This window comes from Halobacteriovorax sp. ZH5_bin.2 (assembly GCF_043196375.1).
GTDB lineage: Bacteria > Bdellovibrionota > Bacteriovoracia > Bacteriovoracales > Bacteriovoracaceae > Halobacteriovorax_A.
The window spans coordinates 288,358-345,571 of the sequence record NZ_JBEBMJ010000004.1; the positions used below are offsets into that span (position 1 = coordinate 288,358).

A 57,214-nucleotide genomic window follows, 5' to 3' on the forward strand; every position below is an offset into this window, starting at 1 on the left:
GTGGCAAGATCCTGGATTATAATCTGAAGCAATTGCTAGCTTACAGCCACCGTCCACTAGTTGTTTGGCATCTGCTTTAGGCTTTCCTAAGAAGATTCCTGTTCCTGGAAGTACCGTTGCTACAGTCTTGGATTCTGCTAATTTCTTTATTCCATCTTCCGTTGTACATAGAAGGTGGTCAGTACTTAGAGCACCTAATTCGCAAGCAAGAATAGCGCCTTTATTATCATTAAATTCATCAGCATGTGTCTTTAATGGTATTCCATATTCTTGAGCAACTTGAGCTAACTTTTTAACATCTTCAGATTCAAAGTAGCCTTGTTCATGGAAGATATCTACGCAATCAATGATATTAAGTGGAGCGACTTCATGTAGAAGAGGGATAACAATTTCATCCATATACTTCTGTGTTGAATCATAATTTTTTGGAAGAGCGTGGGCCGGCATAAATGTATTAAAAATTTGAATATCTGGAGCAAATTCTTCTTTTAACTTTGCGATTAACTTTGTCATTCGCATTTCACCTTCAAATGAAAGTGAATAACCAGATTTAACTTCAATTGTGCCTACACCGTAACTAGCAATTCTCTTTATTCTATCACGACAGTTACTAAGTAGTTCTTCGTCACTTGTGTCATTAGTTCCATTCGAAGTTGCAACAATTCCGCCACCAGCTTTGGCTATTTCTTCATAATCAGCGCCATTTAGTCTCATTTGGTATTCGTTTGCACGATTACCCCCAAAGATAAGGTGTGTGTGAGAATCAACAAGTTCAGGAGTGATAACATAACCTTCGAGGTCTTTTACAACTTTTGCTTTTTTAAGATATTCTACAGGAATACTATCGCTGTCACCAACCCACACGATCTCATCTTCTTCGAATACGATTGCACCGTGGTGAAGAATAGAAATATCTTCAGGAAGAAGATTGCGGCCGTCTTTTTTTTGGGCCGCCTCAAGAGTTAAGACTTCGTTAATATTCTTGTAGATAATCATTACTGTAATTTTCCTGTATGCTTTTCAACTGCTCTCAGTAATTCACCATTAGCAATTAGAGCTTCGATATTATTGATGTCACGATAGAAAACTCTATCTTCTACAATTTTATCAACAGACTTTCTAATGTGTGAAATTAACTCTTCAATTGCAGGTGAAGATTTAAGAGGGCGATGGAATTCAATAGCTTGTGTGTTACATAGTAGCTCGATTGCTAAACATTTTGTCGCGTTCTCAATAACTTCATGAAGTTTACGCCCTGAAGTTACACCCATTGAAACATGATCTTCTTTATCTGTTGAAGTTGGAACTGAGTCCACACTTGCTGGATGACATAGGTATTTATTTTCTGATGTTAAAGCTGCTGCTGTAACGTGTGCGATCATTAAACCACTATTAAGTCCTGACTCTGGTGTTAAGAATGCTGGTAGGTCAGAAAAGGTTGGGTTCATCATTTTTTCAACACGTCTTTCACTGATATTACAAAGCTCTGCCATACCAATTGCTAAGTAATCCATTGCCATTGCAATTGCTTCACCGTGAAAGTTTCCTCCTGAGATAACTTCGTCTTCACCTAAGAAAATTAGTGGGTTATCTGTAACAGCGTTAAGTTCAATTCCTAAAACTTCTTTTGCATGAGCAAGCGTTTGTCTTGAGGCACCGTGAACTTGGGGAACACATCTTAATGAGTAAGGGTCTTGAACCTTTCCACAATCAACATGTGAATTTAAGATTTCACTTCCAGCAATGATATTGTTTACGTTAATAGCACTTGCAAGTTGACCTGGGTGTGGCTTAAGTCCGTGAATTTTGTGATCGTATGCTCTTAGTGTTCCACGAACTCCATCAAGAGTTGTCGCTGCACAAATATCGGCAATACGAACTAAATTTTCAGATTGTTTAATTGCAATTGCACCAAGTGCGGCCATAACGGCAGTTCCATTAATAAGTGCAAGGCCATCTTTTGGGCCTAGTACAACGGGCTCTTTACCAATATCTCTAATGGCAAAATCAGAACGAACTTCTTTTCCACCATAGATAACTTCGCCTTCACCAATAAGTGCTAAGGCAATGTGCGACAGGGGAGCTAGGTCACCTGAAGCACCAACTGAACCCTTCTCAGGAACAACTGGAATGATATCATTGTTGATAAACTCAATTAATAATTCAATTGCATCAATTGTTACACCAGAGAAACCTGATGCAAGACAATTTGCTCTTAAAAGCATGATTGCTTTGGTTACTTCTTTAGAAAAAGGTTTTCCAACTCCTGTACAGTGTGAACGAATCAAGTTAACTTGAAGTTGAGAGAGATCCTCTTTCTTAATATGCTTGTCAGATAAAGCACCGAAGCCAGTGTTAATACCATAAACGGGTTCACCCTTATCGACGATATTTTGTACGTACTCTTTTGATCTTAAAATATTTTCGCGAGCGATATTGCTTAGTTTAACTTTAACTGCACCTTTTTTTGCAAATGATGCTTCATAAATGTCATCAACACTTAGGCTGTGGCCATCGATAATAATTTCTTTCATCTTTGTCGTCCTATTTTGTCTAATCTTATCTTAATGTCTCTATTTGTGTTTTATATTGATCCTTGGCCTTGCCGAAAATATACGACCCAGCTACAAGGTTGTGAGCACCTTTATCAAGACATAGTTTAGCTGTGTCTTGATTGATCCCACCATCAACTTGTATTTGTAATTTTAGGTTATGCTCTTCTTTCATTTTTTTAAGGTATGCAATTTTATCTAAAGCATTTGGCATAAAACTTTGTCCACCAAAACCTGGCTCAACAGACATAACGAGAAGTAGATCAATCTCTTTTAAAAGATCAAGTGGAATGCTCTCGACATCTGTTGCTGGCTTAACAGAGAGTCCAATGCTTTTATAGTTGTTACGATACTTCTTAATCATTGCATGATGATCACAATCGATTTCAAAGTGATATGTAATATTCTCAATTTCAGAATCTTTTAGTGCTTCAAAGTGGAACTCTGGATTTGTCACCATTAGATGAACATCGAGTGGAATACTTGTTATTTTTTTTATTTGCTTAATTACGGGAATACCAAATGTTAGGTTTGGTACAAAGTGGCCATCCATAACATCAAGATGAAGCCAAAGGTCTTTTACATCCTCAATTACTGAAATATCAGATATTAGGTTAGTAAAATCAGCAGCTAAAATGCTTGGTGAGATAATTGTTTGCATCTAAATCCCCTTAGCAATATTGTTATGAAATTTTAAAACTATCGAATTTATTAGTAAGGCCATTAACCGCGTCTGTATCACGGCAAGCTTTTTTACCTTCAAGTTGGATTATATTTAATCTTATTGTCGAATCTGTACATCCAACCAAGATTTTATTGTCCGCTACTTTAACTTCACCAGGCTTAAGCCCAGCATTATCATATTTTGAAATTTCAATAACTTTAAGACGCTTCTCATTTAAGAAACAATAAGTTCCTGGCCACGGCTTTAGCGCCCTAACTTGGTTATGAATTGTGTTAAAGTCACTTTCTAAAAACTTTAGATGACCGTCTTCTTTCTTAAGTGTAGGTGCAAAGCTAACTTTTGATTCATCTTGCTCATACGAAGTTACTTCATCGTTAAGCATATCTGTGATGAAATCATTAAGTGTTAAAGATGCAGCAAACTTAAGTCTTGTATAAAGCTGTCCACCAGTTTCTTCGAATGCAATTTTGAGTTTAGATTCTTTAACAATATCACCAGCATCCATTTTCTTAACCATCTTTTGAATTGAAACACCAGTTTCCGTGTCACCATTTAAAAGAGCATATTGAATAGGAGCTGCTCCTCTATACTTTGGAAGTAGAGAAGTGTGAATATTAAAACATCCAAGCTTCGGTTTATTTAATACTTTTGAGCCAAGGAATTGAGCAAAAGCAAGAACTAGATAAAAATCTGCATCAACTTCATCTAATAACTTAAGAAGCTCTTCGTCTTTATTAATATTTTCTGTTTGATAGAATTTTATCTTATTGTCTTTACAATAAGTAATAACAGGAGGGGACTGAAGCTTTTGTCCTCTACCTGCTGGCCTATCTGGCATACTAATAACAAGTTTAAGATCAATTTGTGGGTGATTGGCCAGAAGTTCTAAACTTGGGCATGAAAAATCTGGTGTACCAAAGAATACTGCCTTAAGTTTTTTCACTATCTACCCTTAACCCTTTTCATATATCTCTTTGTTAAAAAGTTTCTTTTAAGAGTTGATAGTCTTTCAAGAAAAACAATCCCATCGAGATGATCATTTTCGTGTTGAATACAAACAGATAGAAGTCCATCAACTTCTAAAACTTGCTCGTTACCTTCAATGTCTTGATAAGTAACACGAATTTGTTCCGAGCGTTTTACTTCCTCATAAATTCCTGGAACTGAAAGACATCCTTCTTCATAAAGAATTTCACCTTGAAGTTTTTCAATCTTAGGATTGATAAAAATTCTTGGGTTAAAATTTGATAACTCTTGATCTTTGGTCCCATCAGCACGAGTAATTTCTTTGCTATGAAAATCAATATCCATAACAAAAATGCGATCTGAAACACCAATTTGTGGTGCTGCTAAACCAATTCCCGGAGCATGGTACATTGTAAAAAGCATATCCTTACAAAGCTTTTTAAGCTCGTCATCAAACTTTTCAACTGGTGCTGCCACCTTCTTAAGAACAGGTGCTGGGTAAGTAAAAATCTCTAGCTTTTCACCTTCTAGAGTGTAATCTTTTAAAAATTCTTCTGATTTATTCATGGGATTCTTATAGCATGTGTGCGACGCACAAGTCCAGTGTTCAACTGTAAATCATTTACGTTAAACGTCTGTTTTTAAAGAAGATAAGAACGATAACAATGGTGAACAGAAAGGGGACTGAAAATGTCGCTAAGAACGGACTAATTTTCAAGTTCTTACCTAACTCAATAAAATACGATTGCACTAGCCAGTATAGAATTGTGAAAATAAAAATAAAGGCTACACTGCGTCCAAATGAGCTATTTCTACGGTTTGGATTAAAGATGCTGGTTGCTGCGATAAGTGCGAAGATAATACAAATAAGTCCTTCAGAAATATGCATGTAGAACATAACAAGATACTCATTAACATTTATCCCATTATTATTTAGTTGGGTAATATAGTCGTAAAGACGTAGAAAAGTTAACGTCGAGATATCTGCTTCAATTTTAGTGAACTCTTCAATACTTTCATTGAGGGTAATTGGCAGCTCTATAATATCAATTTTTGGAAAAGATGGAGAATCAAGTTCATCATAACCTGTCCCATTCGTTGGCCACCACCTCTCGGTGCGAGAGTCATAGCTTAGCATTTTGAAAGTATCGATTTTTGTTAGGTCACGACCTGCATTGTAGTGATAAATCGTTACTTCATTTAAGGTATTAGTTTTTTTATCAAAGCTTGAAAAGGCAAAGTAGTACTTAGGTGATTTATACCAGATCTTACCAGATTTAATTGTGGAAGAAGAGAGTCCTTTCTTTTTGAAAACTCTAAATTTTTCATCTGGACTATCAAGGATACTAAATCTTCTCGAATTAATATACGGGCTGATATAGGCACTTAGGATGAATTGAAAGATTGCTACATAAATAGATGTTAACAGGATATCTCTAAGATAGCTTTGTCGAGAGTAGCCCCCGGCGAAGATGGCAACTAACTCATTTCGACTTTTGAGCTTATTAATTGAAAATAAGCTACCAATCAAACACGAGATAGGAATTACTTTTATTAAGAAGCTTGGTAGTTGGATGAAGTAACTTAAAAGAACTTCTTTTGCTGTTACATTTTCTCTTAAAAAGCCAGAGATAAGATTTCCTAAAGAAAGCAATAAGAGTAGAACCACTGCCGAAGCAGCGAAAAATTTAAGCCATTCTCTTGTGATTAGGTTTCTAACTACACTCATTTTAATATTTTATAGATTAAATAAATTAATGGTTTAATTAATAACTTATTAAAAATGAAATCTAAAGATTTATTCTCTTCAAATTTCTTAACAATATGAGGCGATACCTCATAATAACGATTAATGAATCCTTGTCCTAACTTATGTTTTGCGAGTGTTGGTTTGATGCTTCTTAGTGTATCAAGAAGGTCTTCATTATTTGGATAGGCATGTGTTGCTAAATAGCAATTTTTAGAGCGTACATTAATTTTATCGTAAGCTTGTTGAAAAGCTTTTTTATTATGGGACTGTCCTGATCTTAGAAACTTTTTTACGATTTGGGCATTAGCGTGTTGATATTTATAGCCTATTGAAAAGGCAATAAATTGTTGTAGGCAACGCATTGACTCGTTACGAAGCTTTGGACTCTTGTCATAAGATTTTGCAAGATTCCAATAGGCTTGGCTAATTAGTAAAAGTTCAGAGATATCTTTTTGTGGATCAAACATCTTTGGTGTTAGATGCTTTTCTGTTGTGCGATTATAAGCTGCCAATATTCCCAGGTAATGATTAAACTTTTCTACACTATGTGGAATATCATTTTGGGCCACAAAGTCCAGAGCTTGCTTCAGTGTTTTTAAACGATCAGTGTAAGCATTCTTAACACCTTCGTTAAGCTCTTCTTCACCATCTTTGGTTTTATTTTGGGGCTTCTTTGTTGCCATTATATCTACTCTTAGAAGCGATACGAAACAGAAAAAGATGTTTCTTTGATATCTTGTGCTACTTGCTTAAGTTCTATCGATTCTTCCAGACTGATATTTCTAATTGCGAAGTTGAGTGTTAGTTTTGGTTGAATCCAGCTAAGACCAAAACCAGAGCCTGATTCAAGAGCAATTTGATCATCATACATACCAGCTCTCAGATAAAAGTCGCTTAAGACTCTGAATTGGATAGCAGCTCGCCATAAAGAATTTTCTGATATTTCTTCATTGTAATTTGCGCCAGCATCTAACATGAGAGAAATATATTGTTGAATCTGATACTGCATTCCTAAGATTACTTTTGTGTTATTTGGTGAATTTTCAAATGGATCCATTGCAACAAGACCTAAAGAAAAGTTAGGAGTTATAGCGTGAAAGACACCGATATTTACTTGTTTATAATCTGTCTTTTCTTTAAGACCAAGATAGACATCTTCTCTTTTCATGTCCTGGTAAGTGAAACCCAATGAAGACTTACGACCAATTGTTGAAGCAAATGAAGTTGATAGTTGTTTGTAGCTTTCTTCACCACTTTTTGCTTTTACATATGATATTGAACCTTTTAGGGCCTTTGAACTATCAGAGGCTATAACGGCGTAATTAGTTGAGTCACCAATAGGTGAATCATTAAGATCAGTATTATCTGCTTTAGTTTGTTCTAAGTAGACAGAAGACATATTGAAGAATGCAATTGGTGCAGGGTTTAGAACTGTTGCTTCATCCATGAGGAGTGAAGCAACTCCAGCACCACCTGTCGACTTTAAGCGCGTTGTCTTATAGTCCATGATCTTTGCAGATGTATTGAATTGAAAAACTAATATAGTAGCAATTAATGAAAGTGTTTTAGTCATGTATTATCCTTAATGTATATAACAATTATAATCATAATTTCAAAATTCGTCACTTAATAGTGATTGACCAAAAAACTCAGTGTTTTAGTTGTTACGACGAGAATATTTTTTTGGTAATATAGGGAGATAATTTAGGAGATATATGAAAGTAATAACTTTGTTGGCAACTATATTAACTGTAAATGTATTCGCAGCGATTCCTTCACTTGAGGGCCTGATGAGAAATTCATCTAATAAAGAGCTTGATAAACAACTTGTGGTTGCACATGTTGTTGTGAAGCGTGTTGGCGCAGACGAAGAGTTTACTACAAGTGAAAACCTTGTCACAAATTATTTTAAGTATATGTTCATTACGGCAGAGAATGAAAAGGACTATAAGAAGTCACTTGTGATTCGCTATGATGATCCTTCATATAATGTGTCAGGTGTCTCAAATGTTAGGGCCTTTGATAATGTCGAAAAGCTCTTAGGCAAGGATATGACAAAGGATATTTTACAAAGCTCTATTCTAAGCTACGCATATAATAGCTCTCTCGGTTTCAATAAGGTCTTTAAGGCGATTGAACCAAGTTACAAATCAAACTCTGATCTTATTAACAAAGAAAAAGCTTCTTTAATCGAAGACTATAAGAATTTTCTTGTTAAGAAGAAAGAGTATGAAAAGAAGGCCAAAGAGTATGAAGAGTCTGTTGGTGAAGCTCCAGTCTCTCCGCTAGAGTCAGACAATGATCAGAAACAAGCTGAACTGAAAAGTATTATGAACTCTTCCCTATATAAGGGTAGTAATAACTTAAAATTAGAAAAGCGTAATCGTGAATTTGTTTGGTCGATAAAATTAGATAATATTAAGGGTGAATTTAAGAATGAAAATCATCAATTAATTTATCTAGACTTAAACACAGATAATGGGAATTACACAATTGTTCCAAAGAGTTTTGTTACTTATAACGGTCAATATACACTACCAAAATATATTGAAGTAACGACTTCTGATTATCGTTATGAAATTGAAATACCTACTTATTATCTTTTGAATTCAACAAATAAGTCGATAGCAGACCGTACTCGTGAATACATGAGATATCTTGATCGAAATCAACAAAGACAAGGTACTCAAGTTAATGTTGAAGGCCAAGAAATTGAAGAAAATATTAATTTATTGTTCTAGCTAAGTATCTGTTATTACTAATTAGTTGTTAATAGCCTTTAAGTATTTAAATAATTATCCGATATGACTTAAGCGATACTTTAAGTAGGGTAATATATGAAAAAGGCAAATCAATTAAAGTTTTTAATTTGTACATTAGCACTGGCGTCTACACAGGCAAAGGTTGTTTTCTCTGGTATGGGATCGAGTGGGACTCGAAGTACGAATCAATCAACGGCCGGAACAGTAACAGTTTCATCATCGAGTCAGTCAACGACGATTGAGTGTCGAAGAGATGATGCAGTTTCATATGGGTTCATGAAGACACTCCTATTAGGAGATACTCCAAGTTACACAATTGCCAATGGCAAAATCTTAGTAAATTTACCAACGAGAGTTTCCGCTTGTATTAAAGATATCAGTGCGGAAGCAATTTCAAATCCTATTGATAATAATGTTTACTTGAAGTTCAATGTGAAAATTGACTCTAGTCAATATCCTGCTGGTACACAATCAATTGAAAAAGAATATGAAAAGTGTATGGCCCATCTCTCTGGTGGCGATTCATCTTTTTATACAGTTGATAAGTTAAGAGAAAAAGGACACCTTGCTCCTCCTGTAACTTTAGATACTGATCTTCCAGATATCGATGCAAACAGAAACTCTGAGTTAGTAATTGCATCTACAAATAAAGACTTTGACTACAAAAATGATATGCCATTTGGTTTAGCAAATGTTGCTCAACACACTTCGTTCAGTGATCCTTCATTTAATTGTATGGATTATGCAAAGCCAGCACAAAAGAAAGTAATGGCAAATAAAACTAATGAGTATGAACTTCGTGAAGAGGCCATTGCTGCATGTAATGGAAAGAATCTTACGGATATCTCTGAAAGTCTTAAAAAGCTAAGAAGTGACTCAGGTGGAAATTATGATGATCTAACAAGAATTCTTTCAGGAATTCAACATCAACTAATTGATGAAGAAGTAAATCAAATGGTTGCAAGAATGGAGCAGATTGAAAGTGATATTTCTCCATCGGTTGAGGATGTGAAAGAAGGTGATAAGTTTGGTGTTAGTAAAGATGCTAGAAAAAAGCTTCTGCAAGAATACGCAAGTCACATGAATAAATTTTCAAAAGAATTACTTCCTGCAATGAAAGATGAATTGAAACATTTAATGGAAGAGTATGCAGACCTAGGTGATAGTGAAGCAGATGAGAGACGTAAAGATCAGATCAATGAATCAATCGAAAGAATCAATGACGTGATTGCTAAATTTAACCGTCAAAATGAAAATGGTGCTGAATATAAGAAAGTTGTTGAAGCACTTCGTGAAGGCAATATGCAAACTTCTGGTAGAAAAATTCTATCTGGTATTATCCTTGCTCAAGAATTCTCTCATGTGAAACTTGAAGGGACTAATAAGAGAAATGTAGAAGAAGCTGAAAACAATAGTGAAAGAAGTATTGCTCGTCTGAAGCAGGGAACACTTGCTGACTGGGGTGATGAAGCTCTTATTAGAGCAGGTGATAATTCTCCAATTAAGAGACGTCAGCAAATTCTAAAAGGTATTCAGCAAAGAGCTTCTAAAGATCGTAAAAACTATATGACGAAGCTTAATGCTTACGATGATTATATTCAGCAATATGCTCAAGATCTTGCAAGTAGTTACTGTACATCTGGTGGAAGTTACGAAGATTGTATGACTGTTAGAAGTACTTATCTTCCTTATATTTATAACCAGTATAGCTCTTGGAAGCAAAATTCTTATCAAGATTATAACCAGACATATAATGCAAAGTATGGTGCTGCTTATAATGAACAAAAGAGTATCTTAAGTCGCTTTAATGGTCTTTATAGTAATTACAAGTTAAATGCTATGCAGAGCCAATTAGCTGGAGCGACGTCAAGTAGTCCATTCGATCTTTGGACTGGTGCTGATACTTCTTATTCTTCTGGTATTCCTGGATTAAATTTTGATCTTTCAGGTGCTGGTAATACTAACTTTAATAATAACTTCAACTTAATGCAGCCACAGCAGAGAACACCTAGCAGTTCAACATGGACTAATCCATATCGATAAAAAAAAAGGCTTCCATTTGGAAGCCTTTTTTATTTCTTAAAACTTAATGTCTGCACCGAGATAAATTAGGTAAGTATCATTTGTTTCGTTAGGAGTGGCAGCATTTGAGAATGCATAGTAGTCTCCAACAAAGAAGTAACCTAAATTTGCATTAAGTGTTACAGAAGTATTCCACTTATAAGAAAAATTTGAGTCAATTTCAAAACCAAGATCATCTGCCTGATCTGCATTTGCAGTGAATCTCTTATTTTTTTCGTGGTTAATAGCGTCTGAACCAGCTTTTGCAACTTGATCAGCTTTTGCCCAAACAACAGAGTTTGTCCAAGACCAAGTTCCTGAGTCATAACGATGACCAAACTTTGCATAAGTAGTGTTTGCAATTCCAGAGTTAAATACATTTTGATTTGTATCTGCAATGGCCGCTAGGTTATAGCGAAACATGATATTTGCAATTTGAAAGTTTGGATTTAAATACATCGCTCCATAAGTTTGGTTATCAGCATCTGAACCAGAAACCATACCAAAGTCAAAGTGGAATGTGTGATTTGTATTTAGTTTGTATGTGTTATTTAGTAGGAATGCCTTCGCATCAACTTCGGTATCTGTCACACCAGGATAGATTTCACCCATATCACCAGTCATTAGAGGAACTTCCGCTTCAACTGTATATTTTCCAAAAGTCTTCTTTAGGTAAAGATCGATCATCGTCACACTAGTTGCACCAAGATCTGTTTGAGTGTTATCACCGTCAACATCCGTTTGAATTCCTGTTGCTGATCCAGAAGTGTTCTTATTGTAAAGAGCACCAAATGTGAATTCTTTATCTAGGTTTTCATATAGAAGAGAAATTCCCATCTCTTTTACACGACCTGTCTTAGTAAGATTATTTGCTTTAATCTTTGAATAGTATGGAGAGAACTTAAAGTTTCCAATTTTGAAATCAATTGTGATCCCATCTCTCATTGAAGCAAATCTTGAACCTGGAGCATTCCCATCGTTATAGATTGCACCCATACCCCAATTAAACTTTTGACGTCCCACTGTATAAGTTGCTGTATCTGAATAAAAGACTGCATTGGCCTGAGTTAGGTTTACTGGATTGTCCGTTACTGTATTGAAAGAGTAACGAGCATTAGCATATGAATTTGTCGGAACTTGAGTCTTTGTTCTTCCATCATTTGAAGAGTCTCCAAAATTTCCGCCGTATCCATAACCCGAAGTTAGTTCAGCATTAATCGTCGTTGAATCATTAACGATGATTGTTGGCTGTAGCTTAAAGATATATGTTTGAAAATTAGATGAATCTGGATCAGCATCTGACATATCAAAAGCTTGGTCACCATTATCTAGTGGTCCAGCTCCTTGTTGAACTGAACGGTTATAATCACCAAGCGAGTGTAGGTCTGTTTGTAGTTCACCATGCCAGTCAATTGGTAGTGCCAGTGTAGAAGTTGCTAACGTGGCAAGAATTGCGGCCTTATTTAAGTTCTTTAACATAAGTTGTTATTCCTTTTATAATTTAACAAAATTGTACTGAAATAATATAAGATGACTTTATATAACGTCAAAAAAATAGGTGTTTTCGAAGGTGTTTAAAAAACGATTAAAGATATTACTATTCTTGATGATTGGATTAATTGGCCTGTGTGTCATGTATTCTATCAAAACAATAAATGACGCAGACTTAACACGTATTATTTCACCTAAGCCAGCTGATGCAAATTCTAAAACAGTTCTTTTTGAGGAAGGCAGTTTTGTAAAGAAGCATGACTTTCTTTTTTTTAAGGCAAACTCTAGAGATGAGCGTTTTAATTCTGTCTTCTTTGAAAAATTTGATGACCCTAAGAAATCAATTTTAAGTGTAAAAGAAAGTTTTGAATTAAATTCAGTTCGCAATAATGATTGTAATTATAATCGCTGTCTTCAGTATAAAATTAATTTCTATAATATCCCAATCATTCTATCTAAAGGGCTCATTGGAATTGAAGATTTTCGCTTTCTTGAGCATATAGGAATTGATTATATATCGATTATACGTGCTATTATTGCAGATATTAAGGCGGGAGCACTTGTTCAAGGTGGCTCAACTTTAACTCAGCAATTAGTTAAAAATATCTATTTTACTAATGAAAAGTCATTTAGCAGAAAAATTAAAGAAGCTATCTTAGCGGTCTATATTGATTTTAAATTTGATAAGTCTTCGATTCTTGAAGCTTACTTCAATGAAGTATTTTGGGGGAGTCTTGGTGGTATAAGAATTAAGGGTGTTAACACAGCGGCCGTTTTATACTTTAATAAACCTATTTCAGAACTTGATCCGTATGAGTCTGCTATATTGGTGTCGATGTTAAAAGGTCCAAGTTATTATCATCCAATCTATCGTACAGATAGGCTAAGAGGTCGAGCAGATTTTATTTTTAATAAATTACAGAGCTTAGATCTCTTTGATAAGAATACTGATTATCAATGGTCGGATGAGAAGTGGCAAAGCTGGCAGAAGCAATTAGTTTCTTTTCAAAATGACTCTTTCTATGAGGCGATTTATTTAACGGCCACTAGAATTAACAAAGACCCTCATCTGAGTGAATACCGCTTTTATAAAACAGTAATGGCATCAAAGAATCTCTTACGTGACCTAAAGGGGATTGAAGAAAACCTTGCTGTTAAGATAGCCTTTGGTGGACCAAAGCATAGGAGTTTCTACTATTCAAAGTTTGAACGAAATGTAGATAAGGCTTTTAATGAAGAACGCCATAGTGTTGGTTCAACGCTAAAGCCTGTACTTTTTCAAATTTATTTAGAGCAAGGTTATAAGATTGATGACATGGTTTCAACGAAGCCAATTACCTTAGATCTTGTGAGTGGTAAGTGGACTCCTTCTGAGTCGCATACACCTTCTGCAAGTGAGTATCCAATTTCTCAAGCATTACAGGAGTCATTAAATAATCCGGTCGTAAGACTTGCTCACGATATTGGTTTTGATAAAGTAGAGGCAATATTAAAGAAAAAAATTAATCACTTAAAGACACCGTTGGCCGAGTATCCGGCTCAGCTTTTAGGCGCCATTGAATTGTCTGTTGCCGAGTTATTTAAGCTATACGAAGACTTTATGACGGCCCAATGTAGTGTAGTAGGCTCTGGAGTCTATGAATCTCTAGCAGATCCAAGTCAGACAACAATTAGACGAATGGTAAAGCCAGCTCTAAGACAACAGCATTTCTTTGGAAAAACGGGAACTTCTAATAATGGCTTTGACAATCTCTTTGTAGGTTATGATGGCCATGATCTTTTTACGATCTGGGTCGGGTATGAAGGTGTTCGAACAAATAAGAAAGGTTTAAGACTTTACGGTAGTACAACAGCTTTTAAGCTTTATCAGGAGATTATTTTGTATTCTGGCCAACGAATTGCGTCTTTGGCCTGTGAATAACTAGGCAAAATTAAAAAATTCTTGTCAAAAATAAGAAACTAGCTTATATATTACATACAAATCTACATTGCTGGGGTATCGACAAGTGGCTAAGTCAGCAGATTTTGATTCTGCCATTCGAAGGTTCGAGTCCTTCTACCCCAGCCATTTTCTCACGGATAAGAGAAGGGAATAAGGTGATGAAAAGGATCGTTCTCGTATCAGGCACGTCAAATCCAAAACTTTCTTCCGATATCTCCAAAATCTTAGATGTACCCCTAGTTGACCCCCAAGTTATTAAATTTGCCAATGGTGAAACTTTTTGTGAAATCGAACAAAATGTTCGCGGTGCTGATGTTTTCATTATTCAGTCAACGTGTGCGCCAGTAAATGATAACTTAATGGAGCTTTTAATAATGATTGATGCTCTTAAGAGAGCATCAGCAGCTTCGATAACAGCAGTAATTCCACACTATGGATATTGTCGACAAGATAGAAAGGCGTCGCCTAGGACTCCAATCTCGGCAAAACTTGTAGCCGATTTAATCACGGTAGCAGGTGCAAATCGTGTGATTACGATGGATCTTCATTCTGGACAAGTTCAGGGATTCTTTAATATTCCATTTGATAATATTTTTGCTTCACCTGTCCTACTAAGCCATATCAAAAGAGAATTAGTTACTGAGAATACGATCTTTGTTTCACCAGATGCTGGTGGAGTTGAGCGTGCTCGTCATTATGCTAAGAAATGTAAATGTGACATCGCCATGATCGATAAGCGTCGTACCGGTAAGAACGTTGCAAAAGCAATGAATATCGTTGGTGATGTAAATGGTAAGGACTGTATTATTCTCGACGATATGATCGATACAGCGGGAACCTTAATTGAGGCCTGTAATGCACTAAAAGATAATGGCGCTAGAAGTGTTGTTGCCTGTGCCACTCATCCAATCTTTTCTGGGCCTGCCATTGAAAGAATTAATAACGCTGAATCTTTGAATAAGGTTCTAGTGACAAATACGATTCCTTTGAGCAAAGAGGCACGTGAGAGCGGTAAGATTATATCTGTTTCGGCCGCTGAAATATTGGCCAAATCGATTCATCGCACGTTTAATAACGATTCAGTTAGTTCATTATTTTTATAAACGGATAACCTATGAATTATTTAATTGTTGGACTCGGCAATCCGGGTTCAGAGTATAAAGGTACCAGACATAATATTGGCTGGGATGTTATGAACTTCATCAAACCTATAAAAGACTTACCATTTAAAGAGAAGTTTAAAGGTATTTGGTCTTCATTCGAAACAGATGAAGATAAATTCTATGTACTTATGCCTCAGACATATATGAACCTAAGTGGTGAAAGTGTTATTCCATTTGCTCAATACTTTAAGATTGATCCAGAAAATATTTTAGTTATTCACGATGAATTGGATTTACCGTGGGGAACTGTTGCGTTTAAAGACGGTGGCGGTCTTGCTGGGCATAATGGTTTAAAATCAATTGCAGGTCAATTGGGGCACAATAATTTTAAACGCTTACGAATGGGAATTGGTCGTCCTCAACACGGAAGTGTTTCAGATTGGGTACTTGGTCGCTATTTTGGTGCTGAGGCCGACTTTATTGACGATTACTTAGAAAAAGCTTCAAAAGCCGTTGAATGTTATGTAAAAAATGGTTTTAAAACAGCTATTCAAAGATATAAAAAGAAACAATTACTAGATTTAAGTAAATAAATATCAGGAGAAAATAATGGCCCTAAATTGTGGGATTGTAGGACTTCCAAACGTAGGTAAATCAACAATTTTTCAAGCTCTAACTTCAGCACCAGCTGAAGCTGCTAACTTTCCATTTTGTACAATTGAACCAAATATCGGAATCGTAAATGTTGGTGATATTCGTATGCAAAAAATTGCGGATATTATTGGGCCTCAAAAAGTTATTCCAACAATTGTTGAATTTGTTGATATTGCAGGTCTTGTTAAGGGTGCTTCAAAAGGTGAGGGACTTGGTAACCAGTTCCTTGGAAATATTCGCCAAGTAAATGCGATCGTTCACGTAGTTCGTTGTTTTGATGATCCAAATGTTGTTCACGTACACGGTGAAGTGAATCCGGTTGATGATATTGAAACAATTAACATGGAACTTGCTCTGGCCGACCTTGAAGTTGCGCAAAGAAAACAAACAAATCTTCCAAAGCTTATGAAGAATCAAAATAAAGAAATTTCATCAAAAGCGAAGATGTTAGTTCCAGTACTTGAAAAATTAGTGGCTCACTTAGAGCAAGGTTTAGCTGCACGTATTCTTGATCTAGATAAGGAAGATCTTGAATTAATTCGTGATCTAAATTTAATCACTCTTAAGCCAACTCTTTACCTATGTAACGTAGATGAAGATAGTGTTGGTGAAGATAACGACTATGTAAAGGCCGTAAAAGAATTTGCTGAGAAGGAAGGTTCTCGCGCAATTAAGATTTGTGGAAAGCTTGAATCTGAAATTGCAGCTCTTGAAGATGAAGCAGATAAGAAAGATTTTATGGAAGCTGCTGGGATTGAAATCTCTGGACTAGAGACCCTTACTCATGAAGCTTACAATATGTTAGGACTTCGTACCTACTTTACAGCTGGTGTTAAGGAAGTTCGTGCCTGGACTTTCAAAGATGGTGCTAAGGCCCCTGAAGCTGCAGGTGTTATTCATACTGATTTTGAGAGAGGATTTATTAAAGCAGAGATTTATCACTATGATGATTTGATTGCTAATGGATCTGAAGCGAAAGTTAAAGAAGCTGGGAAGCTTCGTATCGAAGGTAAAGAGTACGTTGTAAAAGACGGCGATATCATTCACTTTAGATTTAATGTTTAAGCACCCGCAGCATTGATTGCCCAAAGGCAATCTATTGGCTGCGGTGCTAGCTCCCCAATACTTTAGCTAGAGAAATATATTCAACAAGCCGGGTTCAAGCCCGGCTTTGTTGTCTCTGGAGCAAAAAATCTTTGCATAAGAACTTACTTTTTTATTGTTTACAATTGAGATGAAATTGCTCGTTTGGCTTCCTTCTTAGGAAAGGCATTAAAGGTCGAGGCAACACTCTTTTCTAAAATATAATTATCCTTCATAAGATTATAGAAGAAGAAATTACGATAAATAAGTTTTACGTATAGCCTCGTTTCCTTATATGGAATTTGTTCTATTTGAAAAATAGGGTCTTCTACATCCATTAGATCTTGGGCCCATCTTGTAACTTTGGTTGGCCCAGCGTTATAAGATGAAAGTGCATAAATGATATTGCCATCAAATTTATTTAAGAGTTGTTTAAAGTATCTGACACCAGCATCGATATTTTTGTGTGGCTTAAGTAGTTCATCAGTCTTTCTAAATGTTGTCATCTGCCTTGCTGTTGCAGGCATTAGCTGCATGAGCCCTAAAGCACCAACTGCTGATTTAGCATTTGGATTAAAAGCACTCTCTTGTCTGATGATTGATAACACTAGAAGAGGATCAATGTCAGCATTAACACCTTCGATCTTGTCTAAGTGAAGAATAGGAAAGAGAGTGGTGATATCAATCTTTGATGGCCTAATAAGGTTTAGATCAATTGTTCTTGAGACTAATTTGAAGCTCGACAAGAAATCTCCACTTTCTTTAAAGTGATGGAGGAAGTAATTAAAGATCGCTACTCGTTGCTCTTCAATTGGAAGTGCATCAAGCTTTTTTCTATTTAATATATCTGTTTCTGGATTAAAGCGAATGAACTCATAGATTAGTTTATCGACTTTTCCTACGAATTTTAACTCATGCCATATATTAGACTCTCGAATATTTCTTTGCTTTGCCTCTGTGAAGTCAGCTAATTCGAGCTTCGGAAGGTTAACAGTGTTCTTATGAAAGTATAGTGATTTTACGTAATTCTTATCAAACTCTGGAAGATAGTCTTGGGCAATAATCGAATAGAAACTTAGGGGATTACTATTTATCATCAGTTTGAATAAGTGTTTAGCAAGAGACTCATTGCCATCTTTCATATAACTATATGCAATCCAAAATTTTGTTTTAGTATAGAGATTAGTGAAATCATCAATTAGCTTATAATTTTGAACTGTTACTATACTCTCTTTGTAGTTTTCATGTTTAATTGAATTCCAAAGAAGAAGGAATAATGACTCGTTCTTTGATTCGTCATTGTAGCTAATCTCGTAAGAGCGGGCAAAGTAACGATTGGCGTTTTTAAGGTCGTTATTATTTAATAATAATTTTCCAATATAGCGAACACGTTTCCAAGATGATTTCTTATAAATATAATCTTCGTTTGCTTTTTCAAAAGTTAAAAACTTTGTTAACTGTGAATTGATATCAGCTTTTTTAGTCGCATTGTCCTTAACTAGTTTTTTGATTCCTCTATATTGCTTTATAAACTCATTTGTAATCGTAAGTTTATTCTTCTTTATTCGATGGAGGTTATTTTGGAAAAGAAGTGTAATATCTTTATCAAAATCAATATGTGAATAAAGTCGTGCATCAATCTTTAGGCCATTGATCAGTGTTATCTCAATTAATTGTTTCTTTATGTGTTGGTATATCTTGGAATCTTTATCAACTTCTTCAAGCTTCTTGATAAAGAGTGTGTTTCGTGATGTTGCTAAATATTGAATTGCCTTAGCAAAGTTCTCTTCATCTTTTACAATATCATCGAAATATTTATCATTAATGAGATAGTTTACGGTATGGAAGCAGTAGTTTTTTATATTGCGGACAAAATCATCTTCAACACGATTCGTTTTGTTACTTTTGATATCACAAGAAAAGTATCGATCTTTTTTAAGTGAAGTTTTTAACTCACTCAAGAACTCAAGGTGAGTTAGATAGTTTTTGAAAATACCACCGTCTTTAATGGATCTAATGGCGCTGGATATTTTATGGTTGGGTAGCTTCTTTCTTTTTAGAATTCGTTCAATCTCAGAAATATGGCGAGCTGCTTTAAGCTCTCTATCCTTGAGAGATTCCTTCGCAATGCTTGTAAAAGACAAACTAGCGGTAATAGAAAAGAGAAAAAACTTTTTACCCAATAAACTCATTGAAACGACCTTCCATACTTTTTAACTTAGTGACTACATCACTTAAGATTAATTTCTTATCGTCAGGTACAACTTGTTGTAGGTTCTTTAAGTAGTTACAGATCTCATCAATATAGACAGTGTCTTCCTTAAAATGAGTTTGGAAGTACTCTACTGTTAAATTAACTTCATCTGCAACATCTTGAAAATAATCGCCTTCTCTAAATGAAAGCTTTCTTTCAAACCCTGTGTGTCTTAGTCCAGCAAGATATTGTTTTAACTTATAAAGCGGGCCTGCAACTTTGTGAGTAAAGAAAATACATACAACAAAGATGAGGATCCCAAAAAATGCTTGGCATAAAATGAGGAAGTTTAAAAGATCACTCTTCATTGTTGCAATATGCTCAGCAGATTGTGGAAATTTTTCTGAAATATTTGTTAACACCTGATAAATCACAAGTGGGTAGAACGCACTAAGAACTAAAATTACGATACAAATTAATGCACTGAACCTCAGCTGAAATTTAGAGTCGACTATGATTATTGAACGCTTATATGGCTTAGACACAATATCTCCAAACTTTAATTTAGTTTCTTTAGTAATTATAACATCTTATGAATTTTGTTGTAGGGCAAAAATTTGCTTTACTCGTTGAATAAGTGCCCAATATTTAATAAAATCCTCGCATAAAACGTTAAAAAACTGAGAGAATTAGTATGCTAAATATTGAAGTAGTTAAAAGTAAATTAGTTGAGGTTAATAACCCAAACACTGGAAAGTCTTTATTAGATGAGAATCGTTATAAGGATATTGCAATTGAAGATAAGAAAGTCACAATTGTCTATAATCGCGATGGTATCACTCCTGCTCAAAAACGTGAGATTGAAGATGCTATTGTAAACTCGCTATCATCAGTGGTTAGTGAAGACGATCTTTTCATTAAAACTATTTCAACTCAGGAAGCTCCAGCTCAACAACAGCAAAAAGCACAGCAGGGTGCAAAGCTTGAAGTTGGTCACGCAAAAGCAGCACCTCAAAAACGTGATATCCAGGGTGTTAAGAAGATTATCGCTGTTTCATCAGGAAAGGGCGGTGTAGGTAAAAGTACAGTATCTGTAAACTTGGCGCTAGCTCTTAAGAATCAAGGTAAGAAAGTTGGGCTATTAGATGCTGATATTTATGGCCCTTCAATTCCAATGCTGCTTGGGCAAAGAAATGCAAAGCCTCTAGCAACAGATGATAAGAAAATTGCCCCTATAGAAGCACATGGACTTAAGTTCATTAGTTTCGGTCTATTTATTGAAGAAAAAGACGCCGTAATTTGGCGTGGCCCAATGCTTGGTGGTGTTTTAAACCAATTCCTTTTTGATGTTGATTGGGGAGAGCTTGATTATCTTGTTCTTGATTTACCTCCAGGAACAGGAGATGTTCAGCTATCAATTGCTCAGACTTTAAACTTAAGTGGAATCGTTGGTGTGTCGACACCACAAGATGTAGCTCTTCTAGATTCAAGAAAGGGCTTCAATATGTTCGAACAAGTTAATATCCCTGTTTTAGGGCTTATTGAGAATATGAGCTACTTTGCTCCAGATGATATGCCAGAGAAGAAGTACTATATCTTTGGAGAGAAAGGCGGGGCAGATATTGCTAATGAACTAGGTTACCCATTTCTAGGAGAGGTTCCAATCGAAATCGCTCTACGTGAATCTTGTGATAAGGGAATTCCTTATATGTCTAATAATTCATACGAAAATAGACCAGTATGGAAAGCATATTCCGGTATTGCAAAAAAGATCATTGAAATAGAAAATAATGATGGTGAGGGAAAAGGTTTTTTCTCAAAAATTTTCAAAAGGTAGTAAATGTCCATCATACAGAAAATTGAAGAGCAGTGCTCTTTTAATTTCACTGGTAGAATTAATATTTTAAAAAGGGCCGATCGACAGTTCTTAGGCGTTATTTATATTAGCGAAGGAATTGTTGTTGCGGCTCAATTCTCTAAAAAGACAGGACTGAAGGCCCTTTACTCACTTGTCATCTTTGAAATGGATCATATTGAAGAATTCACACTTGTGGCCGAGCCAGAAGTTGTTTCTGAAAGTGATTATGAATTCAAACTAAAATTTAGTGAGTTAAAAAATAATATTGAAAATGCCTACTCACAGCACTTGAAGGCAAAGTCACTTCGCCCACCAGAAAATATTCACATTTTGATCAATTCCGCGTTTATAAAAAATGGAAAAAAGACTGGTGCAAATGAATTTTTACTATTAAAAACTATAGCTGAATACAGCAAGGTTAAAGATATTTACAGCAATTGCGAATTATTTGATTTTGAAGTTACCCAAGCATTAGTAAATCTAAGAAAAATGGGTGCCTTGAAGGTCGTAAAGTAGGAGTTTTAAATGAAAGATCAAACACATAACCAAGGCAATCTTAAAGAGCTTAAAGTTATGATCGAAGAAAACGTTGTTACCTCTTTTGAGCTAATGTCTCAGAATACTGGGATTGAACTTGAAGAGCTTATTGTTGTCGCTCTAAAGCGCTTTAGAGCTTCTCATAGTGACTATGAGAAGAAGACTTTCCAAGTTGATTAATTATTATTCATATTAGAGTAAACACACCCTATGGTGTGTTTACTTTTTCTACAGTGTTAAAAATTTAACAGCCTGATTCCTAAACAATCCAATAATTTTCATTAAATTCGAACGTGTTTTCATATAGTTAGCAGATGGACGTATTTGTTCAACTTGGCACGACTGTTGCTTCTATATACGCATATAGGTTTTAGGAGCACTGTATGAAAGCAACATCAATTTACAAGAAATTCATTATCGCATCAGTACTATCAGGGTCATTCCTTGTATTCGGTGGAATCTATCAGGGAATTTCGGTAACTGATAATTCATTTATGCAACAGAAAGATATTTCTTTTGAAAAGAGAGTAGATGAGAGTGTTGATCGTATCGTTGCTTCTTCTGATCGTGAGAAGATTTCAGTTCAATACCTACCAGTTGCAGAATATGCACAAATTATTGATGGCCAGTGGGAAATCGTTAGAGTTGAAAATCACGAAGGAAATGAAATCTTTAATGAAAAAAATGCTAACTCTAAAAGATTAGTAGATATGAAGTTAATTGGTACAGGTCTTGTACAGCTTAATAAAAGTGATGAGTATACATTTGATGTATCTTTCCTTCACGAAAATAAAAAGAATATCTCTATCTTTAGAGCTTATGAAGATGGTTTTGAGTTAATTGAAGCTAGAAAAGTTATTGAAGAGAAGAAAGAAGTATCTTTAGAAGTAAATGTAGATAAGGCACTTGAAGAAGTTGCAGTTATTAACGAGAACGAAAGAAAAGAATTAGTTATTGAAAGAGTTGTTCTTCCACAACTTAATAATAAGCTAATTCGCGGTGAAGATAATATTGAAGGAAGTGTAACTGTTGGGCCTAATGGTGTTCAAGGTTTATACTTCAATGTTTTTGATAAAGATATCAATGAAGTACTTGGAGATATTAAACTTAAAGATGGAAACTCTTTTGAGGTAGAAATTCAAGGACAACTATCTCACGGCGTATTTGCTAGAAATGGTGAAAATGGTTACCGTCTAAGATTTTCTACTGGTCCATATGCTGGTGGTCTTATTAACTTCGTAACTTATGATGAGCTGGAAAGAATTAATACTGAATTTGAAAATATGGAAAGAGCAAAAGAGGAGTCTCGTTTTGAAAGATCTCTAACTGAAGAAGGATCTTTTGAAAATGATATTAACTTAGCTCAAAGCAATGCAAACCCAGTATCTTTTGAAAAACAAAACAATGAGCAAGCTGAAGAGGAAAACTACGAGGAAGAGCAATATGAAGAAGAAGCTCTAATTGATGATCCAGCAGCTAGATTTGAAGAGCAACAAGAACTTGAGTATGAAAGACAGGAAGAATTAGACAGACAAGGTTACGGATTCTAATCCTAAAATATAAAAGAGAGAAGAGAAGATAAAACAAAGGCCCTCAAAATTGAGGGCCTTTTATGTATTATATATGCGAAGTTTTTTTGCTCCTGAGGCGAGCCGCTCGGGCTTGAACCCTCGATCTCGATCAGAATGTGCTCCTTGCATGGGGAGCTAGCACTGCAGCCAATAGTTTGCCTTTGGGCAAACAATGCTGCAGATGCTTAAAGAACCTTCTTAAGTTCTTCTTGTAGAAGAGGTACGATTTGGAAAAGGTCTCCAACAATACCGTAATCAGCTTTAGTAAAGATTGGTGCATCTGGGTCAGTGTTGATTGCAACGATAACCTTAGATGTTCTCATCCCTGCTAAGTGCTGAATAGCACCTGAGATACCACAAGCGATATATAGTGATGGAGCTACTGTCTTACCAGTTTGTCCAACTTGCATTGCGTGTGGAGCATATCCTGAGTCAACAGCGGCACGTGAAGCACCAACAGTTGCACCAAGAACTTCTGCTAGGTCTTCAAGGATCTTGAAGTTCTCAGCAGACTTCATTGCACGACCACCAGAAACGATGATATTCGCTTCAGTTAGGTCAAGCTTCTCAGAAGCACCTTTAACGATTTCTTTAATTACTGCTTTGATATCACCTGCGTTAGCAGCAACTTCATTAGTTGCACCAGCACCAGCTGTTGGAGCTTCTGGCATACCAAGAGCGTTTGGTCTTACTGTAATGAAACCTGGTTTAGGTCCATCAAGTTCAACTTTAGCTAAAACCTTACCTGCAAATAGTGGTCTTGTTCCAGCAAAGTTGTCACCATCCATTACAAAGTTTGTAACTTCTGATGCCATACCTGCATCAAACATACCAGCTAGTCTTGGCATTAGGTCTTTTGCAAGAGAAGTTGCACCAGCAAATACGTAATCGTAGTTTGAACCGATGAACTCTTTAAGTGCGTTAGCGTAACCTTCTGGTGAGTACTGATCTAAGTTAGCACCTTTAAGGTTGTGTACGTTTGCAGCACCATATTTTGCTAGGTCAGCAGCAGCGTTTGCACCCATATCGCCAACAACTGCAACGTCAACAGTGTGACCAGCAAGCTTTCCTAGGATCTCAAATGTAACAGATTTAACTGTTTCACCACTTGTTTCTGAAAATACTAATACTTTTGCCATTTTAATAATCTCCCTTAGATAACCTTAGCTTCTTCTCTTAAAAGCTTAACAACTTCAGCAACAACACCTGCTTGAGCAGCTTCATCCATTGCATCAAATTTCTTACCAGCTGGTTTTTCTGGTGGAAGTTGGAAACCTGAATACTTAACACGACGATCATCAGCAGATACACCTACATCTGACAGTGAGTGTTGAGCAAGAGGCTTTCTCTTAGCTTTCATGATACCAGGTAGAGAAGCGTAACGTGGGCTATTTAGACCTTTGTTAGCAGCGATAACAGCTGGAGAAGTTACTTCATAAACTTCTAGTGCTCCACCTTCGATTTCTCTTTTAAGAGTGTATTTCCCACCTGCTTCTTCGCAACCATCAACAACAGTTACAGAAGGCATTCCTAGCATTTGTGCTAGAAGTTGTGGAACTTGAAGACAATCGTCATCAATAGCTTGTTTTCCAGTGAAGATTACATCTGGGTTTTTACCTGACTTTTCGATTGCACCCTTAAGTGCCTTAGCAGTCATGTAAGAATCTAAGTTGTCATCTGCTTCAACTAGGATTGCATCGTCTGCACCCATTGCAAGAGCAGTTCTTAGTGCTTCAGTGTCCTTAACACCACCAACTCTAACAACTGTAACAGTTGAACCACTATTAGCAGCTTTAGTAAGTAGAGCTTGCTCTACCGCAAATTCATCATATGGATTCATGATCCACTTAATCGAAGAAGTTTCGATATAAGATCCATCACCATTTGGAGTAATTTTAGTTTCCGTGTCTGGAACTTGTTTAATACATACAAAAATGTTCAATTTTAGCTCCTTGTAAAAATTTCTTTAGCAATAACTAATCTTTGTATTTGTGAAGTGCCTTCATATATTTGAATGAGTTTGGCGTCTCTCATTATTTTTTCAACTGGGTACTCTTTGCTATATCCATAGCCACCGAATACTTGTACCGCATCTGTTGCAACTTTCATGAACATATCAGCGGCTTTAGCCTTTGAATATGAAGAAAGTTCTGGATTTGGTTTTCCATTATCAATTGACCATGCTGCTTTTTGAACAAGTAGGCGTGCGGCTTCAATTTCAATTCCCATATCGGCAATCATCATTTGAATAGCTTGATGGCGAGAAAGAGGTACTCCAAATTGTATTCTTTCTCCTGCATACTTAACTGCATGGTCCATGGCACATTGAGCTCCACCTACTGCTGAGCTAGCAACCATTGGCCTTGAGTGGTTTAATGTGGCCATAGCAATTGGCCAACCTTGACCTGGCCCACCCAAGATATTCTCTTTTGGGACTTTTACATTTGTAAATGTAACTGCTCTTGTATCAGAACAGCGATGTCCCATTTTATTCTCTTTTTCACCAAGCTCGATACCCTCGGCTTTCCCATCAATAACAAGTGCCGTGATACCTTTGTGCTTTAGTGCGGTGTCTGTTGTTGCATAAACGACAAAAAGATCTGCATAGCCTGCATTTGTAATCCACATCTTATTTCCATTTAATAAGTAGTGGTCACCATTATCTTTGATTGTTGTTTTGATGCCTGCTGCATCTGATCCGTAACCAGGCTCAGTTAAGCAGAAGGCTGCAATTTTGTAATCTTCAGTAAAAGGAGTTAGGAATTTCTTCTTTTGCTCGTCATTACCACCGATAACAATTGGAAGGAGGGCAAGATCATTTGCCATGATCGCTGTATTCATTCCTAGACAACCGTAAGCTAGTGCTTCTGTTATAATCATTGAATCAATAGTTGAAAAGCCTGCACCGCCGTATTCTGCTGGAATACAAGTGTTAACTAGTCCTAGCTCCCACGCTTTGCGAAGAATCTCGAGAGGCATTTGGGCCTTCTCATCATATTCGCCAGCTTTCGGCATCATTTCATTCTTTGCAAATTTCATTGCAAGGTCTCGAATTTCTTTTTGCTCGGAAGTTAATTCAAAGTTGATCATGATGGAACCTATTGTTCGAAAGATAATGTGACATTATTATAGATATGTTTTCAGTATTTAGTAAATAGGTAATAAAGGCTTAAGATACCGTAATAAAACACGATGGTACTATTCGAGTGGTGTTGCATCATTATTGTCTAGATCTAGAATTTTATAATATGACTTATAGTCGTTGTAGCTTGGAAGATCTTTTAATGGTTCGAGAACAAAACTTCTTTTTCTAAATTCTTTATGGGGAATAGTTAAGTTCTCTGAGTGATAATTTAATTTATCAATAAAAATAATATCGATATCAATTTCTCTTGGGCCCCAGTGGTAGCGGTGTTTACGCCCTAGCTTTACTTCAATTTCTTTTGCAATGTGCAAAATCTCTTCTGGCCCAAATGTTTTATTCGTCTCAATCTCTAGGGCCATATTGTAAAAATTTGGTTGATCTTGTGGGCCAAAAGGTGGTGTTTCAAAAATTCGACTTAAATATGCCTTGGCATTTAGGGCCAATTCGATTTCTTTAGTTGCGCTAAGAAGCAACTCTGTTTTGTTATCTAAATTAGAACCGAGGCTAAAGATGATATTCATTAGTTTGAATTAGACTGTTTAGAAGACTTCTTAGCTTCTTCTTCTTTGTCATTACTCTTGGTTTGTGTCTTAGGCCTTAGTACTTTTTTATTTTGTTCAATAAATGAAGGGAAATTATCATTCTTAGGTTTTGGCGGAGCTTTAACTCCACATGAGACAAAAACAAAAGAAATAAAGACGAAAAATATTTTAGAACTCAAGTGCAAGTCCGACTCCCATTACATCTGTTCCAATGTCTACACGTAAAAACCAACCAGGAACAAGTCTTTTGAACCCTGTCGCACCAAAGACAAATTCATCTTGTTCGACACTTGCTACAAGGTCAAGTTCTCTTTGCGCTTGATCACTACCAACCTTAGATACATCTCCTGCACCAGGGCTGTCAGCAGTTGCAAACTTATAACCTACATATGGCATAAAGACTGTGTATAGAGGGCCTTCAAAAGCATACTTTGCTCTGAAGATATACTGGTTAACAGCGGTATCGATATCTTCAGCAGGAAAGGCACGGATTAAGTGTCTCCCAATAAATCCTTCAACCCAAATGTTTTTTTCAATTTGAAATGACCAAGCGGCATTGTATTGAGTATTTGTATCTTGTTTTCCTGCTGTATTAAAACCATCAACAAGCCCTATACCCACAGATGCAATATTATCGTTTTTTATAACACCTGTTTGTTGGTTGTCTTCACCATACAGGTCTTCTTCTAATAAAGTAGTATCATCGTATAGTGATTCACTATCCGTTATTTTAAATTGATCTTCTGGATTTTCAGAAGGCTTGCCATAAGCTGAGTCATCACCACGAAGGATTTGAACGTCTTGATTAACAAAGAAGTTCTTGAATAAATCCTCATCGTAAATTTTTGTGATTTTAACGGCCGCTTGATTTTCTTCTTGTTTTGGAACGACTCCACGAGCAACAGGTACCTTATTAATAAGGATAGTAATATAGTCGCCTTTAGCGAAGCTATCCTGACTGTTGCTAACAAGAATAATTCTTCTTGTTCCTGAAATTCTTAATAGCTTTTCATTAGCTAAGTCATAGTTAGCTGAATTAGAGAAGTCATTTACTGCACTTTGAGAAAAGGCAGTAGTTGATAAAAATAGTAAGAATAGGATCAATATATTCTTCATACGGAAAAATTGTACATCGCATGAAGAAATTAGTCTAGGCGGTTAATATTTAAATATCTATTAAAAAGTAACCGAAGGGAATTACATATAATTGTTACTATTTAAAAGGGGTAATATACCATGAAAAAGATATCATTATTATTTTTAGTCTCATCTTTAACGTTTACTTCATGTTCATTCTTCAAAAATAAAGAAGGCGAAGTAGCGGTTGCTGAGCAGACAGAAGAAGTCTCTATTGATGACTCTGACTTTGTAGTTGATGCAAATGAAGACTTAGACCAATTAGAAGAAACTGCAATGCCATCATCTGAAGAATCAGTTGCAGTGCTAGGAAGTGAGCCTGTTTCTCCTACAGATGAAATTCTACTAGAAGAAAATGTTGCTTTAGAAAAAGATGTCGTCGTTACAGCTTCAGACTATTATGAAGTTCAAAAAGGTGAAACTCTTATGTGGATTGCTTTTAAATTATATGGTGACTACAGAAAATGGAGAGATATTCAAGCAATGAACCAAGAAGCTTTAGCTGATGGCCTTCAAGCTGGTGATAAAATTAAATATCAAAGCGGTCAGTTTAACTGGAATCCAGTTGGACTACCTCACCTAATTAGAAGAGGTGAAACACTTGGTGTTATTTCACAAGACAAATATGGAACTCCTGCGAAGTGGAGATCTATTTGGGATAATAATAGAGATATGATTAAAGATCCTAACTTAATTTTTGCTGGTTTTACTCTTTATTATGTTCCTGAGGAAAGAGATGTTGCTTCCGAGTCTATGTAATTCATGTATAATAGATTAGTTATATAAAGCTCTCATTTTGAGAGCTTTTTTATTTTTTACTTTATAGATAATGAGAATTTTAATCTTTTTAACAATATTTACTCTAACGTCATGTACTTATCTTTATAAGAACGATAACGAATATCCTTATAACTACCAAGACACATTCACATCGCAAGATTACTTGAATCATCTTGAAGGGATCGCTAACTTATTCATTGAAAATAATAAAGTTAAAAAACCAAATCAAAGATCGCGTCGTTATTTAAATAAAATAGCAAAAGAGCTTTATCTTAATAACCAAGGTCTCTTTCAAAAAGATGACTTTGGAATTAATTTCTATATCGTTGAAGATAATCGAAATTTCTATTTTTCCCTTCCAAAAAATAATGTTTTTATGTCTAGGGGCCTTCTAAGAAACTATATGAATAGTGAGAATATCTTTGTTGCTGTTCTGCTCGGAGAGCTGATTAGAAGTAAAATTGGAATTTATGAAAAAAAGAAGCTTATCCCACTTAACTCATATACGATTGATGATATGATTCGTATCAATAGTCTAGATTTAAATGCTAAGCGTGACTTAAATAATCTAGTGTACGAAGTTTTAATAAAGTCAGGATATGATCCTGAAGCGCGTCTTCTATGGTTGCAAACTTTAAACCGTCAATCAATTAGCTTTAGCGTGCAGGGAGTTCACTCTCACGAATTATCAAAAGAAGAATTCTTACTGAAAAACTATATGGTAAATAGTGGTGAAGATGAAAATTTAATTTTCGAAAAAAATTCATCACGACAATTTTACTATTTTAAAGAAAGTATCTAATGAGTATTTAGGATGAATAAAGAATCAATCATACATAAGCTGAAAGAAGCTGGTTTCTATAATGATAAGAGTTTACTGGAGAAACTCTCTGGTGATGCTTCAAGTAGAGAGTATTATCGATTAACTAATGAGTCGCAGTCTTTTGTAATATGTGTTGAATCATCTAATGGTCAACAAAGTTGTGATTTTAATATAGTCACAAATAATATTTTAGATAATATCAAAACACCTAAGATTTATTATTATGATCCAGAGTTCTCAATTCTTGTATTAGAAGATATTGGCAGTGTTTCACTTAAGGATTTTTATGAAAAATCAGGTCTAAGCAAGCATATCCAAGCAGTAGAAGATATTAAAAAATATCAAAAGATGCCTTTGGAATTTTGTATGGATCGAATCTTTGATAGAGAAAAGATTGGGTTTGAGTTTGATCTAGCTTGTGATTATTTCTTGAATCAATACCTGGGTGTTACTTTGAACTCGAAAGAGTGCGATATTGTTAAAGGTGTTCGGGAAATCATTATTGATTATTATGAATCTCATAGGGATGTTGTTTGTCATCGCGATTATCATTCGAATAATTTATATGTGAAGGATAATACTCTATATCACATTGACTATCAGGATATGAGAGTAGGGCCTAAAATGTACGATTTAGTCTCACTTATTGACGACTGTTACATTGAATTTTCTGAAGAAGAAAAAAAGAAATTACTCCTTACATATGATAAAGAATTCTTTAAAAAGTATGACCATGATTATCATATCGTCCAAGTACAACGAACATTCAAAGCTCTTGGAAGTTTTGCGTACTTAAAGATAGATAAGAACAAAGAAGGTTATCTTCAGTTTATTCCAACAAATTTAAAGAAACTAGTTAGTATTTGTGAGAAGAGTTCAATTGAGGCGTTTAGATCTTTTTCTGAAATTTTAAAAAGAGGTTTAGATGATTAAGACATGTTTCATCGCAAGCGCCGGATTCGGTACGAGAATGGGGAATTTAGGTAAAATTATCCCTAAACCTTTATGGCCCTTCTTTAATCTTAGACTGTTAGATTTACAAGTTGCGTATGCTAAAATGTTAGGTTGTGAAAAAATTTATATTAATTCACATCATTGTCATGAAGAGATGGAGAGCTGGGCGCAAGGAAAAGATGTTGTCTTACTTCATGAACCGGCGATTCTTGGAAGTGGTGGTTGTATCCACAATCTAAAAAATTATGTTGATAATGAGATTATTTTCATTATTAATTCTGATCAGTTTTATTTTTTCGACTTTTCTCAAATTAGCGCTGATATTAAACGAATGGATGAAGATGACGCTATTGCACATCTATATGCAATTGAAGTTGATCATAATGCTTCTTATAACGAGACAAAAGTTATTGATGGAAAGTTAACGAGTATCGCTCCTCATGATGGTACTAGCAGTTATTTAACTTATTCAGGGGTAGGGATTTTAGACTTAGGTAAGATTCCTCAAGTCGAGGGTGAATCTTCTTTTTTTAAAACAGTGGCCGATTTTAAAAACAAAAATGTTCATATGAGTTTACCTAAAGAGCCTATCTTTTTAGATCTAGGAACTTTAGATAAGTATATTGATATTATATCTGAGCTTGAAAATCTTCCTGCAGTTATTAAGAAGTTTGTTGCGGCAATCGAAGAGCTAGACGGCGTCGATTTCAAGTCAACTACTACTATGGAGTGGGCAGGGGTCACATTTAATTTTGACACACGTACGATTTCTTATGAGGGAATAGACTATTCTTTTTGAGTAACTTCTTTAATGCAGTCTACGGGGCAAACAAGAGTACATGCATTACACAAAGTGCATGCCCATGGTTCAATTGTATATTTACCCTTGTCCATAAAAATGGCCTTTTCTGGGCAAATGAGCCTGCAGTTATCACACTCTATACAACGTGAAGAAATTTCGAGATAATAATCCATATATTAATTATAACAAACTTTGAAATTTAAGGTAACAATTGCACAATACTGACACTCTAACATTCAAATTGCTAAATATTCTGTTTGTGGTATTTTCACTGTTCTTTCTGCACACATGTTACTCACTTGATGCAGATGTTTCAGCAATTGACTTAAATCGCTTCATTGGAATTCTTACAACATATAAAATAACAACGGCACTAGCAGTTTTTTTACTCTTTAAGATTCTATTTATGGGAGAACTTACCATAGTGATCTTGTCGGTTTTTGTGCTTAATATCTTTTATAAGGTTTTTTCCTTATTCCTAGTTGAGTACGACAAAATTATTCTCCTTATGGCCGTTATCTTCTTATTAGTTTCATATAATATGATCCTGTTATTAAAAGAAGAATTAGCACAGGCCATCTTTAAGCCAATCTTTACAAGAGAAAATTTCAATTTTGATGGCTTCTGCTCACTTGAAGGGAATGTCTACTTATCTTCTGGTTCTTGTTTACCTGTTAAGGTTTCTAACTGTGATGATAAAGGTATCGTTATTTATACTAGTGAGAAAATATCTAAGGGCGAGAAAGTAGAATTTGAGTTAGAATATGAAGGTAAGAAATTTATTGATAATTTTTGTGTCGAATTAGTTTACCCAGGTGGATATGGATTAAAGTTATTATCAACTGTTGAAGATAATAATTATAACTGGATTACACTTTATAATATTTTGAAACGTCGAGGAATAGTTTCATTATAATCTAGGAAGGATCATTTAATGTTTAAGTATTTAATCATCTTATTAGTTTTTATTTCATGTAACTCTAACAAATCACCGGAAGGTGTTTTAAGAAGCTTTATTGAAAAAAGACTTAATGACGAAATTAAAGTGGATGATTTAGAGGACTACTTAACAGGAAGCCTACTTGAGGAATACACTCAGGCATTAAATGATGATCCAAAGAAGCTAAATGAAATGTCTAAATTTGAGAAGTCTCGTTTGTCTATTGTATACAAGAACTGTTCAGGAGATGAGTGCTCAATCACATATTCAGTTTCTTATGACGATGAGGCCACTGATGGGAAAACAAAACAAGATGTCTCAATTTCAGTTAAAAAGATAGCTCTTATTATTAAAAAGGATGATAAGTGGTTAATATCAGATATTAGTGATGTGAAGTCATTTTACGAATTTAAAGAGACTGACGTTCGTTAAGATATCTTCTTTCCTTACCGATAAGTAAGGCGTGAAAAGCGGTAAAATCTTAGATCTTTCATTTGAGAAACTTGTTGGTGAGACTTTCAATTTAACAGAAAGTGCCAATTCTAATGCTCATCAACTAAATTATATTTCAGAAATTAAGTCATATCGACTTTGGATAGGCGCTACATTTGTCGATTTCCCTCAAGGTCTTTCCTTTATAGATGACCTCAAAAAAACGAGCTTTATCGAGTTGAAGCTTTATGACAAGGCCCTTAACGATGGCCTAAAAGAAGTTCTCAATACCCATGAGGACTTGGTTGTTTATATGATGGATGAAGATATTTTTATTGAAACAAAAGAATATGAAGAAATAAAAAAAGCGGCTTAGAAGCCGCTTTTTTTTATAGTGTATTGTAGTAATTTTTAAGCATTAATGCATCATCTTCTAGGTTTGGTGAGTTACAAATCATGTATCCACCACAACCATTTTTCTTAAGTGACTTAAGAAGGTCTTTCCAGTTGAAGTCAGACTTCTCAAGGTTAAGGTGTTTTAGATCACCTTTAGAGTTAGTGCTGATTCCTGAAATATGAATGTGCATATTTTTAACTGAGTCTTCACCTAATTCTTCTTTTAGTTTTGCAATTACCTCATCAAACTCTTCTTCAGAGTTGTACTGATTAGTACGTGCATATAGGTGAGAGAAGTCCATACATGGGCGACAAGAGTCTACATTCTTCGTTAAGCTGATTAGCTCTTCTAGTGAACCAAACTGTGAAGTCTTTCCTGTTAGTTCTGGACGTAGCTCAATTTCGATATCAAGTCTGCTTAGTCTTTCTTCGATTACATTCATTGATTTTTCAACTAAGTCGAATACATCATATGGAGAATCTTTCATGTAGAAAGCTGCGTGGAAAGTCATTGATTCTGCACCACAAAGGTCAGAGATCTTTGCCGTTTGAATGATTCTTTCAACTGAAGAATCAATCTTATCCTGCTCTCTAGCATTTAGGTTGATATAGTATGGGCCGTGTGAAGTTAATGGAACGCCTAGCTCATATGATACTTTTCTTAGATTTGAAGAAACTTCTTCCTTCATTCTTACGCCGTGTGCAAACTCAAGTTGCATACAATCAAGTCCAAGTTCGTGAATTCTTTTAACACCTTCTACTGGATTGTTCTTTTTAACTGTAGAATTAGGAACACCTGCTGTACCAAAAAGTAGCTTAGTATGCATTCAAAATACCCCTTCTGCTTATATTTAAAACGTTAATGCCTTGTGTATCACAATTAAGGATTCCACAATAGTCGCACTGCAAAATTTAGTGCCTGGCGCTTCATATATATGCGCTTTTGTCTAACTGTGATTCAGATGACTTATAGCCGGATTTTGGATTTGGGTCTATAATTAGAGAATATCTTGTAAAAAAAATAGGGACAAAAATTTGTTTAGTGTATTAATTTCATATTTATTAAGTCTTTTTATCATCTTCATTCAGGTATTTTTCCTGGCCGGAGGCTTCATTGTATTTAGTACGAACCTACATATTTCGAGTTCGATCACTCTAGCTACATTAATTTATGTAATTTCATTTACTTACATTATTCCTTCTATTGTTTTATCTAGACTAAACCCAATTCGGTTAGACAAGAAGGAACACGTGGCCATTTTTAATAAAATAAATGGACTTCACTTCAGAGGTAATAAGGGGAGATTGAAGTTCTTTGAGAGTAAGAGTGCTCCATTTTTCGTAATGGGAAGCCTTCTGGGTTCGGGTTACGTCATTATAAACTCTGCAGTTATAGAGAACCTGAGCCCCTCTGAGATGGATAAATACTTAGAGGCAGAACTCAGCTTTAACGAAACAATTAATGCAAAAGTATTAACTCACATATTAATCGTTCTTCTATTTTGGCGTGGCATTTTTAACTGGATTTTTAAGCTTGCTAGAGCGGAGGCCGTTTTTCGCTATATGTTTGCGGTACCGAGGCGATTATTTAATCGACTTTCAAATAGCTTCAAAAGTTACCATTATAAGAAACACGAGAGTGTGGATATGAGGGGTGTTGCTCAAAAGGTAATCTACTTAGAAAATGCAATGATTAATGATGTTCATTTCAATGTAGCCTCGACAACGATGTGGTCAATTCTTCGTTCGCCAGATGCAATGGATGAAAGATTTCATCAAAGTGAGTTACTATGAAGAACTTTTTTAAGTACTTCAAAGATTTAGATTTTACCAAATACTATCCAGCGCTTTTTACAGTCGTCTTTTTATCAGTGCTTTTTCAATACAAATTTCAGTCCATTGAAGCGATCTTCTATGATTTAAGACTTAAGTTAGACATGACTCTTGTTCATGATGACAATATTGTATTAATTAAAATTGACGAAGAAAGTGATGAGTTCTTAGGTGAGAGCTATCCATATACTTATACAACTTATTTAAAGTTATTTAGGAAAGTCTTAAAGGATAAGCCGGCCATTATTAATTTCTTTGGTGATTTATCGGCTCCTTTAAATGAGAGAGAGGCGGCTTCTTTACAATCACTCCACGATGAAATTAAGGCCTATATGAAACAAGGTGGGCTTTATCGCTATGGATCAGAGCTTGATTCTTGGGGGGAGCGTCTTCCTCCACAAGAATTAAGAGACCTCGGCTATTCTCCAGCAGTGGTAAATATTGATAGTAAGCTATTTGCCAAAGATGATGTTGTTAGAAGAATGGTTCTAAATATTTCGGGAGAAGAAACACTCGATTTTTGGACGGCCAACGAATGGAGAATTATTAATAATGAAGAACCATTGGTACTAAATAAACTAAAGAGTGCTTACTATATGCCAGAAGCTGATGCGAGTTTTAGTCTATTTCGCTATCCTCTAAGGTCACTTGAGCATCTTGAAAAACTACCGGTGCATAGAGTTGTTGTAGGTAATATTCCAAGTGGTTACTTTAATGGGAAAGTTGTTTTAATTGGCCCTGCATATATCTCGAACTTAAGGCATTACGCGAAGACTCCTTTCGATAAGGATCAGAAACGAACATCTAAATTAGAAATTCACGCCAATATGACTAAGGCGTTAATGGAAAATCAATTGATCTATTCAATACCTCTTTGGGTAACGAAATTGCTTTCAATGCTAATTGGTATCGTCTTATCAATTGTGATTTCTAGGATTCAACCTGCTAAGGGTCTACTTATTACTTTTGGGATCATTGTTGGAACAGTTCTATTTTCTTATTTAATCTTTCTGCTCTTTGGGCTCTGGCTTTATATTACCCATATCTTATTAACTGTCTTTGTCGTTTATTATATTTGGGTACCTTTTAGGGCCATCGGTGAGTACCAAAGGCGATATAAAATACAAGAAGAGACAAAACTCTTAAAAAGGGTTGAAAACTTAAAGCAAAACTTTATCTCTTTAATGAGCCATGACTTAAAAACACCTGTCGCAAAAATTGCTGGTGTTGCAGACAATATGTTGCAACGTAATCGTGGAGGGGAAACCTACATGCACGATGGCCTTAAGACTATTATTGATTCGACAAAAGAACTTAATAATTTCATTACTTCGATTTTAGACCTAACAAAGGTTGAGTCGCGAAATATTTCTCTTAATTTACAAAGTAAAGACGTCAATAAGATCATCGAAGACTGTGTGAATAGCTTAACTTATTTAGCTCGCTCTAAAGAGATGACTATTGAGACAGAGCTTGGCCCGCTATTTCCAATCGAAATTGATGTGAGCTTGGTTAATCGAATTGTTTCTAATATTGTGGAGAACTCGATTAAATATGCTGGAGAGGGAAAGGCTATTAATATTAAGACTTGGGATGATGATACTTGGGTCTTTATTGAGATATCTGATAATGGTGTTGGTATGGACCAAGACGATGTCGATAATATATTTGAGAAGTTTTATCGGGTTAAAAATGATGCATCCCATATTATTAAGGGGAGCGGTCTAGGTCTTTATCTGGTAAAATACTTCGTAGAACTTCATGGGGGTGAAATTTCTGTAACATCATCACCTGGAGAGGGAACTAGTTTTCTAATTAAATTTTTGAATAAATAAATGGAGTGCATATGCATAAGGTTTTAGTTGTCGATGATGATAAAGTTTTACAAACCTCAGTAAGAGAGGCCCTTGAATTTCATCACTTTGCAGTAGATGTTGCTGACAACGGAAAAGAGGCGTTAAGTGCAGTTTATAAGACTAAGTACGACTTAGTTGTTATGGACGTAAACATGCCTGAGATGGATGGTATTGAAGCATTAACGGAAATCAAAAAACATGACCCTTCTGTTATCGTTATTATTTTAACAGCTTATTCTAATGTTACGGACGCTGTTAAGGTCGTAAAAGAAGGTGCCTACAATTATTTAGAAAAGCCAATTAGTTCTGATAACTTAGTCTCTTTAATAAAGCGTGCCCTCAAGGCCCGTTCATTAGTTGAAACGGTAGGGTTTTCTGCACCAGTTCTTTCACTTGGTGATACAAAGAATAAATTTGTTGGCGAATCAGATGTAATGCAAAAAGTTTTCAATGTTATTGGAAAGCTGGCGCAAGTTAATACACCTGTTTTAATTCGTGGTGAGTCTGGTACTGGTAAGGAACTAGTTGCTCGTGCAATTCACTTTAATGGACCAAGAAAAGATGAGAAGTTTGTGACGATCAACTTAGCGGCCATACCTGAAAACTTAATTGAGTCAGAGTTGTTCGGACACGAAAAAGGTGCTTTTACTGGCGCTAATGAAAGAAAGATCGGTAAGTTTCAGTTTGCAGATGGTGGAACTTTATTTCTAGATGAAATCGGTGATGTTTCCCCAACGATGCAAGTAAAGCTACTTCGAGTTCTTCAGGAAGGAACTTTCACTCCTGTAGGATCAAATAGAGAAATTAAAGCGGATGTTCGTGTTATTGCGGCTTCTCACAAACCATTTGAAAAAATGATTGAAGAAGGAACATTTAGAGAAGATTTATTCTACCGCTTAAATGTTCTTCCTGTTTATTTACCTCCTTTAAGAGAAAGACACTCTGATATTCCACACCTAGTTGATTACTATGTTAAGTATTTTAACAACGTTCATAATCTAGAAATTAGTGGCCTTGATGATGAGGCGATGAAAATTATGCAAGGTCATGATTGGCCAGGAAATATTCGTGAGCTTAGAAACGTTATTGAACACGCTTTCATTATTGAAAGCGGCGATATCATTAAAGCAACGTCTCTTCCGGATAAAATAAGAAAGTCAGTTACTGTAGAAAATGTTGTCGAAGAATCACAGGCAATTATTGATTATGATGAAATTAAAGACTCTGTACTAACTGATGCTGGTCAAGATGAACAACTGATTGCAAGTGCTCAGGGATATCAATTTGTATTTGCAACAAGTGAAGTTGACGGTGAACTACGACTTAACTTTTCTCAAGCTAAAGATATCTTTGAAAAAGAATTTATCATTCAGGCGTTGAAAATTAACAATGGTAAAATTAATCAAACAGCACTTAAGGCAAATATTCCTAAGAAGACTCTTCTTAGGAAGATTGAAAAGTACGAAATTAACCCTAAGGAATTTTATAAATGAATCGAATTTGGCAAATGACACTACTAATTGTTGGAATTCTTTTCTTAGATCAATTCTCTAAGGGGGCAATTCAATCTAGTTTTAAGTTAGGGGAGACACTTACTGTTATCCCTGGTTTTTTTAACTTAACATATGTGAAAAATCCTGGTGTCGCGTTTGGGATGGGAAGTGAATTTCCAGATGTCATCAGAATGATCCTTTTTAAAATTTTACCTGTAATCGCATGTTTCTGGTTTGTTTATCTAATCTGGGATTCTAGAAGAAAGAGTTATATGCTCTGTCTCGCTTATTCTATGATCTTTGCAGGTGCAGTGGGAAATCTTATTGATCGCATCTCTTTAGATTATGTGGTTGATATGTTCGATTTCTATTATAAGGGATGGCACTTTGCTGCATTCAATGTAGCGGATGCATCAATATCTGTTGCGGCAGGTATTTATATTATTGATTATTTTTTAACTGAAGTTCGTGGAAATAAGAAGAGTGCTCAAGCCTAGGCTTAAGCGCTCTCTTCTTCTGTATTTGATTCTTCGCTTGGTTTTTCTTTTGTGATTCCGTATTCGTTGTGTAACTCATTAAGTGACTCTTCTGAGACATAAAGTTCTGACTTAAGAGTTTCACGTCCCCAAATAGCAAAAGCATCATTATGCTCATACATTGTAATCGTTTCCCAAGGACAGTCTTGAGAACAGTTTTGACAACCGATACATCTTGCAAGATCGATTTCAACTGTTTGATTAAATTGTGGGTTCGTTGGATTAGGGCCTGGAACTAGTTCAATTGAATCAACCGGACAACCTTGAATACAGATCTCACAACCTGTACAACCTGACTGGTGAACAACAGCTAGTAGCTTTGGACCTTTCTTACCCTTACGTGCTGGCTTAAAACGTGCCGAGTGGTAAGGATTCTCCACTAAAAATTTAACATCTTCGCTCATTAGCAATTCCTAATACTAAGTTAATTAGCAGTATTTTAACGTATATCAACGCATCATAAAAGGGATTTTTGCCTGATTAAAATACATTAGGTATAGTCCTTTAGCAATATTGAAAGATAAAAAGCTTGGGTAAATAATTGTTTTTACCTAACGTGATATCAGAGGTTTACAGTGAGAAAATTAAGATTTGTCACAGCGGCCAGTTTATTTGACGGCCATGATGTATCAATAAATATTATGAGAAGACTTCTACAGTCAAAGGGTGTGGAAGTTATTCACCTAGGACATAATCGCTCTGCCCAAGAGGTGGTCGATGCTGTTTTACATGAAGATGCAAATGCAGTTGCCATGAGTTCATATCAAGGTGGCCACAATGAATACTTCGCTTATGTTCGCGAACTTCTCGATCAGGCGGGTGCCACAAATGTTCGTATCTTCGGTGGTGGAGGTGGTGTAATCACTCCTAAGGAGATTAAGGCCCTTCACGATAAAGGTATTACGAGAATTTATTCTCCAGAAGATGGAATGAAATTAGGTCTTGAGGGAATCATTGATGACATGATTGAGAGAGCAACTCACTCAACACTTGATGGATTCAAATTGGATGCTAAGGCGAAAGATCTACCAAGGACTCAACTTGCAAAAGTTATAACGGCCATTGAAGATGGTGCTGAAATTGAAATCCCTTCTTCGGAAAAAAATATTCCAGTACTTGGTATTACAGGAACTGGTGGTGCAGGTAAGTCATCTTTAATTGATGAAACTCTTTTAAGATTTCACCGCTTCTATCCTGAAAAGAAAGTTGCACTAATTTCAGTTGATCCAACGAAGAAGAAAACTCAAGGTGCGCTTTTAGGTGACCGTATTAGACTAGGTTCTGCAAACTTTGAAAACTTCTATATCAGATCTCTTGCAACTCGTGATTCTGGGACAGAGCTTTCTCCGCAAATTAAAAAGACAGTTAATTTTCTAAAGGAGCAAGACTTTGACTTAATCATTGTCGAGACTTCTGGTATTGGTCAGGCTTCTGATGAAATTACAAAAATTTCAGATAAGTGTGTCTATGTGATGACTCCTGAGTATGGAGCTGCAACACAGCTTGAAAAAATTGAAATGCTTGAGCAGGCAGACTTTGTTGTTTTAAATAAGTTTGAAAAGCCTCGCTCGGAAGATTCTTTAAGAGATATCAGAAAACAATATCGTCGCAATCATCAGTTATTTGCTGGGCATCCAGGTTCTCCAACAGATGAAGAACTTCCAATTTTTGGAACAATGGCATCGAAGTTTAATGATGTAGGTGTAAACGCTTTATTCCAAGCTATTGCGCAGACATTTGATTTTGATCAAGCTCCACTTGAGGGAATTGTTGCAAATCGTGCAAGTAATGATAAGACAAGAATTATTCCTGCTGAAAGATCGCTATACTTAAGAGAAATTGCAAAAGCTTCTCGTGATTATAATCATGAAACTGAAATGAGAATGGAAAAGCTTCGTGATATCGAGGCCCTTGAGATAACAAGCAAGATTGTTCCAAGTAATGAAGTTGATGCAAAGCTTGCTCAACTAAAGTCAGAACTTGGTGAAGATGTTGAAAAAGAAATCGAACAATTCCAATCAGTAGTTAAACAATACCAAGACGGAACTTTCACATATCATGTACGTGATCGTGAATTCAAAGTTGCGACAAAATATACTTCTCTTTCTGGCTTAGATGTTCAAAAAGTAGGAACACCGAGATTCTCTTCTAAAGTTGATCAGTATCGTTTTATTAGAGATGTTAATATGCCTGGGTTCTTTCCATTTGGTGCGGGAATTTTCCCATTCAAACGTACTGATGAAGATCCAAAGAGAATGTTTGCTGGAGAAGGTGGGCCAGCAAGAACGAATAAGCGTTTTCACTACTTATCTAAAGATGATAAGGCCAAACGTTTATCAACTGCCTTTGACTCAGTAACTCTTTATGGAGAAGATCCAGATCTTCGTCCAGATATTTTCGGAAAGATTGGAGAAGCTGGAGTATCAATTGCAACAGTTGAAGATATGGAACTACTATTTGATGGTTTCGATCTTTCTGATCCATATACATCAGTTTCGATGACGATCAATGGACCAGCTCCGATTATGTTAGCTTTTTACCTAAATACTGCTTTAAGACAAAAGCTTAAAGGTGATGACTACTACGATACTGAAAAACGTCTAGCAATTCTTCAGCAGATTCGAGGGACAGTTCAAGCTGATATCCTAAAAGAGGATCAGGCGCAAAACACTTGTATCTTCTCTCTTGAGTTTGCACTTAAGATGATGGGAGATGTTCAAGAATACTTCTGTCAGCAAAAGATTAAGAACTACTATACAGTTTCAATCTCTGGTTACCATATTGCTGAGGCAGGGGCGAACCCAATTACTCAAGTTGCATTCACACTTGCAAATGGTTTCACATTTGTTGAATACTACCTTGCTCGTGGGTTAAATATTGATGAGTTCTCACAAAACTTATCTTTCTTTTTCTCAAACGGACTTGATCCAGAGTACTCAGTAATTGGACGTGTTGCTAGAAAGATTTGGGCAATCACAATGCGTGATAAGTATGGTGCAAATGATAAGTCACAAAAGTTCAAATACCACATTCAAACTTCTGGGCGTTCACTACATGCTCAAGAAATTGACTTCAATGATATCAGGACAACACTTCAGGCTTACTTAGCACTATCAGATAATTGTAACTCTCTTCATACTAATGCTTATGATGAAGCAATTACAACTCCAACTGAAGAGTCAGTAAGACGTGCTATGGCAATTCAGATGATTATTAATCGTGAGTTCGGTTTAAATAAATCTGATAACCCAATGCAGGGGGCTTATGTAATTGAAGAGTTAGCGGACCTTGTTGAAGAAGCAATCTTAGCAGAGTTTGAAAGAATTTCTGATAAGGGTGGTGTTCTTGGTGCAATGGAAAGTATGTACCAGAGATCAAAAATCCAAGAAGAGTCTCTTTATTATGAGACACTAAAAGACTCTGGAGAGCTTCCTATCATTGGTGTAAATACTTATATTGCAGACAATATTGATGAACAACTAAATCAAGAAATTGAACTTTCTCGTTGTAGTGACGAGGAAAAGAAAGGCCAAATTTCTCGTTTAAATGATTTCAAAGAAAGAAATGCTAATAAATCTGATGAAGCGTTAGATAAGCTAAGAGCTGTTGCACTTTCTGGTGGAAATATTTTTGCAGAGCTTATTGAAACAGTTAACTATTGTTCTCTTGGACAGATAACTAATCTACTTTATGAGATTGGTGGGAAGTACAGAAGGAATATGTAATGAAGAAGTCTAAGATCTACACTCGTACAGGTGATAAAGGTGAAACAAGCCTTGTTGGTGGACAACGAGTCTCAAAGGCCAGTGCTCGTATTAATCTTTATGGAAACTTGGATGAGTTAAATAGTTTTGTAGGTCTTTCACTTTGTTATATTGATGTTTCAAGAGTTAAAAATACTTTTAATTCAATTCAAGAAAACCTTTTTGTTCTCGGTTCTAACTTTGCAACCCTTAGAGAGGACCGAGACAATTTCAAGCTTCCTAAATTAAGTATCGAAGATATTCTTCACCTTGAAGGTGAGATCGATTATTTTGACTCAGTTGTTGATCCTCTAAAATATTTTATTCTGCCTGGTGGAAGTGTTGCCGCTGCTAATGTTCACATTTGTCGTACTAAAACAAGGCAAGTAGAAAGAGAAGCTGTAGAATTAGGGGATGTCGATCCAATCGATTTAGAGTATTTAAATCGACTTTCAGATTATTTCTTTATCGTAGCGCGATTTTTAAATAAGCATGAGAATATTCAGGATATTCCATGGGTTCCGAAAAAAGATTAGAGTATGTTTACTTAAAGAACTTTAAGATTTTTGTCATGACAGTTTTATCTTCTGGCTCAACTCTCTTCTTCTTGGTGACTTTCTTTTTTGTTCTTTGTATCGGTTGCTTTTTGTTTACTTCGGCTTTTACTTTTTGTTTTTCTAGGGAAAGATTATTTAAGGCCAAAAAGCCTGTTTGATCAGCAAGGGCCGTTGAAGTTTGTGTATTTTCATGAGCATCTTCATTTGGATCGATTGGTCGAGTTAGAAATTTATACTCAATATCCGTTAGATCATTTAAATCGATACAGATAATACAATTTCCAATGCGAATTGTTTCGTAAATATAAAGACGTTGATCACTTGTGACTTTCTTATTGTTAATAAAGGTACCATTAGTTGAGCCTAGGTCTTTAACAACAATTTCCTTATCTTTATAAGTAATTTCGAGATGTTTAGATGAAATTTTTGAGTCATCGATTGAAATATCAACTGACGACTTAGAGCGTCCAAAGCTTAATTTAGGTTTAATAAGAACCTTAGCTTTATTTTCACCGCTCTTAATAATCAATGAGATAGACATTGTTTCTTGCTCCTATATAAAGTATATCATCAATATGATATAATTTAGGTGTTGGTCATTATTACCTACGTAATATTAGAGGTTTATATGAACGAGTTATTAAATGTGACGCCAAAAGCAGTTGCGCAAATAAAAAATATTTTTACGAGTGAAGATCGCTCAACACAAGACTTCGGTCTGCGCTTAGGTGTAATTGGTGGTGGATGTTCAGGTCTTTCTTATAATATCGATTTTGATGCCCCAAAAGATTCGGACAATATTATCGAATTAGATGGGATTAAAATTCTCGTGGATCCAAAATCATCAATTTATTTAAGTGGTATCACTCTTGATTTTAAAGATGGCCTTAATGGAAAAGGTTTTGTTTTCGAAAACCCAAATGCAAAGAATACTTGTGGTTGCGGTGAAAGCTTTAGTGTTTAGGCTTTACTTTTAACTTTGGTTCTTTTCTTTAATTGTTCTTTTCTTTTTTCCTCTTCAAGGGTGAAGCGAAGGGTCTTATGAATATTGGAAATATTCTCTCCCCAAGCATTAGGTTCGTCCTGTCGAGAAAATTTAGAAAGCTCTAAGTTATTTAAAGATTTTTGATCTAGTCTGATACTAAAATTCCCAGCTGTAATTACATCGTATGTATATAAAGTGATTTCTTCCTCGATGCGTCTTCCATTAATATGGGTGCCATTCTTTGAGCCTAGATCTTTGACTAGAATTTCATCACCATCGAATAATATTTGAAAATGGACTGAAGATACTTTTGAGTCATTTAAGAAAATATCAGCATCTTCTTTGCTTCGGCCAAATGTTAAATTTGGTTTTAAAATTACAATATATGACTCTTGCTTTGATTGAATTTTGAGTTTAACGGCCATTTTATATCCCTTTTTTGAAATTGTATCACTTAATGTAATTAAATTATATTTAATATTATTTACCGCCTATGATTAATGACTTGTGTTGTGGAGCGGTAAAAAATGTTGGCAAGGGTCTAGTAATTAGAAAAGCTGTGAAGTAAATTATTGATATGATGATTGATGATACATATGTAAAAGAACAGGTTTATGAATTCTTCTTCAGTGAGAATACTTTCTCATTAAATGGACATAGTGTTTATAAATTCATCGGTGATGAAACAAGAGACTATTTACAAAGGCAGATTACTGCAGATGTCGCCAAGTTAGAGAATAGTGGGACTCTTGCCTGTCGTTTGGATCGAAATGGTCGGGTGTTTTCTTTTTTCTATCTTGTGAATATTGATCAGGCTTTCTATATTATCGTCGATTCAAAAATTGCAGATGAAACAGTTAATGAGTTAGAGAAGTTCATCATTATGGAAGATATAACGATTAAACATACTCAATTAATTGCTGCACTATCGTCACGTTTTAGTGAAGGTTTTGTTCCAATTAGTATTTTTGATAATGAAGGTTATATTGGATTTATAAGTGAACAGTTGCCAATAACAGATTTTCATAATCAGCTATGCGTCTTAACTGGATGGCCGCAGCTAGATGTTACAGTTGAGCGCACTAACTTAATTAATGAAACAAGATTAAATGAATTTGCTATCAGTTATAATAAAGGGTGTTTTCTAGGGCAAGAAACAGCTTCTAAAATTGAAAGTCGCAGAGGGGCTGCTCGTTATCCAGTGCTATTAATCTCCAAGAATCCAATAGAAGAGGAAACTATATTAAAGGATAAGAAGGTAAAGGTCCTTAATTTTGTTAAGTCTGATGATTTTTACTTATCTGTGGTAAGAGTCCCTCGAGATTTATTGATTAATGGTTTAGAAATAGAATATGACGGAGGCACAGTTCGTATACTTACATATCCAATTATTAAAGAAGATAAATTGGAAATAAGTGAGCACTATTTTAATAAAGCCGTTAAGCGATTTCATCAGGGTGAAGTAAATGAGGCTATCATGCTCTTAGATCAAGTGATTTCTTTTAACCCTCACTATGCAGACGCCTACGAGTCAAAGGGTGTTATTCTAGGAAATAATGGTGATCATCAGAAGGCCATCGATGTTATGGATGAGCTCTTAAAAGTTGATGAAAACTCTGTGATGGCCCATACGAATAAGTCACTCTATCTTATGAAATTAGGCAAGATCGAAGAAGCTGAAGAAGAGAAGTCTCTTGCGACTGTAGCTTCATTTAAGCGCTTTGGAGATGAAGCTAAGTTTAAAAAAGAACAAGAAGAACGAGAGCGTGCCGAAAAAGAAGATCGTGCTCGTCGTTTTGATATGTTTAATAAAGTATTGGCCATTGATGAGAATGATGTTGTCGCCAATTATGGCCTAGCTGATATTCACTTTAGTAATGATAAGTATGATAAAGCGATGGAACATATTGAAGTTGTTCTTAAAGAAAACCCTAAATACTCAGTTGCTTACCTTCTAAAATCGAAGCTCTTATTTAAGCAAAAAAAATATGAAGAGTGTCTAAGTGTTATTGAAGAGGGGATGCCTATTGCAACTTCTCAAGGTGAGTTAATGCCCGCAAATGAAATGCAGGCATTAAAATCTAAAATCTCAAAATTATAGTTAATAATATTCGTTACGTGCCGCTAGAAGTTCATTTTTTAGTTCTTCTACGGCATTAGAATTTAAACACTTTTCAAGTGCAAAAATATGCTCTCGATGAGAGTCAACCATGGCCTTGAACTGTAGATAAACCTCATATCCTTCAGGAGAAACGATTTCTTCCTTATATGCCTTTTCTAAATCTTGTTCGCAAAACTGCAGCATATAGTACTCTTCAATAGCTCGTTCCTGAATTTTTCTAAATTCAGATTCACTGAAATCATGATCTGTGAGACGCGAAAGTGAAGAGAATAGTTCTAGTGCCCAGTAAAACGTCATATAAGCGTGATAAATGCCCCTTATTGGCCTTAGAGCTCGTCTCCATGGACTGTAGTATATTTTTTCTTCAAGCTCTTCTAAGAGCTCTTCTTGATTCAAATAGCTATTTAAAACATGATGACCATTTTCATGAAGCAGGTCATCCATTAGATCCATATCGTCTCTATCGTATGTATTAATAGATGAGTATCCAGGAAGTGTTTGCATTGAGTAGCTAACGATACCTTTTTCATTTATTGGAATAATAGTTTGTGTAAACTCTTTAAAAACCGTAAAAAGTTCAGGAGTATATTTTTCAAGTCTACGATAGGCCTTTTCAATCTTGGCCGTCATTTCTTTTGACGTGTTCTCTAGCTCTGAATAGAAGATAATTTTAAGCTCATCAATATCTGAAACAACAGCAGCTCTCTTTTGTGATTTTTCATTAAGTTTAGCTAAAACCTTGTCTTCAAGATTATTAAAGATAATTCGTTGGCCATTTTGATAAGCAGATAAATTATCATCTCCAAGTTCTGGGACATTTAAGTACGTAAGATCGCTAACGATTTCTTCTTCAATGTGAATGTTGAAAAATGCGATAATATTGTCTTCTAAAACTGTAACAAGCTTTTTGGATTCAGCTAAAAGGTCCTTTGATTCATTAAGTGAGTTTAAGAATACCTTTGCTAAATTACTATCATGCCAGAAATTAAATATGGCATCTTCAGACTCACTCATTTCAAAATCTTCACCAACTTCAAATTCACTATGATAAGAAATGATTTCTATAAGTGCCTCAATAAGGTTGAACCAATAGAAGTTGAGGTTGGAGTAATTATCAAGCTTGTGAGAGAAAATGGCCTCTTTATAAAAGCTTTGGAATTTTTGAGAGAGAAGTTCATTTTCATCTTCGTTTACACGCGCATCTTCACGATAAAGGGCCAGGCCTTCAAGATATGATTCTTTAAATGCATGATTGTTTTGAATGAAGTGATTAAAGTTATTCATAAGATATCCATAAGTAAAAATTCATTACAGATATAACACTATAACAAGATAAGATAAATTCTTATGATACTTAATGTGAATATATGGGGGATTTAAAAGCGGATACAAAAGAATGGCTGGGATGGCGAGATTCGAACTCGCGACCAATAGATTAACAGTCTACTGCGCTACCGCTGCGCCACATCCCAGCAATCTTAAGTAGTTAATCTTATAAACTCGTTTTTTCAAATTGTAAATATTTTCTTTTATGGGAAAAATATTTAGTTTTGCCTAACTTGTTGAATTTATTGAAGCTCAATTAAAATTACTAAATTTTTTTTTTCAAAAACCGACAAGTAAACTCAGATACTGAGGTAAAATAACAGCTATGATGACTCAAGGTAACCTAATTCGTAATTTATTAAGGGTGTTAACACCAGAGGAAGTCTCTGACTTAACAACTCTTGGTGATGCTTCTGCAAAAGATGCACTTACGGATTTATTACTTGCTCAAAACCGCGGTGATAAGATTTCTTACTCACCTCATGGCCTTGCTAAGGTCATTCCTTTTCCAGATCGTTTTGAAGCTTCACAGGCGCCTGCATTAGATCCTGATGAGGAGATTGTGACAGGGCCTAGAGTCGATCAATTCATTAATCAATTTGTCACAAAAGTTAAATTTGAATCAGGTAAAGTTCATCCTGGTGCAAAGCCTGTTGAGACAAGTACTTTCATTTTGAATGAAAAAGAAAAATTTAAAACAGTTTACACTCGATTAAAGAGTCGAGAAGTTTTAGATTTGTATGCAAAGAATTCGGTTGTGGATCTTGAACAAGAGAGAAAGAACCGAAGAGACCTGTCAAAGAATTCTTCGACAGGCGTCCTCGTTAATAAGAAACATTATTAATCTGCTAATCCTTTAATATTTCCACTTGCACTTGGAGAATCAATCTCAAGTGTTGCAAGTTGATAGACACAGTGATCAACAGTAGCAACAGCTGCTGGACGATAGTTTCCAGAGTTCTTTACACCACCAAATGGTAGTTTAGAATGTGCGCCAACAGTTGCGCGGTTTAAGTTTACTAAACCAGCATCAATATTATTCACAGCGTGCTTAAAGCGAGCGTGATCTTTAGTGAATACAGAAGCAGCTAGGCCGTACTCAGTTGAGTTTGCGATATTAATTGCTTCATCAAAATCACTATATCCTACAAATGTAACGTTAGGGCCAAAGATTTCATTTGCAAGGAAGTGACTCTTTGGAATTAACTTATCTGCATAGTGAATTGAAGGAGAAACATAGTAACCTGGAGTTTCTCTTTCTAATTGCTTCCCACGCATAACTTCTTGTAGGCCTTCTCTTTTGGCCATGCCCATAAATAGGAGATACTGATCAAGAGATGCTTGATCAATTAATGGCCCCATAAATGGTTCAACTTTGTGATCAATTGGATGATCCACAATGATTCTCTTCGCTAGATCATGGAAGCGCGAAATAAATTCGTCTTTAATTGAGTCATGAATTGCAACTAGGCCTGTTGAAGTACAACGTTGACCAGCAGTTAAGTATGAACCAGTTAATAGCTCTTCAATTGCATAATCAAGATCTGCCGTCTCATCGATGATTGATGTGTTCTTTCCTCCAAGTTCTAGAGAAACTAGTTTTGAAAGATCTGTATGAGTTGTTTCTAGAATTTTTTGTCCGACTTCTTTCGATCCAGTAAAGAAGATACCTTTGATTCTCTTATCTTTAATAATTCTTCTTGCTACTTCTCCATCACCTTGAACAAGGTTAACAACACCCATTGGGAATTTTGCTTCGGCAAGACATTCAAACATTAACTGTGCTGAGTAACATGTTTTTTCACTTGGTTTGAAAATAATTGAGTTACCAGAGATTAAGTTTGCTGTGATTTGTCCGTTTGCTAAGTGACAAGGAAAGTTAAATGGTCCAATGATAAAACTTGGCCCAACTGGTTTGTAGTAAATATGAGCATTAGTCCCTGGAGCAATACCTTCCATATTCTTCGTTTCAATCCTAGGAAGAGATGCCGCGATCGTCACATCAACTTTTGCAATTAATGCTGCCGCTTCTGTGCGAGCTTCCCAAAGTGGTTTCCCCACTTCAAGAGCAATTGCTGTCGCTATTTGATCTTGCTTTGTCTTTAGTACTTCTTGATATCTTCTTAGGGCCTCAATTCTTTCTTCGATGGAAGTATTACGCCAAGTTTGAAAACCCTTGTGGGCAGAATCGATTAGCTCTTCGATATGAGCATAATTTACATTCAAATTCCAAAGTGTCTTTGTCGTATCACTTGGACACTCTCGAGTAATAGTTCTGTCATTTCTTAGATTTGCTGAATCATCAAACGCGATAAATTCATTGTTATAAAATGATCCTTTTAGTTGAAACATATCTTCTCCTTAGATCGCCATTATTGTTTTAACTGCACCATCCTCTAATCCAAATGATGATGGTTCATCTACAGTTAGTATATCATTGTTTAAATTACCTTTTAGGCAAACAACTTCAAATTCTTCATTATCAGTTAGAACGAGGTAGAATTTAGGTGAACTTGTTTTACCTTTCTTTATTTGTGCTTGTTGAATTGTCTTAACGGGCTTTATATCATCTAGTTGACATCGATAGTGAGGGCCACCATCAAAAGGGTCAACTTCGTGAGTATATTTGAATCCAATAGACTCAAGCATTCTTTTAACAGGTTCAGTATCGGCACCGACTTTTCCAACCGCATCTCTTGCTTCGATTGGTAAAAGTGTTTCGTAGATAGTTCCTGAAGGGAAAAGGCTAAGAATAAATTCCTTATTCTTACGACTCAGGACATCGGCATCGTGATATTCCATATTTAAGAATCGTCGTCCGATAGCTTCCCAAAGTGGTGATTTCCCATCAGCATCAAACGGAGGCATAAGCTCAGAGTGAATAGTTTCTTTAAAACGATCCTTATTAAGTCCCATGTAAAGAAAACGTGAAAAAGATAATACTTTTCCAAGTTTAAATGGATTACCTCGATATGTAGGATCGAGGATAAGGCCACCAATCTCCGTTGGCCCGTCTGTATCATAGCCAAGTTTAAGTGTGCCGTGGATAAAGCCAGTATTAATTGATTCCGAAAATTTATTTTCTTGTCCTACTTTTAAATAAAAGTGAGGCTCTTCTTCATCACCGTGTCTTGCGTGAATCATTGAGCATCCAATAACACGAGAAGATTCAAGATCTTCCAGAACAAAAATGTAATGATCATTTGAAAGATTATCACTTTTTTGTTTGAAAGATCTTAGTGAGCTTTCTATTTTTGAGCTAATTAGCTCTTTGTCTGGGGGAAGGTTAATAAATGTGTAGAGACCTGAAAGGTCATACAAGTCTTCTAAGTCATCTGCTCTTACGGGTCTAATCTTAAACATCTAATCTTCCTATTTAATCCTATTTAATTTGTTCAAGTACGGTTTTTTCGATAATTGAGATAATGTCATCAATATGCTCATCAGTCATTGCAAGAGGCAATAGGAGACGAACTCTCGTAGGCTCTTTACCCGCCATAAAGGCAATAATTCCATTATCAAATAGGCTCTTAACAAAGCTTGATACAGTTTCAGTTGTTGAGTCTCCAACTTCAAACGCAATCATTGTGCCGATTCCACCAACATAAGTAATCTTGTCTTGGCAAGAGTTCTTCATTAGATGCGTAAGCCTTGAAATAAACTTGTCTTCTAACTCTTTTATTCTTCCATTTTCCCCATAGAAGTTTCCTTCCGTTAGGTATTTAACTAATTTACTACCAGTTGATAGTGCTGAAACTGAACCATTGAATGTACCAGCAATAAGTCCTGGTTTAGGGTTTAGCTCCTCGCTGAATAGAACACCACAAACCTGTAGGGCCTTACCAACAGAAACAATATCGACGTACTTATCGAGACCCATTGTTTGGAATGCGAATAGTTCTCTTGTGCGTCCAAAAGTTTGAACTTCATCAACCCAAATATAGATACCTTTTTTCTTTGCCCACTTAAAAATTTCTTCGTAATACTCTTTCGGACCAAAAATAAATCCACCTTCTCCTTGAATGATCTCAAGCATAAGTGCGCAATGTTGATTCGGGTATTTTGTTGTTACTTCTTCAAGTGCTGCTAGAGTATTTTTTAACGATTCATCAGGGTTATTTTGATCAAAGTGTGGAACGTGATCAACATCGAGAGACTTTGGCATACCTTGGCGGTAGTTTGCATTATGTGTAATGTCTTGAGTTGCTACTGAGCGACCAGCGAAAGCCTTTTGAAAAGCAATCACGCGGTAAGCAGGATCTTTCTTTTGCCAAACAAGTTTAAGTGCTAGGTCATTTGCGAAACTTCCTGATCCCGTAAACCAAAAGTGTTTCAGGTTACTTGCTTCTACGGCCTTTAGTAGATTGCTCGTTAACTCAATGGCCTGTGGATACGGTTGTAGGTTTCCACACATTACCGTATCACCTAGAGCTGCTTCAAGGTGTGACTTAATATATATAGGGTGAGAGTGACCAAGAAGGTTAGGTCCAATACCACCAATTAGATCGTATTTTACTGATCCATCAATAAGTTCAGTAAAAGGCCCATGACCACGTCCCGAAGAAACGTAGTTAAAGTAAATTCCCTTTCCTCTTTCTTGGTTATATTTCTTTAAAGTGTCTTCAACTAGGTGCTTCTTTTCTTCTAGAGGGCCACGAACTTCCATGAAATTCTTTTGCTCCTTAAGAATTGAAGAAAATAGTTTATCAAATTGATCATTTATTTCGTTATTTCTAACACCGTATTCCATATCCAACCTCTTTTTATGTGGTAGAATTATCACTCACTTGCAAACGCTACAAGCCAAATAGATAATAAATTTATGTCAGATACTAACACAGGAAATCCACTAAAAGAATTAGAAGACCTTTATAAAAATAAAGATTATGAAGGCTATAAGAATCTCTTGATTAAGAATAAAGATTTGTTCGTCGACGCGCAGTATTTCTACAATTTGGGCACTGCGTATCTGAAGTTAGAGGACATTGGGGCGGCCCGTTTAAACTTAGAGAAGTCTTATCAGCTAGGGCAGCAAGACAAGCTTGTTACGAATAATATTAATTATATTAAATCGCACTATGACCTTGTGAGTCAGGATGTGAATTTCGTTGCAAAAGCGATGGATATTCCTGCTGTTTATTTTACAAGCTTTTCATTGATTCTTTTGATTATTACATTAATTTTGAATTTGAAGACAAAGCTGCATAAGGCCATGATTTTCACTTTCTTTTTGATCTCTCTGACGCCGCTCATTTTTAGCAATGTCTATTTGAAAGGTAGTTACAAAAATGCCATTGTTATGAAGAATGCTGATATCTTTGAAGGCCCTTCATCAATTTTTGAACACAATCAAATTGCCAAAGAAGGCTTAAGAGTTATCACTTCTAAGAAAAACGATAATTGGTTCTTTATCTATTGGCCTAGCGAAGCTAAGGGATGGATAAAAGCTGAAAATATTGAATTCTATTAAAGGCCATATATGACTGAAAAGTATTCAAAAGAAGATCGCATTGACATTAATTTGATAAAGTTTTTGTGGTCCATCAATCCTCTAGTTAAAAGTAATAAGGTAACAATTCCATACTTATTGAGGGATACCGTTATTCTAAGAAACTTAGGGGAGTTTGAGCTATTTCAGTTATCAAAATACTTTCATAAAAGAACCTATGAAAAAGGTGAAGTCATTTTCAAAGAAGGTGATTTTGGGATTGGTTTCTATATCATTGTTTCTGGTCGAGTTGAGCTTTCAACAGAGAGAAATGGGAAGAGTTTTCATGTAACAAATCTCGATCGTAAAGATTACATGGGAGAGATAGGTCTTTTAGAGGACGGTCACAAGAGGTCAGTGACAGCAACTGCTGCAGAACCACTAGAGCTCTTAGGGATCTTCAAACCAGATGTACAATTAATGATTTCAGAAAGGCCGGCCCTTTCTTCAAAATTTTTACAGGCCATGAGTGAACTTGTTGTAAAAAAACTTCATATTCTGGCCCGTGAAATTAGAAAGCTTAAAGTGGAAAACTCTCACTTGAAAGATGAAGTTGTTAACTTGAAAGAAGAGATTGCTAAGAATGACTAGTAATGATCGCCTTAGGGCCATTATCTTCGGATTATTTATCATCTCTTCGATGTTGTTATTTTTCGTTTTTCCACGAGTCGCAACACCGTTACTGATCTGTTATGTTTTGACCCTGATTCTAAATCCACTTCTCTTGTTTTTTGAGAGGTTTGGAATTAACCGTACAGCTTCATCAGCACTAGTTGTTACACTCCTTCTATTTTTAACGATCTATCCTATTGTAAAGGTAACTCCTTTAATGGTTAGTGAAGTAAATAACCTTGAAATCTATATTCCTAAGGTCGAAAGCTTTCTTAAATCTGTATACTCTCAATTTCAGGCCTTCGTTGCAGAACGTACTGGTTACCACTTAAGTAGTGGCTACCTTTTACAATCAATGAATTTTATTAAAGATGAGTTTAGTGCATTTGTTCTTTTAGTTCCAAAGTATCTAGGTTCTGCACTTGAGCTATTCTTTATTGTGCCACTTTTCTTATTCTTTACTTTAAAAGATATGAGAAACTTCAGAGAGCGTGTAACAAGACTTCTTCCAAATAAGTATTTTGAAAAGCTTTACCATCTTTCATTTCAATTTAATCGCCAGATTGGTGACTATATTCTAGCAAAGGTAATTGAGGCCAGTATTCTAGGTGTCATTATTTTCACGGGACTATTCTTTCTCGATATTAGATTTTCTCTTCTATTTGGCCTACTTGCAGCAGTTACAAATATTATTCCTTACCTTGGTCCTGTATTTGGCGCAATCCCTGCATTTATTTTTATTGCTGCAGAGTACGGTATGGGTACGCACTTTGGTGGAGCCTTTATTCTTTATATGGTTGCAAATGTTATCGATATCGCTATCGTCTTTCCATTACTTGTTTCTAAGATCGTTGACCTTCACCCTGTGCTTGTCGTGGTGAGTGTTATCCTTGGTTCACAGCTCCTAGGAATCACTGGAATGATCATTTCAATTCCACTAGCTGCAGCCGTTAAACTTCTTATAAATCAAATGCTTAAGGACGTATACGAAGAGCGTTATTAGCTTTGACGGGCCTTGCTAGAAAGTGCTAGAATTGCCTCTATAGGGGGCAATGTGCACAAACTTATATCAATCATTTTCATTCTATTAATGACGTCATGCGCAGTTAATCGTCCGCAAGGAAGTACTGAAGCTGAAGTACTATTTAAAGAAGCTGAAAGACTAGTTAAATCTGAACGCTATATCATGGCGTTAGAAAAACTTAATAAAATTAAATCTCAATATCCATATAGTTATTACGCGACGTCTGCTGAACTTATGCAGGCCGATATTCTTTATAAGCAAGAAAATTATGAAGAAGCCGCTGCTGCTTACTTGCTATTTAAGGACTTTCATCCGAAGCATCCAAAAATGGATTATGTAACTTTCAAAATCGCTGAAGCTTATTATAAGCAAAAGCCTTCAACTTTTGATCGTGATCTAACTCCTGCTAAGCAGGCCATCAAGTACTTCAATGAACTTAGAAGTCTATATCCTCAATCTGAATATCTGAAAGATGCCAGAGAGAAAATTGATGAGTGCTATAAAATGATTAAGGATAAGGAATTATATATTGCTAATTTCTACTTTAGGACAAAAGATTGGCAATCGGCTTCATTTCGTTATGAACAGCTTCTAGCTCAATTTAGTGATGATGGTGTAAAGAAGTTAGCAAGTGATCGCCTTGTTCACATTGGTTTGAAAAGTGCTAGACCTGAATTATGTGAATTAGTTTTTAAAAATTATCGCTACTTATACAAAGATAAAGATCTTTCTAACTTAAAGAAAGACGTTAAAAAGTGTATGGAATAGGGGACTTTGACTATGATGAAATCTTTTGAACAAGAAAAATTATCAAAGAAGGCCAAGGTCGCTTTTGAAAATCGTGAATATAACAAAGCGATTTCAATCTATAATGAACTTTTGGAAATTGATGCTAAAGATGCTGATGCTCTTTTTAATATTGCTAATATCTTTCACTTAACAGGAGAGATTTCAAAAGCAATTAAGGCCTTTAAAAAAGTTTTAGAGGTGAGGCCAGATCATACTGATGCAGCTGTTAGTTTATCTGTTCTGTATAATGATATTGGTCAATATGAAGAAGCGAGTAAGATTTTTCAAATCGCGTCTCAAAAAGTTAAAGTTAACTCAAAGAGTGCTGAGCTTAATGATAATCATATTGATAGAAAATTTGCGATCAAGCACTATGAATTAGCTGATCTATACCTAACATATAATCGTTATGACGAAGCCTTATTTGAATATGGAAAAGTCTTAAAACTTGACCCGTCTAACCTAGAGGCAAGAGTGAAGATGGCCAAGGTTTATGCAAAGAAAGGTTTTGTGAATAAGTCTTTTGAAGAACTTTCTAATTTAAAAAATGAAAGGCCTGATTATCTTCCAGGCAGAATTGCTCTTGGTGTTCTTCACTATGGTAAAGGTGATATCTTAAGTGCGACTAGTGAGTGGGAAAAAGTAATTTCTGTTGATCCTCTTAATAGTGAAGCACAAATGTATTTGAATTTTGCAAAGAATGCGACTGAGACGACTCTTTAAAACTATCTGAAATTTGAAAATAAAAAAAGCACCATTACTGGTGCTTTTCTTTTATATGATTTCTTTTGGGAAATTGAATTAAGCTTCTGCTGAGTGATCAACTGAAGTTTCTGTTGAAGATGATTGCTCTACAACAGTTGGCTCTGTAGCAACACTTACATTCGTACGAACAGAATCATCAGAGTGGAAATTCATGATCGACTTTTTAAGTGCATTGTACATTTCGAATTTTACTTCAAGCTTATTATCTTGAAGAACAATTTGACGAGCTTTGTGTGAATCATTGTTAATAATGATTGGTGCCTTTAGGTTTGCAGACATTTGAGTTACATCCGTTGGAATAGTTAGGATTGTATAAACGCTTGCATTAGAAAGATTTTCTAGTTTAAGGCTATTTAGTTCAGCCGGTAGTAGGCTGATTGAATAATCTTCTTTAAAAATTTTTGGCTCAATGATTGGGAATGCTGTTGCACCGTCATCAGTTGATTGAAGCCATAGGATTAGAGTCTGATCACCTGGATCAACAACAAAGAAGTCCTTTAGGTTCTCAAAACCAAGAATACCTTCTTCGAACCTGATGATATCTTTATTATTAACTTCTAATTCCCCAAATCGTGTTGTGCTTACTTTCACTGTCGTTCCTCCGAATTCAAGTTTAAGAACTTGATAACAGATTTTAACAGCCGTAGGGGCAAAAGAGCAAGCGGAATTTATTTCTTGTTGCGCAGTGCGTCCGTTAGGTCAGATAGACTTTCTGGGCCAGCTTGGGAAGCTTCGTAATTTTGTTCCTGGATAGCTTTATAGACTTCTTCGCGGTGAATTTTTGTTTCTTTTGGGGCCTTAATACCAAGACGAACTTGTTTGCCTTTAATTTGCACAACGACAATCTTAATATGATCGTCGATCGCTATACTTTCCCCTAGCTTCCTTGTTAAAACCAGCATTTCACATCCTCAATTTTGAACCG

At 35.6% G+C, this 57,214-nt stretch carries 59 protein-coding genes and 2 tRNA genes (1 of these 61 cut by a window edge); 32 read left to right on the top strand and 29 right to left on the bottom strand.

Features of this window, described 5'->3' with window-relative positions:
• The 8 genes in view from hutI to ABMA76_RS12255 are tightly spaced (at most 55 nt apart) and all read right to left on the bottom strand, a layout consistent with a single transcriptional unit that may run on beyond the window.
• Positions 1-996 carry the 5' portion of an imidazolonepropionase gene (gene hutI / locus ABMA76_RS12220; protein ID WP_393061773.1) on the bottom strand. The gene continues 231 nt to the left of window position 1, outside the view, so only the first 996 of its 1,227 coding nucleotides appear in the window; the start codon lies at positions 994-996; its stop codon lies beyond the left edge, outside the window.
• Positions 996-2,534 (bottom strand): histidine ammonia-lyase, encoded by a 1,539-nt coding sequence (gene hutH, locus ABMA76_RS12225; RefSeq protein WP_392909562.1) that lies wholly within the window; start codon positions 2,532-2,534, stop codon positions 996-998. The genes hutI and hutH overlap by 1 nt, the downstream gene beginning before the upstream one ends.
• Before the next feature lie 25 nt (positions 2,535-2,559).
• Complete coding sequence (rpe, locus tag ABMA76_RS12230) at positions 2,560-3,213, bottom strand: ribulose-phosphate 3-epimerase (protein ID WP_392909563.1); 654 nt, start codon at positions 3,211-3,213, stop codon at positions 2,560-2,562.
• 22 nt (positions 3,214-3,235) lie between these two features.
• The gene (gene fmt / locus ABMA76_RS12235) at positions 3,236-4,180 is read right to left on the bottom strand and encodes a methionyl-tRNA formyltransferase (protein WP_392909565.1); all 945 of its coding nucleotides are present in this window, start codon (positions 4,178-4,180) and stop codon (positions 3,236-3,238) included.
• Complete coding sequence (gene def / locus ABMA76_RS12240; protein WP_392861439.1) at positions 4,180-4,770, bottom strand: peptide deformylase; 591 nt, start codon at positions 4,768-4,770, stop codon at positions 4,180-4,182. The genes fmt and def overlap by 1 nt, the downstream gene beginning before the upstream one ends.
• A 55-nt stretch (positions 4,771-4,825) precedes the next feature.
• Entirely contained in the window at positions 4,826-5,932 is a 1,107-nt protein-coding gene (locus ABMA76_RS12245) for an LptF/LptG family permease (protein WP_392909567.1), read from the bottom strand.
• Positions 5,929-6,636: a hypothetical protein gene (locus tag ABMA76_RS12250; protein ID WP_392909568.1), complete on the bottom strand. Its 708-nt coding sequence runs from the start codon at positions 6,634-6,636 to the stop codon at positions 5,929-5,931. The genes ABMA76_RS12245 and ABMA76_RS12250 overlap by 4 nt, the downstream gene beginning before the upstream one ends.
• 11 nt (positions 6,637-6,647) lie before the next feature.
• Positions 6,648-7,526, bottom strand: coding sequence for a hypothetical protein (locus ABMA76_RS12255; protein ID WP_392909570.1), 879 nt, complete (start codon positions 7,524-7,526; stop codon positions 6,648-6,650).
• Between the two features lie 142 nt (positions 7,527-7,668).
• Here ABMA76_RS12255 and ABMA76_RS12260 point away from each other — a divergent pair, with 142 nt between their 5' ends.
• On the top strand, positions 7,669-8,694 hold the full coding sequence (locus ABMA76_RS12260; RefSeq protein WP_392909571.1) for a hypothetical protein: 1,026 nt from the start codon (positions 7,669-7,671) through the stop codon (positions 8,692-8,694).
• A 96-nt stretch (positions 8,695-8,790) separates the two neighbouring features.
• Complete coding sequence (locus ABMA76_RS12265; protein WP_392909572.1) at positions 8,791-10,758, top strand: hypothetical protein; 1,968 nt, start codon at positions 8,791-8,793, stop codon at positions 10,756-10,758.
• A 36-nt stretch (positions 10,759-10,794) separates the two neighbouring features.
• Here ABMA76_RS12265 and ABMA76_RS12270 read toward each other — a convergent pair whose 3' ends face one another.
• The gene (locus ABMA76_RS12270; protein WP_393061775.1) at positions 10,795-12,255 is read right to left on the bottom strand and encodes a hypothetical protein; all 1,461 of its coding nucleotides are present in this window, start codon (positions 12,253-12,255) and stop codon (positions 10,795-10,797) included.
• 127 nt (positions 12,256-12,382) lie between these two features.
• On the opposite strand from ABMA76_RS12270, the gene ABMA76_RS12275 reads away from it, so the two are divergent.
• The 5 genes from ABMA76_RS12275 to ychF all read left to right on the top strand — a co-directional run bounded on the left by ABMA76_RS12275 (position 12,383) and on the right by ychF (position 17,031).
• On the top strand, positions 12,383-14,188 hold the full coding sequence (locus ABMA76_RS12275; protein WP_393061780.1) for a transglycosylase domain-containing protein: 1,806 nt from the start codon (positions 12,383-12,385) through the stop codon (positions 14,186-14,188).
• A gap of 71 nt (positions 14,189-14,259) precedes the next feature.
• Positions 14,260-14,335, top strand: a tRNA-Gln gene (locus ABMA76_RS12280).
• A 29-nt stretch (positions 14,336-14,364) separates the two neighbouring features.
• Positions 14,365-15,312 carry a ribose-phosphate diphosphokinase gene (locus tag ABMA76_RS12285; RefSeq protein WP_392861450.1) on the top strand — a complete coding sequence of 316 codons (948 nt, stop codon included), beginning with the start codon at positions 14,365-14,367 and terminating at the stop codon, positions 15,310-15,312.
• A gap of 11 nt (positions 15,313-15,323) precedes the next feature.
• Positions 15,324-15,905 carry an aminoacyl-tRNA hydrolase gene (gene pth, locus ABMA76_RS12290; RefSeq protein ID WP_392909577.1) on the top strand — a complete coding sequence of 194 codons (582 nt, stop codon included), beginning with the start codon at positions 15,324-15,326 and terminating at the stop codon, positions 15,903-15,905.
• Positions 15,906-15,921: 16 nt separating this feature from the next.
• Entirely contained in the window at positions 15,922-17,031 is a 1,110-nt protein-coding gene (gene ychF / locus ABMA76_RS12295) for a redox-regulated ATPase YchF (protein ID WP_392909578.1), read from the top strand.
• Positions 17,032-17,189: 158 nt separating this feature from the next.
• On the opposite strand, the gene ABMA76_RS12300 is transcribed toward ychF, so the two are convergent.
• Positions 17,190-19,241, bottom strand: a complete 2,052-nt coding sequence (locus tag ABMA76_RS12300) for a lytic transglycosylase domain-containing protein (RefSeq protein WP_392909580.1) — start codon at positions 19,239-19,241, stop codon at positions 17,190-17,192.
• On the bottom strand, positions 19,225-19,788 hold the full coding sequence (locus ABMA76_RS12305) for a hypothetical protein (RefSeq protein WP_103218644.1): 564 nt from the start codon (positions 19,786-19,788) through the stop codon (positions 19,225-19,227). The genes ABMA76_RS12300 and ABMA76_RS12305 overlap by 17 nt, the downstream gene beginning before the upstream one ends.
• A 149-nt stretch (positions 19,789-19,937) precedes the next feature.
• Between ABMA76_RS12305 and ABMA76_RS12310 the strand changes: the two genes are divergently transcribed.
• The 4 genes from ABMA76_RS12310 (at position 19,938) to ABMA76_RS12325 (ending at position 23,188) form a co-directional block, all read left to right on the top strand.
• Positions 19,938-21,080, top strand: a complete 1,143-nt coding sequence (locus tag ABMA76_RS12310) for an Mrp/NBP35 family ATP-binding protein (RefSeq protein WP_392909581.1) — start codon at positions 19,938-19,940, stop codon at positions 21,078-21,080.
• Positions 21,081-21,083: 3 nt separating this feature from the next.
• A complete protein-coding gene (locus ABMA76_RS12315) occupies positions 21,084-21,617 on the top strand; it encodes a hypothetical protein (RefSeq protein WP_392909583.1) in 534 nt (177 codons plus the stop codon).
• Positions 21,618-21,626: 9 nt separating this feature from the next.
• On the top strand, positions 21,627-21,818 hold the full coding sequence (locus ABMA76_RS12320; RefSeq protein ID WP_021267727.1) for a hypothetical protein: 192 nt from the start codon (positions 21,627-21,629) through the stop codon (positions 21,816-21,818).
• A 203-nt stretch (positions 21,819-22,021) separates the two neighbouring features.
• Positions 22,022-23,188, top strand: coding sequence for a hypothetical protein (locus ABMA76_RS12325; RefSeq protein WP_392909584.1), 1,167 nt, complete (start codon positions 22,022-22,024; stop codon positions 23,186-23,188).
• 206 nt (positions 23,189-23,394) lie between these two features.
• Here ABMA76_RS12325 and ABMA76_RS12330 read toward each other — a convergent pair whose 3' ends face one another.
• The 6 genes from ABMA76_RS12330 to ABMA76_RS12355 form a co-directional block, all read right to left on the bottom strand.
• Positions 23,395-24,348 (bottom strand): electron transfer flavoprotein subunit alpha/FixB family protein, encoded by a 954-nt coding sequence (locus ABMA76_RS12330; protein ID WP_392909586.1) that lies wholly within the window; start codon positions 24,346-24,348, stop codon positions 23,395-23,397.
• Positions 24,349-24,362: 14 nt separating this feature from the next.
• A complete protein-coding gene (locus ABMA76_RS12335) occupies positions 24,363-25,151 on the bottom strand; it encodes an electron transfer flavoprotein subunit beta/FixA family protein (protein ID WP_392909587.1) in 789 nt (262 codons plus the stop codon).
• A gap of 2 nt (positions 25,152-25,153) precedes the next feature.
• Positions 25,154-26,296, bottom strand: coding sequence for an acyl-CoA dehydrogenase family protein (locus ABMA76_RS12340; protein WP_392988976.1), 1,143 nt, complete (start codon positions 26,294-26,296; stop codon positions 25,154-25,156).
• Between the two features lie 111 nt (positions 26,297-26,407).
• Positions 26,408-26,875 (bottom strand): 2-amino-4-hydroxy-6-hydroxymethyldihydropteridine diphosphokinase, encoded by a 468-nt coding sequence (gene folK, locus ABMA76_RS12345; RefSeq protein ID WP_392909589.1) that lies wholly within the window; start codon positions 26,873-26,875, stop codon positions 26,408-26,410.
• Positions 26,875-27,075 carry a hypothetical protein gene (locus tag ABMA76_RS12350; protein ID WP_392909590.1) on the bottom strand — a complete coding sequence of 67 codons (201 nt, stop codon included), beginning with the start codon at positions 27,073-27,075 and terminating at the stop codon, positions 26,875-26,877. The genes folK and ABMA76_RS12350 overlap by 1 nt, the downstream gene beginning before the upstream one ends.
• Complete coding sequence (locus tag ABMA76_RS12355; RefSeq protein WP_392909591.1) at positions 27,065-28,012, bottom strand: hypothetical protein; 948 nt, start codon at positions 28,010-28,012, stop codon at positions 27,065-27,067. Before ABMA76_RS12355 ends, ABMA76_RS12350 begins: the two co-directional genes overlap by 11 nt.
• Positions 28,013-28,132: 120 nt before the next feature.
• On the opposite strand from ABMA76_RS12355, the gene ABMA76_RS12360 reads away from it, so the two are divergent.
• From ABMA76_RS12360 to ABMA76_RS12375, 4 genes are all read left to right on the top strand, one after another.
• Positions 28,133-28,792: a LysM peptidoglycan-binding domain-containing protein gene (locus ABMA76_RS12360; RefSeq protein WP_392909593.1), complete on the top strand. Its 660-nt coding sequence runs from the start codon at positions 28,133-28,135 to the stop codon at positions 28,790-28,792.
• Between the two features lie 70 nt (positions 28,793-28,862).
• On the top strand, positions 28,863-29,615 hold the full coding sequence (locus tag ABMA76_RS12365) for a hypothetical protein (protein WP_392909594.1): 753 nt from the start codon (positions 28,863-28,865) through the stop codon (positions 29,613-29,615).
• A 12-nt stretch (positions 29,616-29,627) separates the two neighbouring features.
• Positions 29,628-30,569 (top strand): phosphotransferase, encoded by a 942-nt coding sequence (locus tag ABMA76_RS12370; protein ID WP_392909595.1) that lies wholly within the window; start codon positions 29,628-29,630, stop codon positions 30,567-30,569.
• On the top strand, positions 30,562-31,389 hold the full coding sequence (locus ABMA76_RS12375) for an NDP-sugar synthase (protein WP_392909597.1): 828 nt from the start codon (positions 30,562-30,564) through the stop codon (positions 31,387-31,389). Before ABMA76_RS12370 ends, ABMA76_RS12375 begins: the two co-directional genes overlap by 8 nt.
• Here the strand turns inward: ABMA76_RS12375 and ABMA76_RS12380 are convergent.
• The gene (locus ABMA76_RS12380; protein WP_084710518.1) at positions 31,377-31,565 is read right to left on the bottom strand and encodes a DUF362 domain-containing protein; all 189 of its coding nucleotides are present in this window, start codon (positions 31,563-31,565) and stop codon (positions 31,377-31,379) included. The genes ABMA76_RS12375 and ABMA76_RS12380 overlap by 13 nt on opposite strands.
• Positions 31,566-31,651: 86 nt before the next feature.
• Between ABMA76_RS12380 and ABMA76_RS12385 the strand changes: the two genes are divergently transcribed.
• Genes ABMA76_RS12385 through ABMA76_RS12395 form a run of 3 tightly spaced genes read left to right on the top strand, consistent with a single transcriptional unit; the run spans position 31,652 to position 33,140 of the window.
• On the top strand, positions 31,652-32,308 hold the full coding sequence (locus ABMA76_RS12385) for a hypothetical protein (RefSeq protein WP_392909598.1): 657 nt from the start codon (positions 31,652-31,654) through the stop codon (positions 32,306-32,308).
• Between the two features lie 18 nt (positions 32,309-32,326).
• Positions 32,327-32,764, top strand: a complete 438-nt coding sequence (locus tag ABMA76_RS12390; RefSeq protein ID WP_392909600.1) for a hypothetical protein — start codon at positions 32,327-32,329, stop codon at positions 32,762-32,764.
• Between the two features lie 31 nt (positions 32,765-32,795).
• Complete coding sequence (locus ABMA76_RS12395; protein ID WP_392909601.1) at positions 32,796-33,140, top strand: hypothetical protein; 345 nt, start codon at positions 32,796-32,798, stop codon at positions 33,138-33,140.
• 13 nt (positions 33,141-33,153) lie between these two features.
• Here the strand turns inward: ABMA76_RS12395 and ABMA76_RS12400 are convergent, their stop codons facing one another.
• Complete coding sequence (locus tag ABMA76_RS12400; protein WP_021267579.1) at positions 33,154-33,987, bottom strand: TIM barrel protein; 834 nt, start codon at positions 33,985-33,987, stop codon at positions 33,154-33,156.
• A gap of 424 nt (positions 33,988-34,411) precedes the next feature.
• On the opposite strand from ABMA76_RS12400, the gene ABMA76_RS12405 reads away from it, so the two are divergent.
• The 4 genes from ABMA76_RS12405 to lspA are packed head-to-tail and all read left to right on the top strand — an operon-like array spanning position 34,412 to position 38,839.
• Positions 34,412-34,954 carry a hypothetical protein gene (locus ABMA76_RS12405; RefSeq protein WP_392909603.1) on the top strand — a complete coding sequence of 181 codons (543 nt, stop codon included), beginning with the start codon at positions 34,412-34,414 and terminating at the stop codon, positions 34,952-34,954.
• A complete protein-coding gene (locus tag ABMA76_RS12410; protein ID WP_392909604.1) occupies positions 34,951-36,828 on the top strand; it encodes an ATP-binding protein in 1,878 nt (625 codons plus the stop codon). The genes ABMA76_RS12405 and ABMA76_RS12410 overlap by 4 nt, the downstream gene beginning before the upstream one ends.
• 11 nt (positions 36,829-36,839) lie before the next feature.
• On the top strand, positions 36,840-38,342 hold the full coding sequence (locus tag ABMA76_RS12415) for a sigma-54-dependent transcriptional regulator (protein ID WP_392909606.1): 1,503 nt from the start codon (positions 36,840-36,842) through the stop codon (positions 38,340-38,342).
• Positions 38,339-38,839, top strand: coding sequence for a signal peptidase II (gene lspA, locus ABMA76_RS12420; protein ID WP_392861487.1), 501 nt, complete (start codon positions 38,339-38,341; stop codon positions 38,837-38,839). Before ABMA76_RS12415 ends, lspA begins: the two co-directional genes overlap by 4 nt.
• Before the next feature lie 2 nt (positions 38,840-38,841).
• On the opposite strand, the gene ABMA76_RS12425 is transcribed toward lspA, so the two are convergent.
• On the bottom strand, positions 38,842-39,282 hold the full coding sequence (locus tag ABMA76_RS12425) for an indolepyruvate ferredoxin oxidoreductase subunit alpha (RefSeq protein WP_392909607.1): 441 nt from the start codon (positions 39,280-39,282) through the stop codon (positions 38,842-38,844).
• 171 nt (positions 39,283-39,453) lie between these two features.
• Here ABMA76_RS12425 and icmF point away from each other — a divergent pair, with 171 nt between their 5' ends.
• Entirely contained in the window at positions 39,454-42,603 is a 3,150-nt protein-coding gene (gene icmF, locus ABMA76_RS12430; RefSeq protein ID WP_392909609.1) for a fused isobutyryl-CoA mutase/GTPase IcmF, read from the top strand.
• Positions 42,603-43,157 (top strand): cob(I)yrinic acid a,c-diamide adenosyltransferase, encoded by a 555-nt coding sequence (locus ABMA76_RS12435; protein ID WP_392909610.1) that lies wholly within the window; start codon positions 42,603-42,605, stop codon positions 43,155-43,157. The genes icmF and ABMA76_RS12435 overlap by 1 nt, the downstream gene beginning before the upstream one ends.
• Before the next feature lie 7 nt (positions 43,158-43,164).
• On the opposite strand, the gene ABMA76_RS12440 is transcribed toward ABMA76_RS12435, so the two are convergent.
• The gene (locus ABMA76_RS12440; RefSeq protein ID WP_392909612.1) at positions 43,165-43,719 is read right to left on the bottom strand and encodes an FHA domain-containing protein; all 555 of its coding nucleotides are present in this window, start codon (positions 43,717-43,719) and stop codon (positions 43,165-43,167) included.
• Between the two features lie 87 nt (positions 43,720-43,806).
• On the opposite strand from ABMA76_RS12440, the gene ABMA76_RS12445 reads away from it, so the two are divergent.
• Positions 43,807-44,142 (top strand): HesB/IscA family protein, encoded by a 336-nt coding sequence (locus tag ABMA76_RS12445; RefSeq protein WP_392909613.1) that lies wholly within the window; start codon positions 43,807-43,809, stop codon positions 44,140-44,142.
• Here ABMA76_RS12445 and ABMA76_RS12450 read toward each other — a convergent pair.
• Positions 44,139-44,588, bottom strand: coding sequence for an FHA domain-containing protein (locus ABMA76_RS12450; RefSeq protein WP_392909615.1), 450 nt, complete (start codon positions 44,586-44,588; stop codon positions 44,139-44,141). The two genes, ABMA76_RS12445 and ABMA76_RS12450, sit on opposite strands and share 4 nt — an antisense overlap.
• Positions 44,589-44,740: 152 nt before the next feature.
• Between ABMA76_RS12450 and ABMA76_RS12455 the strand changes: the two genes are divergently transcribed.
• Positions 44,741-46,264: a CDC27 family protein gene (locus ABMA76_RS12455; protein WP_392909616.1), complete on the top strand. Its 1,524-nt coding sequence runs from the start codon at positions 44,741-44,743 to the stop codon at positions 46,262-46,264.
• On the opposite strand, the gene ABMA76_RS12460 is transcribed toward ABMA76_RS12455, so the two are convergent.
• Together ABMA76_RS12460 and ABMA76_RS12465 are read right to left on the bottom strand one after the other, a co-directional pair.
• A complete protein-coding gene (locus tag ABMA76_RS12460; protein ID WP_392909618.1) occupies positions 46,265-47,569 on the bottom strand; it encodes an aKG-HExxH-type peptide beta-hydroxylase in 1,305 nt (434 codons plus the stop codon).
• Positions 47,570-47,682: 113 nt separating this feature from the next.
• A tRNA-Asn gene (locus ABMA76_RS12465) sits at positions 47,683-47,757 on the bottom strand.
• 179 nt (positions 47,758-47,936) lie between these two features.
• On the opposite strand from ABMA76_RS12465, the gene ABMA76_RS12470 reads away from it, so the two are divergent.
• Positions 47,937-48,455: a hypothetical protein gene (locus tag ABMA76_RS12470; protein WP_392909619.1), complete on the top strand. Its 519-nt coding sequence runs from the start codon at positions 47,937-47,939 to the stop codon at positions 48,453-48,455.
• Here the strand turns inward: ABMA76_RS12470 and ABMA76_RS12475 are convergent.
• From ABMA76_RS12475 to ABMA76_RS12485, 3 genes are read right to left on the bottom strand one after another with little or no spacing between them, the layout of a single operon-like run.
• Positions 48,452-49,963, bottom strand: coding sequence for an aldehyde dehydrogenase family protein (locus tag ABMA76_RS12475; protein ID WP_392909620.1), 1,512 nt, complete (start codon positions 49,961-49,963; stop codon positions 48,452-48,454). The genes ABMA76_RS12470 and ABMA76_RS12475 overlap by 4 nt on opposite strands.
• A 9-nt stretch (positions 49,964-49,972) precedes the next feature.
• On the bottom strand, positions 49,973-50,974 hold the full coding sequence (locus tag ABMA76_RS12480; RefSeq protein ID WP_392909622.1) for an arginine N-succinyltransferase: 1,002 nt from the start codon (positions 50,972-50,974) through the stop codon (positions 49,973-49,975).
• Positions 50,975-50,993: 19 nt separating this feature from the next.
• Positions 50,994-52,361: an aminotransferase class III-fold pyridoxal phosphate-dependent enzyme gene (locus tag ABMA76_RS12485; protein WP_392909623.1), complete on the bottom strand. Its 1,368-nt coding sequence runs from the start codon at positions 52,359-52,361 to the stop codon at positions 50,994-50,996.
• 72 nt (positions 52,362-52,433) lie between these two features.
• Between ABMA76_RS12485 and ABMA76_RS12490 the strand changes: the two genes are divergently transcribed.
• From ABMA76_RS12490 to ABMA76_RS12510, 5 genes are read left to right on the top strand one after another with little or no spacing between them, the layout of a single operon-like run.
• Complete coding sequence (locus tag ABMA76_RS12490; RefSeq protein ID WP_392909625.1) at positions 52,434-53,081, top strand: tetratricopeptide repeat protein; 648 nt, start codon at positions 52,434-52,436, stop codon at positions 53,079-53,081.
• Between the two features lie 9 nt (positions 53,082-53,090).
• Complete coding sequence (locus tag ABMA76_RS12495; protein WP_392909626.1) at positions 53,091-53,690, top strand: cyclic nucleotide-binding domain-containing protein; 600 nt, start codon at positions 53,091-53,093, stop codon at positions 53,688-53,690.
• Positions 53,683-54,714, top strand: a complete 1,032-nt coding sequence (locus ABMA76_RS12500; RefSeq protein WP_392909627.1) for an AI-2E family transporter — start codon at positions 53,683-53,685, stop codon at positions 54,712-54,714. Before ABMA76_RS12495 ends, ABMA76_RS12500 begins: the two co-directional genes overlap by 8 nt.
• 51 nt (positions 54,715-54,765) lie before the next feature.
• The gene (gene bamD / locus ABMA76_RS12505) at positions 54,766-55,503 is read left to right on the top strand and encodes an outer membrane protein assembly factor BamD (protein ID WP_392909628.1); all 738 of its coding nucleotides are present in this window, start codon (positions 54,766-54,768) and stop codon (positions 55,501-55,503) included.
• Between the two features lie 12 nt (positions 55,504-55,515).
• Entirely contained in the window at positions 55,516-56,247 is a 732-nt protein-coding gene (locus tag ABMA76_RS12510; RefSeq protein ID WP_103218681.1) for a lipopolysaccharide assembly protein LapB, read from the top strand.
• A gap of 78 nt (positions 56,248-56,325) precedes the next feature.
• On the opposite strand, the gene fliW is transcribed toward ABMA76_RS12510, so the two are convergent.
• A complete protein-coding gene (gene fliW, locus ABMA76_RS12515; protein WP_021267423.1) occupies positions 56,326-56,880 on the bottom strand; it encodes a flagellar assembly protein FliW in 555 nt (184 codons plus the stop codon).
• 77 nt (positions 56,881-56,957) lie between these two features.
• Positions 56,958-57,191, bottom strand: coding sequence for a carbon storage regulator CsrA (gene csrA, locus ABMA76_RS12520; RefSeq protein WP_021267493.1), 234 nt, complete (start codon positions 57,189-57,191; stop codon positions 56,958-56,960).
• Positions 57,192-57,214 lie beyond the last annotated feature (23 nt).

Coding starts and splice junctions, on each gene's coding strand:
- ABMA76_RS12380 (WP_084710518.1), bottom strand. CDS start 31,565: ATGGATTATTATCTCGAAATTTCTTCACGTTGTATAGAGTGTGATAAC.
- ABMA76_RS12500 (WP_392909627.1), top strand. CDS start 53,683: ATGACTAGTAATGATCGCCTTAGGGCCATTATCTTCGGATTATTTATC.
- ABMA76_RS12480 (WP_392909622.1), bottom strand. CDS start 50,974: ATGTTTAAGATTAGACCCGTAAGAGCAGATGACTTAGAAGACTTGTAT.
- ABMA76_RS12450 (WP_392909615.1), bottom strand. CDS start 44,588: ATGGCCGTTAAACTCAAAATTCAATCAAAGCAAGAGTCATATATTGTA.
- def (WP_392861439.1), bottom strand. CDS start 4,770: ATGAATAAATCAGAAGAATTTTTAAAAGATTACACTCTAGAAGGTGAA.
- csrA (WP_021267493.1), bottom strand. CDS start 57,191: ATGCTGGTTTTAACAAGGAAGCTAGGGGAAAGTATAGCGATCGACGAT.
- ABMA76_RS12470 (WP_392909619.1), top strand. CDS start 47,937: ATGATGACTCAAGGTAACCTAATTCGTAATTTATTAAGGGTGTTAACA.
- ABMA76_RS12245 (WP_392909567.1), bottom strand. CDS start 5,932: ATGAGTGTAGTTAGAAACCTAATCACAAGAGAATGGCTTAAATTTTTC.
- ABMA76_RS12330 (WP_392909586.1), bottom strand. CDS start 24,348: ATGGCAAAAGTATTAGTATTTTCAGAAACAAGTGGTGAAACAGTTAAA.
- ABMA76_RS12415 (WP_392909606.1), top strand. CDS start 36,840: ATGCATAAGGTTTTAGTTGTCGATGATGATAAAGTTTTACAAACCTCA.
- ABMA76_RS12440 (WP_392909612.1), bottom strand. CDS start 43,719: ATGTCTATCTCATTGATTATTAAGAGCGGTGAAAATAAAGCTAAGGTT.
- ABMA76_RS12365 (WP_392909594.1), top strand. CDS start 28,863: ATGAGAATTTTAATCTTTTTAACAATATTTACTCTAACGTCATGTACT.
- ABMA76_RS12300 (WP_392909580.1), bottom strand. CDS start 19,241: ATGAGTTTATTGGGTAAAAAGTTTTTTCTCTTTTCTATTACCGCTAGT.
- ABMA76_RS12510 (WP_103218681.1), top strand. CDS start 55,516: ATGATGAAATCTTTTGAACAAGAAAAATTATCAAAGAAGGCCAAGGTC.
- ABMA76_RS12265 (WP_392909572.1), top strand. CDS start 8,791: ATGAAAAAGGCAAATCAATTAAAGTTTTTAATTTGTACATTAGCACTG.
- ABMA76_RS12310 (WP_392909581.1), top strand. CDS start 19,938: ATGCTAAATATTGAAGTAGTTAAAAGTAAATTAGTTGAGGTTAATAAC.
- ABMA76_RS12255 (WP_392909570.1), bottom strand. CDS start 7,526: ATGACTAAAACACTTTCATTAATTGCTACTATATTAGTTTTTCAATTC.
- ABMA76_RS12375 (WP_392909597.1), top strand. CDS start 30,562: ATGATTAAGACATGTTTCATCGCAAGCGCCGGATTCGGTACGAGAATG.
- ABMA76_RS12455 (WP_392909616.1), top strand. CDS start 44,741: ATGATGATTGATGATACATATGTAAAAGAACAGGTTTATGAATTCTTC.
- ABMA76_RS12250 (WP_392909568.1), bottom strand. CDS start 6,636: ATGGCAACAAAGAAGCCCCAAAATAAAACCAAAGATGGTGAAGAAGAG.
- ABMA76_RS12320 (WP_021267727.1), top strand. CDS start 21,627: ATGAAAGATCAAACACATAACCAAGGCAATCTTAAAGAGCTTAAAGTT.
- ABMA76_RS12325 (WP_392909584.1), top strand. CDS start 22,022: ATGAAAGCAACATCAATTTACAAGAAATTCATTATCGCATCAGTACTA.
- ABMA76_RS12260 (WP_392909571.1), top strand. CDS start 7,669: ATGAAAGTAATAACTTTGTTGGCAACTATATTAACTGTAAATGTATTC.
- ABMA76_RS12315 (WP_392909583.1), top strand. CDS start 21,084: ATGTCCATCATACAGAAAATTGAAGAGCAGTGCTCTTTTAATTTCACT.
- ABMA76_RS12460 (WP_392909618.1), bottom strand. CDS start 47,569: ATGAATAACTTTAATCACTTCATTCAAAACAATCATGCATTTAAAGAA.
- ABMA76_RS12360 (WP_392909593.1), top strand. CDS start 28,133: ATGAAAAAGATATCATTATTATTTTTAGTCTCATCTTTAACGTTTACT.
- ABMA76_RS12390 (WP_392909600.1), top strand. CDS start 32,327: ATGTTTAAGTATTTAATCATCTTATTAGTTTTTATTTCATGTAACTCT.
- rpe (WP_392909563.1), bottom strand. CDS start 3,213: ATGCAAACAATTATCTCACCAAGCATTTTAGCTGCTGATTTTACTAAC.
- ychF (WP_392909578.1), top strand. CDS start 15,922: ATGGCCCTAAATTGTGGGATTGTAGGACTTCCAAACGTAGGTAAATCA.
- ABMA76_RS12275 (WP_393061780.1), top strand. CDS start 12,383: ATGATTGGATTAATTGGCCTGTGTGTCATGTATTCTATCAAAACAATA.
- ABMA76_RS12425 (WP_392909607.1), bottom strand. CDS start 39,282: ATGAGCGAAGATGTTAAATTTTTAGTGGAGAATCCTTACCACTCGGCA.
- ABMA76_RS12490 (WP_392909625.1), top strand. CDS start 52,434: ATGTCAGATACTAACACAGGAAATCCACTAAAAGAATTAGAAGACCTT.
- ABMA76_RS12370 (WP_392909595.1), top strand. CDS start 29,628: ATGAATAAAGAATCAATCATACATAAGCTGAAAGAAGCTGGTTTCTAT.
- ABMA76_RS12475 (WP_392909620.1), bottom strand. CDS start 49,963: ATGTTTCAACTAAAAGGATCATTTTATAACAATGAATTTATCGCGTTT.
- folK (WP_392909589.1), bottom strand. CDS start 26,875: ATGAATATCATCTTTAGCCTCGGTTCTAATTTAGATAACAAAACAGAG.
- hutH (WP_392909562.1), bottom strand. CDS start 2,534: ATGAAAGAAATTATTATCGATGGCCACAGCCTAAGTGTTGATGACATT.
- ABMA76_RS12435 (WP_392909610.1), top strand. CDS start 42,603: ATGAAGAAGTCTAAGATCTACACTCGTACAGGTGATAAAGGTGAAACA.
- ABMA76_RS12445 (WP_392909613.1), top strand. CDS start 43,807: ATGAACGAGTTATTAAATGTGACGCCAAAAGCAGTTGCGCAAATAAAA.
- ABMA76_RS12400 (WP_021267579.1), bottom strand. CDS start 33,987: ATGCATACTAAGCTACTTTTTGGTACAGCAGGTGTTCCTAATTCTACA.
- ABMA76_RS12270 (WP_393061775.1), bottom strand. CDS start 12,255: ATGTTAAAGAACTTAAATAAGGCCGCAATTCTTGCCACGTTAGCAACT.
- ABMA76_RS12410 (WP_392909604.1), top strand. CDS start 34,951: ATGAAGAACTTTTTTAAGTACTTCAAAGATTTAGATTTTACCAAATAC.
- ABMA76_RS12495 (WP_392909626.1), top strand. CDS start 53,091: ATGACTGAAAAGTATTCAAAAGAAGATCGCATTGACATTAATTTGATA.
- pth (WP_392909577.1), top strand. CDS start 15,324: ATGAATTATTTAATTGTTGGACTCGGCAATCCGGGTTCAGAGTATAAA.
- ABMA76_RS12355 (WP_392909591.1), bottom strand. CDS start 28,012: ATGAAGAATATATTGATCCTATTCTTACTATTTTTATCAACTACTGCC.
- ABMA76_RS12485 (WP_392909623.1), bottom strand. CDS start 52,361: ATGGAATACGGTGTTAGAAATAACGAAATAAATGATCAATTTGATAAA.
- lspA (WP_392861487.1), top strand. CDS start 38,339: ATGAATCGAATTTGGCAAATGACACTACTAATTGTTGGAATTCTTTTC.